Raw genomic sequence first — 56,008 nt, 5'->3', positions numbered from 1 at the left:
GCCGGCCGGTAATCGCGCGGCGCAGCGTCCAGATCGGCAGCTGGTGGCTGACGACGACCCCCTCGTAGCCCTCGACCTGCTCGCGCAGGTCCTCCAGTCCGGACCGCATCCGGGTCGCGATCTCGGTGTAGGGCTCCCCCCACGACGGGCGGAAGGGATTGACGTAGGCCGGCCAGTGCCGTGGTTCGGCGAGCATCCGGCGGTCCACCCGCTCCCCCTCGAAGATGTTGCCGCTCTCGAGGAAGCGCTCGTCGGAGGCGACGTCGAGGCCGTGGGCCGCCGCGATCGGCGCGGCCGTCTCCTGCGCCCGCTCCAGCGGCGAGGACACCACCCGGCGGATGTCGCGGTCGGCCAGGTGGTCGGCGGCCGTCCGCGCCATCTGCTGCCCGAGGTCGGAGAGGTGGTATCCGGGGAGCCGGCCGTAGAGGATGCGCTCGGGGTTGTGCACCTCACCGTGGCGCACGACGTGCACGAGGGTGACCGGGCTGCCGTCGTGCAGGGTCCGCGGCGTGCCGTCGCTGGGGGGCAGACCGTCGGCTCCAGACATGCGCGTGATTCTCCCACGGCAGGCTGAGCGCCTGCTGGGACGCCTGTTCAGGCGACCTCGGCAGCGCTGTCCTCGATGGCCCGCACCGCGTGCTCGACCGCCTCGTCGTCGTGCGCGGCCGAGACGAACCACGACTCGAAGCAGCTCGGCGGCAGGTGCACGCCGCGCCGCAGCATGGCGTGGAAGAACCGGCCGAAGAGCGCGGTGTCCTGGTCCTTGGCCTCGTCGTAGCCGTGCACCGCGCCCTCGCGGAAGAAGACGCTGAACATCGACCCCGCCCACTGGATCCGGTGGGGTATGCCGTGCCGCGTGAAGGCGTCGGTCACCGCACCGGCGAGCGCCTCGCTGACCTCGTCGAGGCGCTGGTAGACCTCGTCGGTGCACCGTTGGAGGGTGGCCAGGCCGGCCGCCGACGCGAGGGGGTTGCCGGACAACGTGCCGGCCTGGTAGACGGGGCCCTCGGGGGCGAGCTGGGCCATGACGTCGGCCCGGCCACCGAAGGCCGCGGCCGGGAAGCCGCCCCCCATGACCTTGCCGAAGGTGAACAGGTCGGGGGCGCCGCCCTCCGGCACGCCCTCCAGCCCGAGCCACCCCGAGCGCGAGCAGCGGAAGCCGGTCATCACCTCGTCGCTCACGAGGAGGGCGCCGTGCTGCCGGGTGAGGCGGCGCAGGGCGTCGGTGAACCCGGGCGCCGGGGGCACCACCCCCATGTTGCCGGCGGCGGCCTCGGTGATGACGGCGGCGATCTCGCTGCCGCGCTCGGCGAAGGCGGCCTCCAGCGCGGGGAGGTCGTTGTAGGGCAGGACGATCGTCTCCGAGGCGGCCGAGGCCGGGACCCCGGGGCTGTCCGGGAGGCCGAAGGTCGCGACACCCGAGCCGGCGGAGGCCAGGAGCGCGTCGACGTGGCCGTGGTAGCAACCGGCGAACTTCACGACCGTGGAGCGGCCGGTGAACCCGCGGGCCAGCCGGATGGCGCTCATCGTCGCCTCGGTGCCGGAGTTGACCAGGCGCACCTGCTCGACCGGCTCCACCCGGGCCACGATCTCCTCAGCGAGGGCGACCTCCCGGGCGGTGGGCATACCGAAGGAGAAACCGTCGGCCGCGGCCTCGGCGACCGCGGCGCGGACGTCGGGGTGCGCGTGCCCGAGGATCATCGGGCCCCAGGAGCACACGAGGTCGAGGTAGCGGCGCCCGTCGGCGTCCCAGAGCCACGGCCCCTGCGCCCGCTCCATGAATCGCGGGGTGCCGCCGACCGAACGGAAGGCCCGCACCGGGGAGTTCACCCCGCCGGGGATGACGGCCCGGGCCCGGTCGAGGAGGGCGCGGGAGGCGGGGGCGTCGTCAGGGTGGTTCACGGGCGGGACGGTCATGGTCCCAGCCTACGAGCGGGGGTCCTGGGAGCCGCCGGTGGTGCGGCTCAGACGGCGTCCAGCGCCTCGTCGTCCCGGTGCCGGGTGGCGCGCACGACGCGACGCATGACCTCCCCCTGCGCGACGAGCTCCTCGCGGGTCACGTGGTCGATGAGGGCCGCGCGCACGCTCTCCACGTGCACCGGGGCGAGCTTGACCAGCTGCTCCTGACCCGCCGCCGTCAGCACGAGGACGACACCGCGACGGTCCTGCGGGGCACGGACCCGCTCCACCCAGCCGCGCTTCTCCAACCGCGTCGCCGTGTGGCTCACGCGACTGCGCGACTGGACCACGAGGTGGGCCAGCTCGGCCATCCGCATCTGCCACCCGGGCGCCTCCGACACCATGCTCATGAGCTCGTACTCACCGAGGGAGACCCCGAACTCGTCCAGCGCCTCCTCCATGATCAGCGTCATGAGGTGCGACGCACGCAGGATGGCGCGCCAGGCCCGCTGCTCCTCATCGTCCAGCCACCGCACCATGCCCCATCACCCTCCTAGGAGTCGCGCCGCCTCCGTCGCGTAGTACGTGAGGACCACCTGAGCCCCTGCTCGGCGGATCGACGTCAACGATTCCATCACCATACGGTCCCGGTCCAGGAGTCCCTGGGAGGCGGCCGCCTCGATCATTGCGTACTCCCCGCTCACCTGGTAGGCCGCCACGGGCACGTCCGCGGTCGCGGCGACATCAGCAAGCACGTCGAGGTAGGGCAGCGCCGGCTTGACCATGACCATGTCGGCGCCCTGCTCGAGGTCGAGCCGAAGCTCGCGCAGGCTCTCGGTGCGGTTAGCGGGGTCCTGCTGGTAGGTCGTGCGGTCACCGGTGAGCGTCGAGGCCACGGCCTCGCGGAACGGGCCGTAGCAGGCGCTGGCGTACTTCGCGGTGTAGGCGAGGACGGCGACGTCCTGATGCCCTGCCCCGTCGAGCGCCTCGCGCACCACCTGCACCTGGCCGTCCATCATCCCGCTGGGTCCGACGACGTGGGCTCCGGCCCGGGCCTGGGCGATCGCCATCTCGGCGTAGATCTCCAGGGTGGCGTCGTTGTCGACCCGGCCCCGCTGATCCAGGACCCCGCAGTGCCCGTGGTCGGTGAACTCGTCCAGGCACAGGTCGCTCATGAGCACCGTCTCGTCCCCGAGCTCCTCGCGCAGGGTCCGCAGCGCGGCGTTGAGCACGCCGTCCGCCCGCAGGCCGACCTGTCCGGTCGCGTCCTTGTCCTCCGGCCGCGGCACCCCGAAGACCATGATCCCGCCCACCCCGGCGGCGCGCGCCTCCCGGGCGGCCTGCACCACGCTCGTCGGCGTGTGCTGCACGACCCCGGGCATGGAGCGGATCGGCTGCGGCTCCTCGATGCCGTCGCGGACGAAGACCGGGAGCACGAGCTCGGCCGGGTGCAGCCGGGTCTGCGCCACCAGCCGGCGCAGGGCGGGCGTCGAGCGCAGCCGCCGCGGTCGCTCCTGCGGTCGGGTGTATGCGGTCACCGGCGCGACCGTGCGCGCCGGGGGGCAGGCTTGCGCCGGCTCGGGCGGACGAACTCCTCGCCCTGCGCCTGGGCCTCGGCCATGAGCCCCCGGGTGTGCTCGGCCAGGGCGTCGACGAGGCTGGCCGCGCTCGGCTCGGGGGCCACGACATCCACCCGCAGACCGTGCTCCTCGGCCGCCTTGGCGGTCGCGGGCCCGATGCAGGCGACGATCGTGGTGGGGTGCGGCTTGCCGGCGATGCCCACGAGGTTGCGGACGGTGGAGGAGGAGGTGAAGCAGACGGCGTCGAAGGCGCCGCCCTTGATGGCCTCACGCACCGGCGCGGCGGGGGGCGCCGCGCGGACGGTGCGGTAGGCCGTCACGTCGTCGACCTCCCAGCCCATCGCCTCCAGGCCCGCCACGAGGGTGTCGGTGGCGATGTCGGCACGCGGCAGGAAGACCCGGTTGATCGGGTCGAGTACCTCATCGAAGGGCGGCCAGGACTCCAGCAGGCCACGGGCGGACTGCTCGCCGTCCGGCACGAGGTCGGGCTCCAGACCCCACTCGCGCAGCGCCTCCGCGGTGACCCCGCCGACCGCGGCCAGCTTGAGGCCCGCGAAGGCTCGGGCGTCGAGCCCGAGCGCCTCGAACTTCTCCCGCACGGCGCGCACGGCGTTGACCGAGGTGAAGCCGATCCACTCATACCGTCCGGTCACGAGACCCTTGACGGCGCGGTCCATCTGCTGGGGCGTGCGAGGAGGCTCCACGCTGATCGTGGGGACCACGGAGGCGCTCGCGCCGTAGCCCGCGATCCGGTCGGTCATCGGCCCCGACTGCTCCTTGGTCCGCGGCACGAGGATCGACCAGCCGAAGAGCGGCTTGGACTCCCACCAGGACAGCTCGGCGCGCAGCTCGACCGGTCGACCCACGACGGCGACGGCGTCCTCCTCGAGGTCGGAGCTGTTGTCGAGCAGCTCCTGCAGGGTCGTCACGAGGGTCTGCTGGGTGGTCGTGGTGCCGTGGGCGGTGAGGGCGAGCGGGCTCTCCCCCGGGCGACCGGCCTGCAGCAGCTGCTGGAGGGCGCGCTGGAGCCGGCCCGGGGTGCCGCGGACCACGACGGTGATGTCCTCGGCGACCGAGTGCGACCAGTCCACCCCGTTGTCGGCGGCGTCGACGACGTGGACCTGCCCGCGCTGGCCGTCGGGCAGCATCCCGGCGTAGGCGGGCACGGCCCAGGCGGCACTGACGCCCGGGACGATCTCGAAGGCGACCCCGGCGTCGTGGCAGGCCCGCGCCTCGTCGACGAGCGAGCCCGCGGAGACCTCGTCGACGAGCAGCCGGACCACGAGGTGGGTGGGGTCGTCGAAGGCGGACGCGGTCCGCACCAGGAGCTTGGAGCGGGCGGCGGGGGTGAGGGCCGGCCCCTCTTCGCCGCGGACGGTGCGCACGACCTGGGTGTCCTCGCTGATGAGGGGGCGGAGGTCCTCCTCCCGGTGGGCGGCGTCGACGACGACGACATCGGCGACCGCGAGGTAGTCGCGCGCCCGCACGGTGAGCAGGCCGGGGTCTCCGGGTCCCGCGCCGACGAAGGCGACGCGGGCGGCCGCGATGGGCGGCGCGGACACGGGGGTCAGGTGGACGGGGGCGGCGTCGGTGCTCACAGGTCGGACTCCGGTGTGTGTGACCCGGCGGCGACGAGGCCGGTCGGGTCGGGACGGTTCAGCAGGAGCTCGGCCATGGCACGGCCCAGCTCCTCCGGCGCATCGCTCGCGCCGGTCGCCACACGTCGCTGGGCCCCGGTGTCCAGGGCCGCGAACGCGTGAAGGGTGAGGGTGGCGGGCGCCCGCCCGCCGGGGTGGGCGGCGCCGGGGTCGGGTATGCCGTCGCCGCTGCGGCGCTCGTCGGCTCCCGAGAGCTCGGCGAGCGCACCGACGGGGCCGTGCAGCCGGCCTCGAGCGCGGCCAGCGCCGCACGCTCGGCGTCGACGGCGGTCCGGGTGGCCGGGTGCTCGAGGGCCTCGGCGAGGCGGGCCGCGAGGTCGGGGGCGTCCGCGCGGCACTCGACGGCGAGCGCTCCCTGCCCGGCGGCGGGCAGCATGGTGTCGAGGTCGAGGACCTCGGTGGCCTCGGCGAGGCGGTCCAGGCGAGCCAGCCCGGCCCGGGCCAGGACGACGGCGTCGAGCACCTGGTCATGCACCATCCGGATCCGCGAGTCCACGTTGCCGCGGATGTCGCGGATCTCCAGGTCCGGGCGCAGCAGCCGCAGCTGGGCGGCGCGGCGCGGTGACCCGGTGCCGACGACCGCTCCCGCGGGCAGGTCGGCCAGGGTGAGGTCGTCGCGGGCGACGAGCACGTCGCGCGGGTCCTCCCGCTCGGGCACGGCAGCGACCACGAGACCGTCGGCCGGCGCGGTCGGCAGGTCCTTGAGCGAGTGCACGGCGAGGTCGATGCGCCCGTCGAGCAACGCGTCGCGCAGGGCCGAGGCGAAGACGCCCGTGCCGCCGATCTCGGCGAGGCTGCGGCGCGAGGTGTCACCCTCGGTGGTGACGAGGACCAGCTCGACCTCCATCCCGGCGCCGCGCAGTCGCTCCGCGACCCAGCCCGACTGGCTGGTCGCGAGGGCGCTGCGGCGTGTGCCCAGCCGCAGCGGACGTCCGGCGGCCGGGGTGGGGCCGGCCGACGGCGTGGCGGCAGGGGCGGTGGTGGTCGCGGTGGCGGGCTCAGTCATCGGACGACCCCTCCGCCCTCGTGCCCGTCGCCTTCTCGACCACGCCCAGGGGCGGGGTGGAGACGCTGGCCACCTCACGGCTGTCGAGGTCGAACAGCTCGCGCAGCGCGTGGGCGTAGTCGGCCGGGACCTCGTCGTAGCCCGCCTGCAGCTGCTTGACCCGCGTCGTGGGGGTGTGCAGCAGCTTGTCGACGACCCGCTGCACGGTCTGGCGGACCTCGGCCCGCTCGTCGTGCGGCAGGTGCGGCAGCCGCTGGTCGAGACGGCTCATCTCGGCGTCGACGACCCGGGCGGCGCTGGTGCGCAGTGCGGCGAGGGTGGGGCCGAGTCGGGCCGCGTGCCGCTCGGCGAGGTAGCCGGCGACCTCGCTCGTCACGAGCCCGCGGACGGCGGCGACCGGTCCGGTCTCCGCCGGGTCGTCGGGGTCGGCCTCGGGCGAGGGGTCCTGCAGGTCGGCCAGGCCCCAGAGGTGCACCCCGCGCAGGCGCGACACCGCGGGGTCGATGTCGCGGGGCATGGCCAGGTCGAGCAGGACGGCCGGGGCCCCGGTGCGCCCGGCGTCGCTGCGGGCCCGCGCCACCGCGGGCTCGTCGAGCACGTGGCCGACGGCCCCGGTGCAGGTGATGACGAGGTCGGCGGACCCGACCGCCGAGGTCAGGTCGGACCACGGCAGGGTGCGGACCCCGTGCTGGCTCGCCAGCCGTTCGGCCCGCGCCGCGGTGCGGTTGACCACCGCGATGTCACCGACACCCTCGCGGACGAGGGTGGCGACGGCGAGGCCCGACATGGCGCCGGCCCCGATGACGACCGTCCGGGCCGCGCCGAGGTCGTCCAGGACGCCGCGGGCGCGGTCGAGGCCGAGCGTGACCAGCGAGCGTGACACGTCGTCGATGCCGGTCTCGGCGTGCGCCCGCTTCCCGACCCGCAGCGCCTGCTGGAGCAGGGGGTTGAGCGAGGAGCCGAGGTGACCGTTGCGCTGGGCCGCAGCGAGCGACTGCCGCAGCTGGCCGAGGACCTGGCTCTCCCCGACAGCCATCGAGTCGAGGCCGCAGGCCAGCTCGAAGAGGTGCGCGACGGCACGCTCGTCGTAGTGCACGAAGAGGTGGTCGGTGAGCTGCTCGCGGGTCAACCCGCTGAGCTCGCCCAGCGCCGCCCCGATCTCCTCCAGAGCGCCGTGGAAGGTGCCGGCCTCCACCACGACCTCGAGCCGGTTGCAGGTGGACAGGACGAGTGCCTCGTCGACGTGACCGCCGCCCCGCAGCCGGGAGGCGAGCCGGTGGCCGGCGTCGGCGTCGAGGGCGACCTGCTCGAGGAGGTCGATGGGAGCGGTCCGGTGGGACAGACCGACGACGAGGACGCTCATGAGACTCCCTCCACCTGCGACTCGGACACGGCGACCTCTCGCTGGTGCTGGTGGAAGGTCAGGATCTGCAGCTCGGTGGCCAGGTCGACCCGGCGCACGTCCACGTCCGGCGGCACCTGCAGCACCCCGGGGGCGAAGGTGAGGATGGAGTGGACACCGAGACCGACGAGCACGTCGGCGACCTCCTGCGCGGCCTCCGGCGGCGTGGTGATGACGCCCACCGAGACCGGGCCTCCCGTGCTCAGGTCGCTCAGCGGCTGCACCGGCATCCCCTCGACCCGGCTGCCGACGACCTGCGGGTCGTTGTCGGCGAGGGCCACGACGTGGAAGCCACGGGTGGCGAGACCCTCATAGCTGGCGAGCGCCCGACCCAGGTTGCCCATCCCGACGATGACCACGGGCCAGTCCTGACTGAGCCCCAGCTCGGCGGAGACCTGCTCGGCGAGCCGCGTCACGTCATACCCGACCCCACGCACGCCGTAGGAGCCGAGATGGGACAGGTCCTTGCGCACCTGGGCCGATCGCACCCCGGCCAGCCGGGCGAGCTCCTCGCTGGAGATCGAGGGCCGTCCCTGCTCGGCGACGGCGGTGAGGGCCTGGAGGTAACCCGGGAGCCTGCCGACGGTGGCGTCCGGCACGCCTCGCCGGTTCGACTCGGCCATCACGGCGGCACCGGCTCCTCTCTGGCTGGTTGCACCGACGAGGTGGGGGCTTATATCAGACCCTCGTGCACCGGTCGGCGCGGACCCCCCAACTCTAGGCTCGCACCCCTCGTTCCTCCAAAACGGCGCCCTCGCCGGGTCCCCTCGTGGGACACCGCCGGCGTCAGCGTCCGGACAGCGCCTGCCGCAGCCGCGCGGGATCGATGCGCCATCGCGCGACCTGCTCGCCGTCGACGAGCAGCACGGGGAGCTGGGTGGTCCAGCGGGCGTGCTCCTGCTCCCCCATGGCGCCGGAGCGCCGCTCGGCGTCGATGTCGCGCACGGTGACGTCATCGACCTGCTGGGCGAGCACCGCGAGCATCTCCTCGCACAGGTGACACCCCGGCCGCGACAGCATCTCCACCCGCGGGGCGCGGGACCGTCTCCACAGAGCCATCGATCCTCCTCCGGGAACGACGAGGGCGCCCCCTCCCTGCGGACGGGGCGCCTCGGTCACGGCGTCGGCGGGCTCGCCGAACGCCTTACTTCTTGTTGCGACGCTGGTGACGCGTCTTGCGCAGCAGCTTGCGGTGCTTCTTCTTCGCCATCCGCTTGCGGCGCTTCTTGATCACAGAGCCCATGGGGCCATCCTTCTCGTCGTCGGTCCTGATGGTGCAGCAGGCAGCCCGGTCGGTGAGGACCACGCGGGGCGCTGCACGGGCCCAACCAGCCTAACGCGGCGGGGGCCGGGCCCCCAAAAACGCCGGCTCGTCACGCGGACCGGCGCTGGTCCCTGGGGGCGTGGGTCACGGCCCGGTCACGCGGTGCCGTGGTAGGACTCCTCCAGGTAGGCGTGCACGGCCTTCTCGGGCACCCGGAGGGAGCGACCGACCCGCACCGCGGGAAGTTCACCGGAGTGCACGAGTCGGTACACGGTCATCTTCGACACACGCATGACGGCAGCCACCTCGGCCACGGTCATGAACGTCATCTCAGCGAGCTGGCGCTCATCTGCCATAGGACGCATCCCGTCTCTCAAATACAGGCAGGCAGCGTGCGCGGCTTCCCCTCCGGCAAGCGACCTGCGTTGGTTGTCCGGGCTTACACTAGGGGCAGGAGTGCAGGTTGCGAAAGTCGTGACGACAAATTTTGTCCAGCGAGACACGCCGAGTGTGACGAATGAGGCAGTCGGGGACGTGGGGGCTCAGTCGAGGTAGGGGTCGAGCCCCCACCCCGGGAAGGCTGCGCGCCGGGTCGCCATGATGGCCGCGTCGACCGCGTCGTCCGGGTCGTGACCCTCCTCCCACCGGCCGAATCTGATCTCGCGGCCCTCTCGATCGCCCATCCGTCGCGGGGCGTCCTGGCCGTAGACGTCCTCGACGTGGCGTCGCCAGGGGTCGGGCACCGCCGTCGTGGGGTCGACCGGGCGACCCGTCACCACCCCGATGAGGTGGGCCCACGCCCGCGGCACGACCTCCACCAGCTCATAGCCGCCGCCACCGAGCGACACCCACCGCCCGTCGGCCAGGTCCTCGGCGAGGTCCCGGACCCAGCCGTAGGCCACGGCGAGCGCCTCCATGGACACCGACAGGTGGGCGAGCGGGTCGGCGTAGTGGCAGTCGCACCCGTGCTGGCTGACCACGATCTCCGGCGCGAACGCGCGGGCGATGGTGGGCACGACGGCCTGGTAGGCCCGGAGCCACCCCTCGTCCCCCGTGCCCGGCGGGAGCGCGATGTTGACGGCGGTGTCCGGCGCCCGGGGCCCTCCGGTGTCGCCCGGGAAGCCGGTGCCCGGGAACAGCGCCCGGCCCGTCTCGTGCAGGGAGATCGTCATGACGCGGGGGTCGTTCCAGAAGCAGCGCTCGACACCGTCGCCGTGGTGCACGTCGAGGTCGAGGTAGAGCACCCGCTTCGCCCCGGAGTCCAGGAGGTGCTGGATGCCGACGGCGATGTCGTTGTAGACGCAGAAGCCGGAGGCCGCCTGGGGCATGGCGTGGTGCAGTCCCCCGGCGATGTTGCAGGCCCGGTCGACCTCCCCGGACCACACGGCGCGGCACGCCTCGAGCGTGGCCCCGACGGCGAGCGTGGACGCCTCGTGCATCCGCGCGAAGGCGGGGGTGTCCTCCGTGCCGACGCCGTGCCGCCCCGTGGCGGAGGCCGGGTCGGCCGAGGCCTGCCGCACGGCCTCGATGAGGTCGGGGGTATGCACCGTCAGCAGCTCGTCGTCGCTCGCGTGCCGCGCAGGGCGCACCACGACGTCGTCGTGGTCCAGCAGCCCGAGGTCCTGGGCCAGCCGGTGGGTGAGCTGCAGCCGGCTGGGGTGCATGGGGTGACCCAGGCCGAAGTCATACCCCGCGTAGCGCTCGTCCCACATCACCCATGACGACGTCATGGGCTCACGCTAGACCACGGCGGACCGGGCTCAGAGCGAGGTGGGCACCCCTGCGGCATCACCGAGCGGGTAGACCATCATCATCTCCTCGGACTCGGCGTCCTCCTCGTCGACCCCGCGGATCCGTATGGGCCGGCGGTCGTCGGTGGGTCGGAAGCCGAAGCTCGAGGCGAAGGCGACGGCACGGCCGTTGTCGGTGCCCACCCAGTAGACGAGCTGGCGCAGGCCGACGTCGCGACCGACCTTGGCCGCCTTCTCGAGCAGGCGGCGGGCGACCCCGCTGCCGCGACGAGCGGGAGCCACCCAGAGACCGAAGAGCTCACCGGCCCCGGGGATGTTGGTGCGGTGGCCGGTGCCGACGCTCACCACCCCGACGACCTCGTCGCCGTCGACGGCCAGGACACGACGCGAGCGCTCCATCCGCTCCTGCCAGCGGGAGTCGGGGAACTGCTCCTCCTCCTCGGCCGAGGCCACGAAGGCCTCCGGGGATTCACGCAGGGCACGGAGCCGGACGTCCTTGTAGGACGCCCACTCCTCCGGATCCAGCACGCGTACGTGAATCTCGCTCATGCTTGCCTACTCTTTCACACGCGGCGCCCGGGCCGCGCCCGGCCGGGTGAACACTCGGTGACGGGCACCGAGGGGCTCAGTCCTCGCGGGGCGACAGCTCGTGCGACCTTCTCGCGGCCGCCTCCATCGCGGTGAGGAAGGCGGCCCTGACCTTGTGATCCTCCAGGGCCCGCAGGGCGGCGACGCTGGTGCCACCCGGGCTGGAGACCTGCTCGCGCAGCACCGTGGGGTGGGTGCCGGTCTCCCGGATCATCGTGGCCGCACCATACAACGTCTGGACGACGAGCTCGGTGGACGTGTCCCGGGGCAGCCCCAGCAGCACCCCGGCCTCGATCATGGCCTCGACGACGTAGAAGATGTAGGACGGCCCGCTGCCGCTGATCGCCGTCACGGCGTCCTGATGGCTCTCGTCGAGCACGATGACCCGGCCGACGTGCTCCATGAGCGCCCGCGCCTGCTCCACGTGCTCGGGGGTGCAGTGCCGCCCTGGGCTCAGGGCCGACATCCCCTGGTCGACGAGCGCCGGGGTGTTGGGCATGACCCGGACCACCGAGGTGCCCTCGGGCAGTCGACGCTCGAGGAAGTCGGTCGTGATGCCCGCGGCGATGGACACCACGAGGGCGTCGCCGCGGACGTGGTCGCAGATCTGCGCGACGAGGGCCGACATGTCCTGCGGCTTGACGGCGAGCACGACGACGTCGGCCGCGGAGACCGCCGCCGCCGGGGTGTCGTGCCGCGTCCCGTGCTCGGTGGCGACCTGCTCGGCGCGGGCGGTGACCCGGTCGCTGAGGATGAGGTCGCCCGGGCTGTGCCCGGACCGGATGAGGGCCGCGGCGAGCGTGCCGCCCATGACCCCCGCCCCCAGCAGCGCGATCGTCATCGGCGCTCAGCCTCTCGTCGCGAGACCGCGCAGGAAGAAGGTGAGGTTGGCCGGGCGCTCGGCCATCCGGCGCACGAGGTAGCCGTACCAGTCCTCGCCGTAGGGGAGGTAGACGCGCATCCGGGAGCCGGCGCCGGCCAGCCGCAGCTGCTCGTCGGGCCGGATGCCCAGGAGCATCTGGAACTCGTAGCTGTCCGGCTCGCGCTGCGCCTTGGCGGCGAGCACCGTGGCGATCTCGACGAGGCGCGGGTCGTGGGTCGCGATCATGGGGTAGCCCTGGCCCTCGAGGAGGACCTTGAGGCAGCGGACGTAGGACTTGTCGACGTCGTCCTTGTCCTGGAAGGCGACCGACTCCGGCTGCTTGTAGGCGCCCTTGCACAACCGGATGCGGGAACCCTCGTGGGCGAGGTCGCGGCAGTCCTGCTCGGTGCGGTGGAGGTAGGCCTGCAGCGCGACGCCGACCCAGGGCCAGTCCTGGCGCAGCTCACCGAGCGCCGCGAGGGTCGGGTCGGTGGTCGTGTGGTCCTCCATGTCGAGGGTGACCGTGGTGCCGGCGTTGGCCGCGGCCTGACAGATGGCCCGCGCGTTGTCGATCGCGATCGCGTGGCCGTCACGGCCGAGGAACTGCCCGAGCGCCGACAACTTGAGGCTCACCTCGACCGCGCCGTCCTGGGTCAGCCCCGCCGCGGAGAGCGCGGCGATGAGCTCGAGGTAGGCGTCGCGGGTGGCCGCGGCCTGCGCCGGGTCGGTGGTGTCCTCGCCGAGGTAGTCGATGGTGACCTGGCGGCGGGTGTCCACGAGCTCGGCCGCCACCCGCACGGCGTCCGGGGTCGCGTCGCCCGCGACGAACCTCTTGACGACGTCACGGCTCACCGGGGCGTGCTCGATGGCCTGGCGCAGGGTGGTGTTGCGGCTCATCCCGAGCAGGGTCTGACGCATCAGGGCTGAGGGATTGAGGTCGGCGAGCTCCATGGGGCACAGGCTACGCCCGCGGTGACCGACCGCTCATGTCGGGCGAGCACCGGGGCGGTCGTGCTGCCCGAGGTGCTCGCGGGCGAAGGCCAGCGACTCGGCCAGCGCCTCCTCGCGGGCCGCCGTGCGCATCTTGCGGGTGCCGACCTCGAGGCTGACCACGCCGCCGAAGCGGGTGTCGACCAGGTGCTGGAGCACCTCGGCGCACCGCTGGGTGCCGCGCCCCGGCACGAGGTGCTCGTCCTTGAAGGAGCCCAAGGAGTCACCGAGGTGGACGTGCCGGATCCGGTCGCCGAGGTCACGGGCCATGTCGAGCGCGTCCTCGCCCGCCGTGGCGGCGTGGCTGATGTCGAAGGTCACGTCGGTGTAGGGGTAGTCGCGAGGATCCGGGCCGGGGAGGTAGGCCTGCATCGCCGAGGCTCCCGTGCGCCACGGGAACATGTTCTCCACCGCGATGGGGATGCCCCACCGCTCCTGCCGCGCCGCCACCCCCTCGACGAAACCCTCGGCATACCCCCGCTGCCACCGGAACGGCGGGTGGACGACGACGCACTGCGCACCGACGTCACGGGCCAGGTCGAGGGCCCGCTCGATCTTGCCCCAGGGCTCCCAGCCCCACAGCCGCTGGGCGAGCAGCAGCGTGGGGGCGTGGATGGCCCCGATCTGCAGACCGTGCAGGTCGGCGAGGGCGCTGAGGGCGCCCGCCTCCTGGGTGACCGGGTCGGTCCACACCATGATCTCCACGCCGTCGTAGCCGAGGCGCTCGGCGAGGTCGAAGGCGTAGGCGGCGTTCTCGGGGTAGACCGAGGAGGTCGAGAGGTGGACGGGTATGTCGTGGGTCACCGGCCGAGCCCGTCCAGGAAGCGCAGGATGAGGCCCTCGCGCAGCGCCCACGGGCTCACCGAGAGGCTCTCGACCCCGCTGAGCTCGAGGACGGCCTCGAGCACGAGCGCGCCCGCGGCCAGCTGACGCGCGCGGGAGGCCGAGACCCCGGGCAGCTGCGCCCGCTCGGCAGCGCTCATCCGCAGCAGTCGCGGGGTGAGCTCGGCCAGGTCGGCGAACCTCAGCACACGGGGGACGTAGAGGCCGTCGCCGCGCGGCGCGGCCCCACAGGCCCGGGCCAGCGAGCGGACCGTCTTGCTGCTGCCCGCCACGAGCTGCGGCTCCCCCACCTTGGTCAGGGCCGGCTGCGCGCTCGCGATCTCGGACCGGATCCGTTTGCGCAGGCCCTTGATCTCGGCGCCCTGTGGTGGGTCGTGGGTCAGCTCCCGGCTGAGCCGGCCGGCGCCCAGCGGGAGGGAGATCGCGGCGTCGGGATGCTCGTCCAGGCCCGCAGCGAGCTCGAGGGACCCGCCACCGATGTCGACGTTGAGCAGGCGGCCGGCCGACCACCCGAACCACCGGCGGACGGCGAGGAAGGTCGCGCGGGCCTCCTCCTCACCCGGGAGCACGTCGAGGTCGACCCCCGAGGTCTCCCGGACCAGGGCCAGCACCTCGTCGGTGTTGCCGGCCTCCCGGATGGCGCTCGTCGCGAAGGGCAGCAGCTCGGTCGCCCCCCTGCTCTCGGCCACCTCGACGCAGTCCGCGACGAAACCGGCGAGCATCTGGGCCCCCTCGGCGCTGATGTCACCCTCGGGCGTGAGGTGCTCGGCGAGACGCAGCTCCACCTTGTGGGAGAAGTCCGGCGTGGGGTGCCCACCGGGCTGGGCGTCGACGACGAGCAGGTGGACCGTGTTGGATCCGACGTCGATGACACCCAGGCGCATGCGGGCCATGATGCCCCACCCGGCTGGCCGCCGCTCCCACCGGCGGCGGCGCCGGCGGTGGGACCGGCGGTCAGGATCGGCGGGAGGGACGGCCGGGTGCCAGGTCACGGGGTGTGTCGGAGCGAGCACCTACGCTGGGCGCGTGGCCAAGGCGAACAGAACGGCATACCGCTGCACGGAGTGCGGCTGGCAGGGCGTGAAGTGGGTGGGACGCTGCCCCGAGTGCCAGGCGTGGGGCACGGTGTCCGAGACCGGCGGTCGGACCTCGGTCCGCACCAGCGCGGTGTCGCCCACGCGACCGGCCGTGCCCATCGCGACGGTGGACGCCGACGCCGCGCAGGCCCGCTCCACCGGCGTCGGGGAGTTCGACCGGGTGCTCGGTGGCGGCCTCGTGCCCGGGGCCGTCGTGCTCATGGCCGGCGAGCCCGGCATCGGCAAGTCGACCCTCGCGCTGGACGTCGCGGCCCGCGCGGCCCGCGAAGGTCGATCGGTGCTCTACGTCTCGGGGGAGGAGTCGGCGGCCCAGGTCAAGCTGCGTGCCGAGCGCATCGGAGCCGTCGCCGACACGCTCTACCTCGCCTCCGAGACCGACCTGGCGACCATCCTCGGCCAGGTCGAGCAGACCGACCCCGACCTGCTCGTCGTCGACTCGGTCCAGACCGTCGCCAGCGCCGACGTGGAGGGGGCGCCGGGCAATGTCGGACAGGTGCGCGAGGTCGCCTCGGCCCTCATCCAGGCGGCCAAGACCCGGGGCACGGCGGCCCTCCTCATCGGTCACGTCACCAAGGACGGCGGGATCGCCGGTCCGCGGGTGCTGGAGCACCTCGTCGACGTCGTCATCGCCTTCGAGGGCGAGCGGCACAGCCGGCTCCGACTCGTGCGGGCGGTGAAGAACCGGTACGGCCCGACCGACGAGGTCGGGTGCTTCGACCTGGGCGACTCCGGCATCTCCGGGCTCGCCGACCCCAGCGGGCTCTTCCTGTCCAGCAGGGACCGGCCGGTGCCGGGGACCTGCGTGACGGTGACGCTGGAGGGTCGGCGCCCGCTCGTGGCCGAGGTCCAGGCCCTGGTGAGCGAGGCCGTCGCGGGGTCGGCGCGCCGGACCACCAGCGGGCTGGACCCGTCCCGGCTGGCGATGGTGCTCGCGGTGCTCGGCCAGCGCGGCGGGGTGCCGCTGGCCAAGGACGACTGCTACGCCGCGACCGTCGGCGGGGTGCGCCTGTCCGAGCCGGCGGCCGACCTGGCCCTGGCCCTTGCGCTGACCAGCGCCAAGGCCGACCTGGCCCTGCCGGTGAGCACGATCGCCGTCGGCGAGGTCGGCCTGTCCGGCGACCTGCGGCCGGTGACCGGCGCGCCGCGCCGACTCGCCGAGGCCGCGCGCATCGGCTTCACCGAGGCGGTCATCCCGGTGGGTTCGCTCAGCGAGGGCCGTCCGCCGGCCGGGATGCGCGTGCACGAGGTGGCGACCCTCAGCGACGCGGTCGCCCTCGTCCTCGCCGCGGCGCAGGCCAGTGCCCGCCGCGAGGGCTCGCCTGGCACCCTGGTCAAGAATCCGTAAAGATCTGGCGCCCCCGACCGGGACCTGGCGCGCGCCGCCTAGGATCGCCACAGTGCCCCGACGGGCACCCGTGATCGGACGGCCGCAGGGACAGGTGGGAGGCGGGCATGCCTGAACGCAACGACGAGGAGCTGCTGCGCGCCACGCTGGGGGCCGTCGCACCGGGCACCGACCTGCGGGACGGCCTGGAACGCATCCTGCGCGGCCGCACCGGAGCCCTCATCGTGCTGGGCAGCGACCGGACGGTCGACTCGATCAGCACCGGCGGCTTCGAGCTCGACGTGGAGTTCTCCGCGACCCGCCTGCGCGAGCTGGCGAAGATGGACGGCGGCATCGTGCTCACCCGTGACGGCAACCGCATCGTGCGTGCCGCGACCCAGCTCGCCCCCGACCGCACCATCGAGACCCGCGAGAGCGGCACCCGGCACCGCACGGCCGAGCGGACCGCCAAGCAGACCGGCTTCCCCGTCATCTCGGTCAGCCAGTCGATGTCCCTCATCGCGCTCTACGTCGGCAACACCCGGCACGTGCTCGAGGACCGCAGCCAGCTGCAGGCGCAGGCCAACCAGGCGCTGCAGACCCTGGAGCGCTACCGCGCCCGGCTGGACGAGGTCGGCGGCAACCTCTCGGCGCTGGAGATCGAGGACCTCGTCACCGTGCGCGACCTCGCCTCGGTGCTGCAACGCCTGGAGATGGTGCGTCGGATCAGCGCCGAGATCGAGCAGTACGTCGTCGAGCTCGGCGTCGACGGCCGCCTCATCGGCCTGCAGCTCGAGGAGATGACCGGCGGGGTCGAACGCGAGCGCGAGCTCGTCGTGCGCGACTACATCGGTGCCGCCGAGGCCGGTCGGGACCCCGTCCAGGTCCAGGCCGCGCTCGCCGCCCTCGACAGCACCGAGCTGCTGGACCTCGCGGCGGTCGCCCGCTGCCTGGGCATCACCGTCGTCGGCGACGGGATGGACCACCAGCAGCTCAGCCCCTCCGGCTACCGCCTGCTGCACCGCATACCCCGACTGCCCGGGGCGATCGTCGACCGGCTGGTCACCCACTTCGGGACCTTCCAGCAGCTGCTCTCCGCCGGCCTGGAGGACCTCATGCAGGTCGACGGGGTCGGTGAGGCCCGCGCCCGCGCTGTGCGCGAGGGTCTGTCCCGGCTAGCCGAGAGCTCGATCCTCGAGCGCTACTCCTGACGTGCCGGGCACCGAGCCCGCGGTCCTACACGACCGCCTCCTGCGCTGGTATGCCGCCCACCGACGCGACCTGCCGTGGCGTGCGCCGGACCGCTCGCCGTGGGGGGTCCTGGTCTCGGAGGTGATGCTGCAGCAGACTCCGGTCGCCCGGGTGGAGCCCGTGTGGCGGCGCTGGATGCAGCTCTGGCCGACCGCCTCCGCGCTGGCGCAGGCTGCGCCCGGGGAGGCGGTGCGGGAGTGGGGGCGCCTGGGCTACCCCCGCCGCGCGCTGCGGCTGCACGCCGCCGCGACGGCGATCCACGACGAGCACGACGGGCAGGTGCCGGTGGACGAGGTGATGCTGCGCACCCTGCCCGGGGTGGGCGACTACACCGCCGCCGCCGTCACGGCCTTCGCCTTCGGGCGCCGCGCCACCGTCGTCGACACCAACGTGCGGCGGGTGCACGCCCGGGCGGTCTCCGGGATCGCCCTGCCCTCGCCCTCCCTCACCCGGGCCGAGCTGGACCTCGCCGGTCGGCTGCTGCCGGCCGACGACGCGGAGGCGGCCACCTGGAGCGTGGCGGTGATGGAGCTCGGCGCCCTGGTCTGCACCGCTCGCGCTCCGCGCTGCGCCGACTGTCCGGTCGCCGACCTGTGCGCCTGGAGACGCGCCGGCTCACCGGCCTACGACGGACCGGTCCGGCGCGGGCAGGCGTGGGCCGGCACCGACCGCCAGTGCCGTGGCACGTTGCTGCAGGTGCTGCGGGACGCCGACGCCCCGGTCCACGGAGCCCGCCTGCGGGCCAGCTGGCCCCTGGACCCGGCGGCCCCCGACCAGGAGGCGGCGCACCTCCAGCGGGACCGGTGCCTCGACGCGCTGGTGGCCGAGGGCCTGGTCGAGCCGCTGCCCGAGGACCTGTTCCGCTTGCCGGGCACCGGCTGAGCCGCGCCGGCGGGTCCGGTCGGGCGGGGCGCGGACCGGAGGGAGGGCTCTGCGTCGATACGATGCCGACATGAGTCTGCGCTGGGACACCTATGAGTCGGCCGAACAGTGGCGAGCGCGTCTGCTCGAAACCCCTGGACGCCCCTCGATGTTCCAGACACCCGAGTTCGCGCAGGTCAAGGCCATGGCCGGGTGGACCCCGAGGTATGCCGACATCGACGGCTTCCCCGTGACGATCCACGAACGCCGCGCCCCCGGCTTCGGGAAGGTCTGGTACCTCCCCAAGGGACCGGGGGTCGACTCCGTCCAGGGGCTGGCGGCGCTGCTGCCGGCGCTGCGCACCGCCGCTCACGACGCCGGGGTCTTCCTGATCAAGATCGAGCCCGAGCTCCTCGAGTCACCAGAGACGCTGCAGGGCCTGGAGCGGTTGGGCCTGCTCCCGGCCGGCCGGATCCAGACCAACCGGTCGACGGTCTTCGTCGACGTCACGGGCACGCCCGAGGACCTCATGGCCCGGCTGCCCTCCAAGACCCGCAACACCATCCGGCGCGGCCTCAAGCAGGGCGTCGTCACCGAGGCCGCCCCGCTGGAGGAGTCGACCTACGAGCGCATGTGGACGCTGTGGATGGAGGTCGTGCAGGACCAGGGCATCGCCCCGCGCTCGCACGACTACCAGGTCGCCATGTGGCGCACCTTCTGCGACGCCGGCCTGGGGCGGGTCTTCCTCGCCGAGCACGAGGGGCGCGACGTCGCCGGCGCCTTCGTCACCGTCGTCGGTGACGTCGCGTGCTACCGCGACGGCGCCAGCGTCCGGGAGCGCCCGGTGCGCGGCGGCAGCCACGCCCTGCAGTGGGAGGCCATGCAGTGGGCGCAGGCCCAGGGCGCCACCTCCTACGACATGGCCGGGACCCCGCACTCCACCAGGGTCGACGACAAGACCGACCCCTACTTCGGCATCGGCGAGTTCAAGCGGAGCTTCAGCAAGGAGGTCACCGACTTCGTCGGCGCCTACGACCTCGTGCTGCGCCCGCGACGGTATGCCGCGTGGCAGCGGGTCGGGCACCGCGTCACGGCCAAGGTCGTGTCCGGCGGTCGGGCCGGCGCGACGTTCTACTGAGCCTGGCCCACGGGGGCCGCTCGCCCTTGCTCAGAACCCGGTGGCCGACGGGCGGGGGTAGAACCTGGCGAGCTTCTTGGCGTGGTTGGCCCGGTTGGCCATGACGTAGGCCCGGCGCCGCCAGTTGCCGCGTTCGTAGAGCAGCGGGTGGACGATCCCCCGCCGGGCGGCCCGCAGGACGCGTCGGCGCAGCGCGGCGTCGCGGACGTAGTAGGGCAGCACGGCCGGGCTGACGATGCTGTAGAGCACCTCCGTGGTGCCGCGCACCGGCTCCCGCTCGATCCCCAGCACCAGGTCGTCCACCATCGCCCCGGCGAGGTCCGCCCCGGCGGCGGTGGCGTAGAAGCTGTTGCGCCCCATCCGCGGGTTGACCTCCATGTAGTAGATCGTCCCGGTCCGCGGGTCGCGCTTGGCGTCGATGTTGGCGAAGCCCCAGTAGTCGACCGCCCCGAGGATGCGCTCGGCGGCGTCCATGAGCTCGGGCATCGGGGTGGTGATCATGGCGATCGGGTTGCCGATCGTCGTGGGGTCGTGCTCGCCGAGCAGGACCTGCGCGGTCGCGACCGCGGTCAGCCGGCCGGTGCGGTCGACATACCCGACGATCGAGAGCTGGTGGGTGTCGTCGCCGGGGATGTGCTCCTGGACGAGGAAGTCCTGACGCACGCCGCCGGACACCAGGACCTTGACCAGCTCCTGCCACTCCTGCGGGCTCTGCAGGAACCACACCTTCTGGGCCCCGGGGAACTTGAGGTTCTCGAAGTGGGCACTGTTGGCGGGCTTGGCGACGACGGGGTAGGTGATGTCGATCGGTTCGGGGGTCCACCCCGGCTCGTCGGCGTTGCCGAAGCGCACCACCGTCGTGCGGGGGGTCGGCAGCCCCAGCCGCTCGCAGATCTGACCGAACTGCTGCTTGTCCGCGACCTGCTCCAGCGTCTCCGGCGACATCCGCGGGAAGGCGAAGGACGCGGAGAGCTCCTCGGCGTGCTGCGCGATGAGGTCGGTGTGCGAGTCGGAGTTGCAGCCCAGCACGAGCGTGACGTCGGGGTCGCGCTCCTTGGCGGCCCTGCCCTCCGCGAGCAGCGTCGCGAGCAGCTCGGCTCGCCCGGTGTCCTGACCCGCCTCGACCGGACGCAGGATGCGCGAGTGGGCGATCGCGCCGGTCTGCCCGCGCGAGACGAGTGTGGTCTCGACGCCGTAGCGCTCGTGCAGCGCGCGGGCCAGGCCGTAGGTGCCCGGGTCGGTGCCGAGGAAGACCGGCCGGAAGGCGACGTCTGGGGCAGGCGAGGGCACAGGGGTGTCCGAGGGCATACCGCGAATGCTACGTCACGGACCCCCGGTCGCCCGGGCGCCGCAAGGCCTCAGCCCACCCCGTCGACGCGCCCGTAGCCGGAGACCCCGCTGAAGATCACGCGGTACTGCGTGGGCACCCCCGGACGGCCGGTGTCGTACATCATGCCGTCGCCGGCGTAGATGCCCACGTGATAGGCCGGGGACCCGTGGAAGACCAGGTCACCGGGCTGCGGGTTGCTCACCGGGGTGGTGGCCGCCTGCTGCATCGCCGCGGTGCGCGGGAGGGTCAGGCCGAGCTCGGCGAAGACGTATTTCGTGTAGCCGGAGCAGTCGAAGCCCTCCTCCGGGGTGTTGCCACCCCACTTGTACGGCGTCCCGATGTACTTCGCCGCGGTCTCGAGGATGAGCTGCCGGGTGGGGCTGGGCGCCGGCGAAGGGGCTGGGGCGGGCGCCGGTCCCGGAGCGCTGCCGGAGCCAGGGTCGGTGGCGGTGAGGACCGAGGAGGCCATGTACTGCGAGCCGGCCATCTTGAGCCAGCCGTTGCTCGTGAGCGTTCCGGTGACCTTCGTCCCCTGGGCCTTGCTCCCGACGACGGAGTATGACGTGGACGGTCCGGAGCGCACGTTGGCGAGCGGGGGGGTGACCCACCGGGTCACCTCGCTCGGCGCGGGGTCGGGCTGCTCGCCTCCACCACCGCCACCGCCGGGATTGGTCCCGGTGAGGATGGTGCCGGAGATGTACCTACCACCGCTGATCTTGAGCCAGCCGTTGGTGGTCCAGGTGCCCTGCACCTTGGTGCCCTTACGCATCGTCGTGACGACCGGGTGGCCCAGGCCGGGGCCGGAGCGGACGTTGCCCAGGGATGCCTCCATCCACTGGGTGACCTCCTGGGCGCCACCGCCCCCACCGCCGCCACCGCTGCCGGGGTCGGTGCTGGTGAGGATGGTGCCGGAGACGAACTTGCCGCTGCTGATCTTGAGCCAGCCGTTGCTGGTCCAGGTGCCCTGCACCTTGGTGCCCTTGCGCATCGTCGTGACGACCGGGTAGCCCAGGCCGGGGCCGGAGCGGATGTTGCCGATCGAGGCGTCCATCCAGCGGGTGACCTCCTCGGTGCCGCCGCCACCACCGCCACCGCCCTCGCCGCCGACCCGGGTGAGGTTCGAGGCCGCGACGAAGCGGTTCTCCCCGATCTTGAGCCAGTTGTTGGACGTCAGGGTGCCGGTGAGCTGCGCGCCCTGCGCGTAGCCGCCCACGACGCCGTAGGACGTGGACGGGCCGCTGCGGACGTTGACGCCGGCTGCGGCGCTCACTTTCATGGTGACCGTGCTCGTCGGCGCCGGGGTCGGCAGGAACCGGGGCTGGGCGACCGGGGTGGTGGGCGCGTTCGGCAGCAGGGGCTGCTGCGGCAGCTGCGGGGTGCCGGAGGGTGCGGCCTGAACGGCAGGAGCGAGGGTGACGATGGGGGCGGCCGTCGCGGTGACGGCGATCATGGTGCGAGACAGGCGGCGGGTGCTCAGGGTCATCGATGATCCGTACGTGTGAGGGGACAGGCCGGTGGTGTCCGGGTCGCCGGACGGGGTGCTTCAGGGACGACCCGCGGGCGGGCCAGGAGCAATGAAACCCACCCGCCGGGGTGTGCGCAACCCCCACCCCGGAGGACCGAGTGCATTTCTCGGGGGCACCACAAGCGTGTAATTCGTGATGTTCATCACACTCTCTCAGGGTTTTCGCAGGTCAGCCCCGATATCACACCTGTGTAGTTCGCTGACCTGCAGTTTTCTCGCTTTTCACACGTCTCACGGCCGTCTCGGCGGCCACGTGACGCCTGTGACTGAGGAGTTGCTGAGTGGCGCCTGTGGGACGCACACACGACGAAGGGCGGCGAACGGCATACCTGCCGTTCCCCGCCCTCTCGCTCGCGTGAGGAGCGTCGTCAGCCGGCCTGCTCCTCCACCGGCACGGTGTCGGGCACCTCTGCCGGCTTCTGCTGGCCGCGGAAGGTGAACACCTTGTCGCGGTTCTTGTCGTTGCCCACCGGGTCCTCGACATCGACGATGACGATCTGACCGGTGCCCAGCTCGCCGAAGAGGATCTTCTCCGAGAGCTGGTCCTCGATCTCGCGCTGGATGGCCCGGCGCAGCGGCCGTGCACCCAGGACGGGGTCGTAGCCGCGCTTGGCGAGCAGCTCCTTGGCGGACGACGTCAGCTCGATCGCCATGTCCTTATCCTTGAGCCGCTCGTCGAGACGGGCGATCATCAGGTCGACGATCTGCACGATCTCGCTCTGCGACAGCTGCGGGAAGACGATGGTGTCGTCCACCCGGTTGAGGAACTCGGGACGGAAGTGCTGCTTGAGCTCGTCCGTGACCTTGTTCTTCATCCGCTCGTAGGAGCTCTGGGTGTCCGGCCCGGCGGAGAAGCCGAGCGAGACGCCCTTGGCGATGTCGCGGGTGCCCAGGTTGGTGGTCATGATGATGACGGTGTTCTTGAAGTCGACCACCCGGCCCTGGGAGTCGGTCAGGCGACCGTCCTCCAGGATCTGCAGCAGGCTGTTGAAGATGTCCGGGTGCGCCTTCTCGATCTCGTCGAAGAGCACGACCGAGAACGGCTTGCGCCGCACCTTCTCGGTCAGCTGGCCGCCCTCTTCATACCCGACGTAGCCGGGGGGCGAGCCGAACATCCGCGAGACGGTGTGCTTCTCGGAGTACTCCGACATGTCCAGGGTGATGAGGCTGTCCTCGTCACCGAAGAGGAACTCGGCGAGCGCCTTGGCCAGCTCGGTCTTGCCGACACCCGTGGGCCCGGCGAAGATGAACGAGCCACCGGGGCGGCGGGGGTCCTTCAGGCCCGCCCGGGTGCGGCGGATCGCCTGGGACAGACCCTTGATGGCGTCGTCCATGCCGATGATCCGCTTGTGCAGCTCCTGCTCCATGTTGAGCAGGCGCGAGGACTCCTCCTCGCTGAGCTTGAACACCGGGATGCCGGTGGCGGCGGCGAGGACCTCGGCGATCAGCTCCTCGTCGACCTCGGCGACGACGTCCATGTCACCGTTCTTCCACTCCTTCTCCCGCTCGGCGCGCGCCTGCGTGAGCTTGTGCTCCTCGTCGCGCAGCCGGGCCGCCTTCTCGAAGTCCTGCGCATCGATCGCCGACTCCTTCTCACGCTTGGCGTGCGCGATCTTCTCGTCGAACTCGCGCAGGTCCGGCGGCGCGGTCATCCGACGGATGCGCAACCGGGCTCCGGCCTCGTCGATCAGGTCGATCGCCTTGTCCGGCAGGAAGCGGTCGTTGATGTAGCGGTCGGCCATGGTGGCGGCCGCGATGAGGGCGCCGTCGGTGATCGTCACCCGGTGGTGGGCCTCGTAGCGGTCACGCAGGCCCTTGAGGATCTCGATGGCGTGCTTGAGCGTCGGCTCGGCCACCTGGATCGGCTGGAAGCGGCGCTCGAGCGCGGCGTCCTTCTCGATGTGCTTGCGGTACTCATCCAGGGTCGTCGCGCCGATCGTCTGCAGCTCGCCGCGGGCCAGCATCGGCTTGAGGATGCTCGCGGCATCGATCGCGCCCTCGGCGGCACCGGCACCCACCAGGGTGTGGATCTCGTCGATGAACAGGATGATGTCGCCGCGGGTGCGGATCTCCTTGAGGACCTTCTTGAGACGCTCCTCGAAGTCACCGCGGTAGCGGGAACCGGCCACCAGGGCGCCGAGGTCGAGGGTGTAGAGCTGCTTCTCCTTGAGCGTCTCCGGCACGTCGCCCCGGACGATGTCCTGGGCGAGCCCCTCGACGACGGCGGTCTTGCCGACGCCGGGCTCACCGATGAGGACCGGGTTGTTCTTGGTCCGGCGGGACAGCACCTGCATGACCCGCTCGATCTCGGGCTCGCGGCCGATGACCGGGTCGAGCTTGCCCTCGCGGGCGGCCTGGGTCAGGTTGCGACCGAACTGGTCGAGCACCAGCGAGCCGGCCTGCTGGCCCTCCTGCTGGCTCCCGGCCCCGACGCCGGCGGTCGCGGCCTCCTTGCCCTGGTATCCGGACAGCAGGGTGATGACCTGCTGGCGGACCCGGTTGAGGTCGGCGCCGAGCTTGACCAGCACCTGGGCCGCCACGCCCTCGCCCTCACGGATGAGGCCGAGGAGCAGGTGCTCGGTGCCGATGTAGTTGTGCCCGAGCTGCAGGCCCTCGCGCAGCGAGAGCTCGAGGACCTTCTTGGCGCGGGGCGTGAACGGGATGTGGCCGGTCGGGCTCTGCTGGCCCTGACCGATGATCTCCTGGACCTGCTGACGGACGGCGTCCAGCGAGATGTCCAGCGACTCCAGCGCCTTGGCTGCCACGCCCTCACCCTCGTGGATCAGGCCCAGCAGCAGGTGCTCGGTGCCGATGTAGTTGTGGTTGAGCATGCGCGCCTCTTCCTGCGCGAGCACCACCACACGTCGAGCCCGGTCGGTGAACCGTTCGAACATGCTCTTCTCCTCCACTGTGGGCTATCACCCACTCTACGTGCGTCTGATCCGAGTCAACGTCGTCATCCGCCGCCGATGTTCCGTGTTCGCCCCCGGCGCAATGCCTCGCGCAGCCTCGCGCATGTGCGGGAGGACGCATACCGTGCCCCCCACCCGACCGGGCGTCGTAGATGGTCGCTCCCAGACCGACCGGGCGTCGTAGATGGTCGCTCCCAGACCGACCGAGCGTCGCAGATGGTCGCTCCGTCCGACCCATGTGCGACGCTCGGTGGGGTCGGAGTATGGGGGCGCCTGCGCCGATCCTGCGCGTCCTACGATGCGGGGATGCGCGTCCGCCCGTCGATCCCGTTGGCTCTGCTCCTCGCGCTCGGCGCCACCGGGTGCACCTCTGAGCCCGAGCCCGAGGGACCGACGAGCGGCGGGACGACCTCCGAGACCGCACCGGGAGACGGCAGAGGCGGCAACGGCTGGCTCTGCGAGGACATGAGCCCCGCCAACCTGCGGGCCGTCGCCGGTGGGGAGCTGGCCGAACCCCGCGAGCTCGTGGTCGCCGACGACGACACCTCGTGGGTCTGCGAGGCCTACGACGGCCAGGCCCCACTGCTGCGCCTCAGCGTGGTGGTCGGCGAGGAAGGCCGTGAGGAGGCCCGCGCCCTGGCCGCGGAGACCGAGGGTGGCGCGGCGGGCCCCGACTACCTCGGTGAGTCCGTCATCGGACCGCGCCAGGGGGTGGCCATCACGTTGTGCACCGACCCCGGGTCCGAGGCCGACGCCCGCACCCCCTACTCGATCACGGCCGTGGCGCTCGGTGACTCGCCGGAGGACGTGAGCGAGGCGTTGCGCTCGACCCTGACCCTCACGGCGGGCAAGCTCGACCAGGGTGTCGGCTGCAGCCCCAAGGCTGCGCTCGAGGAGGCTGCGCAGACCACCGAGGCGCCCTGAGGCCCTGCTCTCAGCCCGCCTTCTTGGTCGTGCTCTTCGAGGACGACCGCTTGGTCGAGGACGCCCTCTTGGTCGTCGAGGACTCGCTGCTCGAGGAGCCGGTGGCCGACGACGTCGACCCCGTGGACTTGGACCCCGCGGACTTCGACCTCGCGGACTTCGATCCCGAGCCGCCCGAGCCCTTCGCGGATCCCGAGCCCTTCGCCCCGGTTCCCCGGCCGCCCGAGGACGAGCTGTCCTCGGTCGACCCCTCGCCGCGACCTTTCTTGGCCCGGTCCACGGAGCGCTGGAGGGCCGCGAGCAGGTCGACCACCTCGCCGCTGTCGTCCTCGTCCGGCTCGTCGGGGCTCTCGGTGACCTCCCCGCCGCTGACCTTCTTCTCCACCAGCGCGTCGACGGCCTCCTTGAAGTCGTCGACGTGACCCTCGGGCTCGAAGTCGCCCGACATCGAGTCGACGAGCATGCGAGCCATCGCGACCTCGTCCTTCTTGGGCTCGCTCACCTCGTCGAGATGGTCGAGCTGGTCGGAGGCTCGGATCTCGTCCGGCCAGAGGAGCGTCTGGAGGATGATCGCGTCGTCGTCCTCGCGGACCCGCAGGACCGCCATCGTCATCCGGCTGCGCACCGACACCGTCACGACGGCCACCCGGTCGGACTCCCGCAGCGCCTCCCGCAGGAGTCCGTAGGCCTTGGCGCCCATGGCGTCGGGCTCCAGGAAGTAGGCCTTGTCGAAGAGGATCGGGTCGATCTGCTCGCGGGGCACGAAGCGCTCGACCGAGATCTCCTTGGAGCTGCGGTTGGGCAGGCTCGCGAGGTCCTCGTCGGTGAGGATGACCGTCTTGCCGTCATCGGTCTCATACGCTTTGGCGATGTCCTTGTAGGCGACCTCCTCACCGTCGGCCTGCGCCACCCGCTTGTAGCGGATGCGGCTGCCATCGGTGCGGCGCACCTGGTGGAAACTCAGGTCGTGGTTCTCGGTCGCGGAGTACAGCCGCACGGGCACGTTGACCAGCCCGAACGAGACGGCACCCTTCCAGATCGCTCTCACGCACCCCAGGATGGACCCATGCGCCCCATGCTCGCCACCCCGGGTGAGATCCCGCCCCGGCCACCGACCGGGCCGGCGTGGGTGCACGAGATCAAGTGGGACGGCATCCGGCTGCTCGCGGAGGTGCAGGACGGCCGGCTGCGGCTGCTCACCCGGGGCGAGCGCGACATCGCCCACGCCTTCCCCGAGCTCGCGGGCCTGACCGAGGTCGCCGACGACCTGCTCCTCGACGGCGAGGCGGTCTGCCTGGTCGAGGGCCGACCCTCGTTCGCGCACGTCGTCGAACGCGTGCACGTCGGTCGTGGCGCCGCGGCGCAGCGGCTGGCCCTCGCCCGGCCCGCGACCTACATCGCCTTCGACCTGCTGCGCCTCGACGGCCTCGACCTCACCGCCCTGCCCTGGACCGCGCGCCGGCAGGCGCTGGAGCAGCTGCTCGAGGACGTCCCCGGCGTCCAGCTCTCCCCCGTCTACGACGACGGCGCGATGCTCCTGACCGCGACCCGGGATCAGCACCTGGAGGGCGTGGTCAGCAAGCGGCGGGACGCGGCATACCAGCCCGGGCGGCGCAGCAGCGCGTGGCTGAAGTTCCCGCACCGGGGCCGGGTGTCCGTCGTCGTCGGGGGGTGGCGCCCGGAGACGGGGCGCCCGGGACGGTTGGGCGCGGTCCACGTCGGGCTGCCGCTCCGCGGCCCGGGAGGTATGCCGTTGCGCGCCGCGGACGGGTCGCTGCTTCTGCGCTACCGGGGCAGGGTCGGCAGCGGGCTGGCCGGACGCGCCGGTGAGCACCTGCAGCAGCTGCTCGCCGACGTGCCCGTCGGCGACTACCCCTTCGACGCGCCGATCCCCCACGCGGAGTCCCGCGGGTCGACGTGGGTGGAGCCCCGCCTCGTCGTCGACGTCGCGGCCCTCGACGCGGAGCGGACGACCGACCGGCTGCGCCAGCCGTCCTTCCAGGGCGTGCGCCCCGACCTCGGACCCGACGACGTCGCAGGCCTCGACATCGACAGCGAGGCACCGTGAGCAGCCAGCAGGTGAGCGTGGCCGGACGCACGCTCCGGGTGAGCAACCTCGACAAGGTGATCTATCCCTCGACGGGCACGACGAAGGGCGAGGTGCTCACCTACTACGTCTCGCACGCCGACCAGATCCTGCCGGAGCTGGCGGGGCGACCGGTGACCCGCATCCGATGGCCCGAGGGCGTGGCCCAGGCCCACTTCTTCGAGAAGAACCTCCCCTCGGGCGCGCCGGACTGGCTGCCCCGGGTGACCGTGCCGACGCCGGGGTCCTCCCGCGGCCACACCCATCTGACCTTCCCCCTCGTCACGGATGTCGCCGTGCTGGTCTACCTCGTCAACCTCGGCAGCCTGGAGCTGCACGTGCCGCAGTGGCGGATCGACGACGAGGGGGTCCCGCTGCCCCCGGACCGCCTGGTCATCGATCTGGACCCGGGCCCCGGCGCCGGCCTCGCCGAGTGCTCGCGGGTGGCGCTGCTGGTGCGCGAGCGGCTGGACGCCGTCGGCCTGGGATCGCGCCCGGTGACCAGCGGGTCCAAAGGGATGCAGCTGTATGCCGACCTCGAGGGCACGCGCAGCGCCGATGAGGTGAGCGCCGTGACCAAGGCGCTGGCCGAGAGCCTGGCGGAGGCCCACCCCGACCTCGTCACGGCGCGGATGAGCAAAGCCGTGCGCCCGGGAAAGGTCTTTCTCGACTGGAGCCAGAACAATGGCGCCAAGACGACCATCTGTCCGTGGTCGCTGCGCGGCCGAGAACGCCCCCAGGTCGCGCTCCCGCGGGAGTGGTCGGAGGTGGAGGGTGCAGCCTCCGGAGACGTCGATCTCAGGCAGATCACGATGGATGAGGTCTGAGGCGCTCGGCCACGCCGCAGGAAACACGAAGCGGGGCCGACATCCCGTCCGGAATGTCGGCCCCGCCAGGTGGTGCGTCCTCGACTCAGTGGGCCGCCGCGTAGGCGTCCTGGAGCTCCTGGGAGACACGGCCCCGGGAACTCACCTTGTAGCCGTTGTCACGGCCCCACTCGCGGACCTTCGCCAGCTCGTCGCTGCGGCCGCCGGCCGGAGCGGCGCCACGTCGACGGGTCTGCCGACGACCGCCGGACCGACGCGCCTGACCGATCCACGTCGCGAAGTCCTCACGTAGCTTCGCGGCGTTGTCGTCACTCAGGTCGATCTCGTAATGAACCCCGTCCAAGGCGAACTCAACAGTCTCGTTCGCCTCCCCACCGCTGAGGTCATCCACGAGGATGACCTGCACTCGCTGTGCCATTTCTTCTCCTTTTCGCGAAGCATGCGCCACTACAGGATGTGGCGCAGGTGAATGATAGCGCTTTTGGCCGCACACGCGGGCCCGCTTTTCACTCGACGGAGCACGTTACGGGAAGATCACAAGAAATGCACACCGCCCACGCGGGCGGTGATTAGTCAGCGCTGTCGGTGGGCTGCTCGGCGGCGGCCTGCTCTCGGTCGGCGGCCCGCTGAGCAGCGCGTTCACGACGGTCGCCCTCGACGATGTGCTTCATGACGACGTAGAAGAGATAGAGCAGACCGGCCGAGGGCAGCAGTGCGGCGAGGATCATCCAGCCTTCGTGCAGAACACCCATCACGCCTCCGGCTTGAGGAACGGAAAGAGGATGGTCTCCCGCACGCCGGTCCCGGTGAGCAGCATGAGGACCCGATCGAGCCCCATCCCGAGCCCACCCATCGGCGGCGCGGCATACTCCAGCGCCCGCAGGAAGTCCTCGTCGAGCTGCATGGCCTCCGCGTCGCCTCCGGCCGCGAGCAACGACTGCTCGGTCAAGCGCGCCCGCTGGATCTCGGGGTCGACGAGCTCGGAGAAGGCGGTGCCGCGCTCGATGCCACCGATGATGAGGTCCCAGGCCTCGACGAGACCGGGGGTGTCCCGGTGCGGTCGGGCCAGGGGCTGGGCGATCGCGGGGTAGTCGCAGACGAAGGTGGGCTGCACCAGCGTCGGCTCCACGATGTCGCCGAAGATCTCCAGGGCGATCTTGTCGGCGCCCCACCCGGCCTGGAGCGGCACGTCGTGGGCCGAGGCGAGCCGCCTCAGGTCCTCGACCGGGGTGTCGACGTCGACCCGCTCGCCGACCGCGGAGGAGAGCCCGTCGTAGAACGGGAGCCAGACCCACTCCCCGTCGAGGTCGATGAGGCCATGGGGGCTCTCGATCTGCCTGCTGCCGATCTCATCAGCCGCCGCGAGGATCATCCGTCGCATGAGGTCGGCCATCGTGAACTGGTCGCCGTAGGACTGGTAGCACTCCAGCATGGTGAACTCCGGGGAGTGCGTGGAGTCGATGCCCTCGTTGCGGAAGATCCGGCCGATCTCATAGACCCGCTCCACGCCACCCACGACCGCGCGCTTGAGGTAGAGCTCCAGCGCGATCCGCATCGTCATCGGCAGGTCGAAGGCGTTGAGGTGGGTCCGGAAGGGGCGGGCGTTGGCCCCGCCGTGGACCGCCTGCAGCACCGGCGTCTCCACCTCGATGTAGTCGTCGGCCTCGAGGACGCGGCGCACCGCGCGGGTCATCGCCGCCCGGTCGAGCACCATCTGACGGGCCTGGTCACGCACGATGAGGTCGACGTAGCGCTGCCGGACCCGCTGCTCCTCCGAGAGGTCCTTGTGCAGCACCGGCAGCGGCCGCAGCGCCTTGGACGCCATCCGCCACGAAGTCGCCATGACCGAGAGCTCACCGCGACGGGAGCTGATGACCCGGCCCTCGACGAAGACGTGGTCGCCCAGGTCGACCCAGGCCTTCCACGCATCGAGCGACTCCTGGCCCACCTCGGCCAGCGAGAGCATGGCCTGCAGGCGGGTGCCGTCACCGGCCTGCAGCGAGGCGAAACACAGCTTGCCGGTGTTGCGGACGAACATCACCCGGCCGGCGACACCGACGACGTCCTGGGTCTCCTCGCCGGTCTCCAGGTGCGCCCACCCCTCGCGCACCTCGGCCAGCGTGTGCGTGAGCGGCACCTCGACGGGATAGGGGTCGACCCCCGCGTCGAGCATCGCCTGCCGCTTGCCCTGGCGGACCGCGATCTGCTCGGGCAGGTCGGTCTCGGGCACGCTGGGCTGGGTCTGCTCGCTCACCCTCTCAAGGGTAGTCGGATACGCGCCCGGCCCCGGCACCGCGTCGGCGCCGAGGCGTCAGGCGAAGAGGGCCGGCGTGGCGGCCGAGCGCTCGAGCTCGAGCAGGGTCTGCTTGCGCTCGACGCCACCGCCGTAGCCGATGATCGAGCCGTCCGAGCCCACCACCCGGTGGCAGGGCACGACGATCGACAGCGGGTTGCGACCGTTGGCGAGACCGACGGCGCGCGAGGCGCCCGGCTGACCCAGGGCCCTGGCCAGCTCTCCGTAGGACCACGTCTCGCCATAGGGGATGGTGCGCAGCTGCGCCCAGACCCGCTGCTGGAAGTCGGTGCCGGCCGCGGCGAGGGGCAGGTCGAAGCCGGTCCGGGACCCCTCGAAGTACTCCCCCAGCTGCTGCGCCGCCGCGCGCAGGACCTCGGGTGCCTGCTCGGCGGGGACCGGGTCGCCGAGGTCGTCGGGCGCGTGCCGGTGCTCGGCGAAGAAGACCCCGGTCAGGTGGTCGCCGTCGCTGCGCAGCCGCAGCGGGCCCACCGGTGAGTCGATGGTGAGGTGCATGGTCATGGTGTCTCCTTGGTGTCCGTCGAGGGTATGCCGTCACTCCCGCGGGCGGTCGGGGTCGCCCCCGTGGTCGCCGGCGCCGGTGCGGGGGACGTGGCGGTCGTGGAGGGCAGGCGGGCGGCGGGGTGGTCCGAGGCCGCCCAGAGCAGGGCGGTGGCGTAGCCCCGCCAGGGTCGCCACCGGGTCGCGCGGTCGAGGAGGCCCGCGCCGGGAGGCAAACCTGCGGCCGCGGCGGTGACCTTCACCCCGAGGTCGGTCGCCGGGAAGGCATCGGGGTCGCCCAGCCCGCGCAGCGCCACCATCTCCACCGTCCACGGCCCGACGCCGGGCAGGCGCAGGAGCCGCTCGCGCGCCTCGGCCCAGTCGGCGCCCGGGCCGAGCTCCAGGCCGCCCTCCGCGAGCGCCTCGGCGACGGTGCGCAGGGTGCGCTGGCGCGAGGCCGGCATCCCCGGCAGGTCCTCCTCGGCCGCCCCGGCGACCGCCTCCGGTGTCGGGAAGAGATGGGTGACCGCGCCGGCGAGGGGCTCCGGCAGCGGCTCCCCGAGCGCGCGCACCAACCGTGCTGCGTGGGTGCCCGCCGCGGCGGTGGAGACCTGCTGGCTGAGGACGACCCGCAGCGCGAGCTCGTCGGGGTCGACGCTGCCCGGGAGCCGCACGCCGGGGTGGGCGCGCACGAGCGGCGCCAGGGCGGGGTCGGCACCGAGGTGCTCATCGACCGCCACCGGGTCGGCATCGAGGTCGAGCAGGCGTCGGCAGCGCTGGATCGCGGCGGCGAGGTCGGCGACATCGCTCAGCAGCAGGGTGACGTGCACGTGCCGCTCCCCCTCTGCCCCCGGTCGCAGCTCGAGCACCGCCGGGCCGCCCGGCAGCCGCAGCGCGCGGGTCAGCGCTCCGTCCGACCAGGCCTCGATCCCCGCCACCGAGGTCGCGACGAGGTGCCCGAAGAGACTCGGCACGTGCAGCGGCGCACGGAAGGGCAGGCGCAGAGCGATCGTGGTGCTCGCCCGGCCCGTCCCCCCGCGACCCCCCGTCACCTGCTTCGAGGCGGAGGCGCGCAGCGCGGAGGGGGTGGCGGCATACACCTCCTGCACCGTGGCATTGAAGGAGCGGATGCTGGAGAACCCGGCCGCGTGGGTGATGTCGGCCATCGACAGATCGGTGCCCTCGATGAGCAGCCGCGCGGCCTGGGCCCGCTGGGCCCGGGCCAGAGCCAGCGGCCCGGCACCGAGCTCGGTGCGCACGAGCCGCTCGAGCTGGCGGGTGGAGTAGCCCAGGCGGGTGGCCAGACCCCCGACCCCCTCCCGGTCGACGACCCCGTCGGCGATGAGCCGCACCGCCCGCGCGACGACATCGCCCCGCACGTGCCACTGCGGAGACCCCGGGGTGGCATCGGGAAGGCACCGCTTGCAGGCCCGGAACCCGGCCCCCTGGGCCGCCGCAGCACTGGGGTAGAACAGCATGTTGCGGACCTTCGGGGTGATCGCCGGACAGCTGGGTCGGCAGTAGATGCCCGTGCTCAGCACCCCGGTGACGAACCACCCGTCGAACCGGGGGTCCTTGCTGCGCACGAGCGCCGCGCAGTGGTCGTGGTCGAGGTGCATATCGGTGGCGCTCACCCCTCCATGGTGCGACACCCCACGGTCCAGATCTAGCAGAAAAACGACATCACGGCACGGGGTGGCCCGCCGCCACCTCGTCGCGCACCCGGCGCCGCTCGGCCATGACCCCGACCTCGAAGGTCGTCGTGACGACCAGGGTGAGCGCGACAAGGGGCAGGACGAAGAGGACCATGACGAACTCGAACCCCTGCAGCGCCTCGTGCCGCGTGGCATTGAGGACGACAAAGGCGGTGTAGGCGGCATACAGGAGCACGAACAGGCCACCCTCCCACCGGGCGACGGTGAAGCCGGTGAAGATCACCGGCGCCAGCGCCACGGCGGCGGCGATCATGAGGGGGATGTCGAAGGCGATCGCCGGGTGCGGCACCGGCAGGCCGCCCGAGGACAGGATCGCCGGCAGCCCGAGCACAAGACCGATGTTGGCGATGCAGCTGCCGACGACATTGCCGACCGCGAGGTCGCGCTCACCGCGGACAGCGGCGATGACCGAGGCCGCGAGCTCGGGCAGCGAGGTGCCCACCGCGACGACGGTGAGCCCGACGACCAGACCGCTGATGCCCAGGCCCTCGGCGATGTTCACCGCACCGGCGACGAGCAGCTGGGCTCCCCCCACGAGCAGCGCCACACCACCGACGACGAGGCCCAGGGCGAGCGGCACCCGCATCGGCTCACCCTCGCGGGCCGCCGGGGCACGCCGCTTGCGCACCTCCTTGCGCTGCGCCCGCTTGCTCACGACCACCGTGACGACGGTGTGCAGGACCATCGCGAGGAGCAGCACCGCCCCCTCGAGGCTGGTGATGACCCCGTCGTGGGCGACGAGGAGCAGGGCGAAGGAGAGGCCGATCATCACCGGAACATCGATCTTGACCAGCTGCTCGCGCACCGCCAGGGGCAGGACGAGGGCGGCGATGCCGAGGATGAGCAGGGTGTTGGCGGTGTTGGAGCCCACGACATTGCCGACCGCGAGGTCGGGCTGGTCGTCGAGGACGGCACCGACGGTCACCGCCAGCTCCGGCGCCGAGGTCGCGACGGAGACCACGGTGAGGCCGACGACGAGCGGGCTGATGCCCACCCGCGTCGCGAGGTTGGAGGCGCCCCGCACGAGCAGCTCACCGCCTCCGACGAGCAGGACGAGGCCACCCACGATGCGCGCGATGTCGAGAAGGTCCACGATGCGGCACCCTAGTGCGATGAGGCCCTCGGCACCGACTCAGGCGGCCCGCCCGTGGGCGCAGGCCTGGCAGGCGGCGCTGTACGCCGAGGACGGCTTCTACCGGCGGGCCGCGCCGGCCGCCCACTTCGCGACCTCGGCCCAGGGCATCCCCGGTGGCGGCGAGCTGCTCGCCCGTGCTGTCGTGATGCTCGCCGAGCGCCACGGCTGCTCGCGCATCGTGGACCTGGGCTGCGGCCGCGGCGAGCTGCTCGCGCGGCTGCGTGTCCTCGATCCCGGCCTGCACCTCACCGGGGTCGATGTCGTGGAACGCCCGGAGGGACTCGAGGTCGACACCTGGATCGTCTCGCCCGGCGGCCCCACGCTGCCGGCCGCGCTGCGCGATCTCCAGGACACGCTGGTCCTCGCGCACGAGTGGCTCGATGTCGTGCCCTGTCCCGTGGTGGCACGCGACGAGCACGGGGTATGGCGTGCACCCTCCGTCCACCCCGACGGCACCGAGACCCCGGGCCCGGTGCTGGACGGCGACGACCTCGCGTGGGCCGAGCGCTGGCTCGATCGCGCCGTCCGCGGCGAGGTCGGGCTGACTCGGGAGGCGGCGCTCGCCGACCTCCTGAGCCGGGTGCAGACGGGTCTGGTGGTCGTCGTCGACTACGGGCACGAGACCGCCGATCGGCCCGCGCACGGCACCCTCACCGGTTTCCGGGCCGGGCGCGAGGTGCCGCCCGTGCCCGACGGCAGCTGCGACCTCACGGCCCACCTCGCCGTGGACGCCCTGCTGGCCTCCCTCGCCCGCGACGTCGAGGCGCACCGCCAGCGAGACCTGCTCACCGACCTCCTCGGCGACCCCGCCCCACCGGTGCCGCACAACCTGGCCAGCACCGACCCTGCGGCATACCTCACCGCCCTCGCCCGATGCAGCGCCCTGGCCACCCTCACCGGCGGCGCGCTCGGCGACTTCTGGTGGCTGCTCGTGCCGGTCCCCCGCCCGGCACCACCCCCGGGCTTAGGGTGAGCGGGTGAGCACCCGAGACCTGGACGTGACCCTCGGCGCCGCCGGGGTGGGCGGGCTGTCGACGACCGAGATGGTGCTCAACATCGGCCCGCAGCACCCCGCCACCCATGGTGTGCTGCGGCTGCGGATCACCGCCGACGGCGAGCGCATCACCGCGGCCGAGCCGGTCATCGGCTACATGCACCGGGGCGCGGAGAAGCTCTTCGAGGTGCGCGACTACCGCCAGATCATGGTGCTCGCCAACCGCCACGACTGGCTGTCGGCCTTCAACAACGAGGTGGGCGTGGCGCTCACCGTCGAGCACCTCCTGGGCATGGAGGTGCCGGAGCGGGCGACGTGGACGCGCACCCTGCTCAGCGAGCTGGGTCGGGTGCTGAACCACCTCATGTTCCTCGGGTCCTACCCGCACGAGCTCGGCGCGATCACCCCGATGTTCTACTCCTTCCGCGAGCGCGAGGAGATCCAGGCCGTCATGGAGGAGTTCTCCGGCGGGCGCATGCACTTCATGGCCACCCGGGTCGGCGGCCTGCTGCACGACCTCCCGCCGGGGTGGCTGGACCGCGTCGATGCGGCCGTCGCCACGGTCCGCGGGCGGATGCCGGACCTCACCGGGCTCGTGCTCGGCAACGAGATCCTCCAGGGCCGCACCCGCGGGGTCGGGGTGCTCGACCTCGAGACGGTGCTGGGGTATGGCGTGTCCGGCCCCATCGCGCGCGCCTCGGGGCTGGACGTCGACCTGCGGCGCGACGAGCCCTACCTCGCCTACGCCGAGCTGTTCGCCGAGGGCGGGCCGGGCCGCGTGGTCACCCGGGAGGCGGGCGACTGCTACGCCCGCCTCGAGGTGCTGGCCGAGCAGATCGAGGTCAGCCTCGACCTCGTCCTCGCCTGCACCGCCCGCCTGCGCGAGCTCGGCGAGGGCCCGGTCAGCACCCGGCTGCCCAAGAAGCTCAAGGTGCCGGCCGGGGAGCACTACTTCGCGGCGGAGAACCCGCTGGGCTTCAACGGCTACTACCTCGTCAGCCGCGGCGAGACCGTGCCGCACCGCCTCAAGCTGCGCTCGGCGTCCTTCAACAACGTGCAGGTGCTGAGCCAGATGCTGCCGGGCACCGTCGTCGCGGACATGGTGGCGATCCTGGGCTCGATGTTCTTCGTCGTGGGCGACATCGACAAGTAGGGGCCGACCTCTCGCCCCGGGCGCCCGGCTCAGCCGTAGGCGAGATCCCCGTCGGGCACGCCGTCGTCGTCGTCATCGTGCTCGCTCGGCGGGATGCGGCACCACGCCTGACCGAGGTATCCGGTCACGGACAGGCCGAGCGCGGCAGCCGCGTGCAGGATCCCCCACACGAGCTGGACGCGCTCGCTCGCGACATCGGCGTTGGGCAGGTGGACCAGGGCGTTCGCGGCATACCAGCCGAGCAGCGCCGCCCCGCCGAGCGCCGCCGCCTGCGCCCCGACGAGGGTGCCGCGGCCCATCTGCGGCGAGGGGCGGTGCGTGCCCTTGCCCTGGAGGTAGCGGCGGATCTGCCAGCACATCACCAGCACGAGCAGAGCGACCGCCACGAGGGGGACCAGGCCGATCCAGGAGATCACCGGGTAGCTGCCACCCAGGGAGCGCACGACCTGCAGCAGCAGCCAGCTCGCCATGCCGGCGAGCACGGCCACGACGACACCCGCCCCCACCCGCACGCCCTGCAGGGGGGTCACCGCTCCTCCTCGACCGGCTCGACGGCCTGCTCCGCGAGCGGGGGTATGAGCTCGCTCACCGGCACCACCCGGTCACCGACGCGCAGGGTCGCCGAGGGGTCGGTCTCGACCCAGGGGACGAGCACGAAGGCACGCTCGTGGGCCCGGGGGTGGGGCAGCGTCAGCTCCGGGTCGTCGCTGCGGATGTCGGTGCCCGCGTCGGGCTCGCCGTACTGCACGAGGTCGAGGTCGAGGGTCCGCGCACCCCAGCGCACCTCGCGGGTGCGACCGAAGTCGGCCTCGATGCGGTGCAGGGCCGCGAGCAGGGCCGCCGGGGGCAGGCTGGTGCGGGCCAGCGCCACGGCGTTGGCGTAGTCCGGCTGGCCGGCGACGGCCCCGCCACCCACCGGGGCGGTGCGGAACGACCGCGACACCCGCACGGCGTGCAGGCCGCGCACCCGGCGCAGCCGACCGCTCGCCCGACGGAGGGTCGCGCCGGGCTCCGCGCCGTCGGCGGCGGCGAGATTGGCCCCGAGGGCCACCACGACCGGCACGTCCCGGCGGCGCCGGACGGTCACGCTGACGTCGCCGAAGGGCACGCCCACGGGTGCCTGCGGCTTGTGCACGGTGACCTCCACGGCCTCCACGAGCACCCGCCGCAGCACCCGGTCGGCGATCTGCTCGGCGACGGTCTCGATGAGGTCGTGCGGTGGTCCCTCGATCACGGCGACGACGTCAGCGGCGACCTCGCCGTAGTTCACCGTGCGGGTCAGGTCGTCGGTCGTGCCGGCCGGCGCGAGGTCGACCTCCATCGTCACGTCCACGACGAAGTCCTGCCCGTCGCGCCGCTCGTGCTCGAAGACCCCGTGGTGGCCCCGGGCGCGCACGCCGGTCAGCCGGATCTGGTCACCGCGCACGTGCTGCCCCCTGCGTGAGCTCCCACACGGCCAGAGCATCCCGGGTCGGGGCCACCTCGTGCACCCGCACGGCCCAGGCCCCTGCCTGCGCGGCGAGCAGGCTGGTGGCCGCGGTCGCGGCGTCCCGACGGTCCGCCGGGCTCGGCTCGTCGGGCAGCTGCGCCCCCGGCCGCACCGGCAGCCGGCCGAGGAACCTCTTGCGGGAGGTGCCGACGAGCACCGGCAGCCCGAGCGCCACCACCCGGTCGAGCCCCGCGAGCAGGGCCCAGTTGTGGCTCGCGTCCTTGGAGAAACCGAAGCCGGGATCGAGCACGAGCTGCTCCTCGCGCACCCCCTGCCCGACCAGCGCCTCGACCCGCTCGCCGAGCTCGGCGCACACGTCCTCGACGACGTCGTCGTAGTGGTGGGTGGCCGCCGGGTCGCTGAGCAGCCCGCGCCAGTGCATGACGACGTAGCGGGCGCCGGTCTGCGCGACCATCTCCCCCATCTCGGGGTCCCCGAGACCGCCGGAGACATCGTTGACCAGGACCGCGCCGGCCTCGAGCGCCGCCTGGGCGACGGTGGCGCGCATCGTGTCGACCGAGACGGCATACCCCTGCTGCGCGAGGGCGGAGACGACCGGCAGGACCCGGTCGCGCTCCTCCGCCTCCGGTGGTCGGGTGCTGCCCGGCCTTGTCGACTCGCCGCCGACGTCGATGAGGTCGGCCCCCGCGGCCGCCAGCTCGCGGCCGCGCGCGACGGCGACGTCCGGGTCGAGCCAGCGTCCACCGTCGCTGAAGGAGTCGGGCGTGACATTGATGACGCCCATGATGGAGGTATGCCGGGGGCTCACCACGCCGGTCCTACCGCCCGGTGATGAGGCTCATGGCCTCGGCGCGGGTGGCCTGGTTGCGCAGCTGCCCGCGCACGGTGGAGGTGAGGGTGCGCGCGCCGGGCCGCCGGACACCGCGCATGGACATGCACAGGTGCTCGGCCTCGACGACGACGAGGACGCCCCGCGGCGCCAGGTGGTCCTCCAGCGCGTCGGCGATCTGCGTGGTCAGCCGCTCCTGCACCTGCGGGCGACGGGCATACACGTCGACGAGCCGGGCCAGCTTGGACAACCCGACGACACGTCCGTCCGCGCCGGGGATGTAGGCGACGTGGGCCGATCCGTGGAAGGGCACCAGGTGGTGCTCGCAGACGCTGTAGAGCGAGATGTCCTTGACGAGGATCATCTCGTCGTGGTCGACGTCGAAGGTGGTGCCGAGCACGGCCAGCGGGTCCTGCCGCAGCCCACCGAAGATCTCGGCGTAGGACCGGGCGACCCGGGCAGGGGTGTCCTGCAGCCCGTCGCGGTCGGGGTCCTCACCGACGGCCAGGAGGATCTCCCGGACGGCCGCCTCGATCCGCGCGTGGTCCACGCCCTGCAGGACGGGCTGCCCGCCCGCCGTCACCTCAGGCGTGGCCGGGGTCGACATGGCCGCCCTCGGGCACCTGGATCACCTCGACCGGAGGGTTCTCCTCCCCCTGCTCGGTCAGCGGGTGGTGGCCGTTGGACATCGCCCGCTTCTCGGCGTCGGTGAGCACCGGGCCGGCCTCATGGATGGTGCGGGCGTCCGAGGACAGCCACACCGGACGCACGGGACGCCTGCGGACGTCGACGAAGATCGCGGCGATCGCCTCGGCGTTGAGCGTCTCCTTCTCCAGCAGCTCCAGCACCAGGGCGTCGAGGATGTCGCGGTTGTCGTTGAGGGCATGCCAGGCCTCGTCGTGGGCGGCCTCGATGAGGCGCCGCACCTCCTGGTCGACGACGCCGGCGAGGTTCTCGGAGTAGTCGCGCTCGTGGCCCATGTCGCGGCCGAGGAAGACCTCACCGCCGGCCGAGCCGAGCTTGACCGCACCGATGCGCTCGGACATCCCGAACTGCGTGACCATCTTGCGGGCCAGGCCGGTGGCCTTCTCGATGTCGTTGGCCGCACCGGTCGTCGGGTCGTGGAAGACGAGCTCCTCGGCGACGCGTCCACCGAGGGCGTAGGCCAGCTGGTCGAGCAGCTCGTTGCGGGTCGTGGAGTACTTGTCGTCGGCCGGCAGCACCATGGTGTAGCCCAGCGCCCGACCGCGCGGCAGGATCGTCACCTTGCTCACCGGGTCGGTGTGGTTCATCGCCGCGGCGACGAGCGCGTGACCGCCCTCGTGGTAGGCGGTGATCTTCTTCTCCTTGGCGCTCATCACCCGGGTCCGCTTCTGCGGGCCCGCCATGACGCGGTCGATGGCCTCGTCCAGGTCGGCGTCCGTGATGACCTGCGCGTTCTTGCGCGCCGTGAGCAGGGCCGCCTCGTTGAGGACGTTGGCCAGGTCGGCACCGGAGAAGCCCGGGGTGCGCCGGGCGATCGCCATGAGGTCGACGTCGGCCAGCGGCTTGCCCTTGCCGTGCACCTGCAGGATGTGCAGGCGGCCGAGCATGTCCGGCGCCTCGACCGCGATCTGCCGGTCGAAGCGGCCCGGGCGCAGCAGCGCCGGGTCGAGGATGTCCGGGCGGTTGGTCGCCGCGATGAGGATGACGTTGGTCTTGACGTCGAAGCCGTCCATCTCGACGAGCAGCTGGTTGAGGGTCTGCTCGCGCTCGTCGTGGCCACCGCCCATGCCGGCGCCACGGTGGCGGCCCACCGCGTCGATCTCGTCGACGAAGATGATCGCCGGGGCGTTCTCCTTGGCCTGCTCGAAGAGGTCGCGGACGCGGGAGGCACCGACACCGACGAACATCTCGACGAAGTCCGAGCCGGAGATGGAGTAGAACGGCACCCCGGCCTCGCCGGCCACGGCGCGGGCCAGCAGCGTCTTGCCGGTGCCGGGCGGGCCGTAGAGCAGCACGCCCTTGGGGATCTTGGCGCCCACCTCGAGGAACTTGCGCGGCTCGGAGAGGAACTCCTTGATCTCCTCGAGCTCCTCGACGGCCTCATCCGACCCCGCGACGTCGGCGAAGGTCACCTTGGGCATGTCCTTGGTGGCCAGCTTGGCCTTGGACTTGCCGAACTGCATGACGCCCCGGCCACCGCCCTGCATCCGGGTCATGAGCCACAGGAAGAGCGCGAGGATGAGCAGCAGCGGGAGGAAGTTGACCAGGATCGAGACGAAGACGTTCTGGCGGGCCGGGTCGTCGGTCAGGCGCTCGGAGGGAGGGTTCGCGTCCAGCGTCTCGATGATCTGCGGTCCACGGGCGTCGACGTAGAACGCCTGCACCTGGTTGGTCTCGCGGACCTCGTCGCTGGAGAAGGTCTCGCCCTCCTTGAGGGTGAGGTCGACCCGGTCCGGGGTCACGACCGCCTCGGCCACCTGGCCGTCCTCGATGAGCGCGAGCGCATCGGCGGTGTCGATCCTGCTGTAGGGGCTCTGCGCCAGCAGCGAGTACCACAGGATGCCCAGGCCGAGGAAGAGGAAGACCCACATCCAGGGACTGGGCTTCGGCCGCTTGCTGGGCTTGTTGGTCGGGGCAGTGCTCATATCAGTGACGTTCGGGGGCCACGGGGCTCCCCCGGTCCTCCTGGTCGGTGATCCGGCAGTGATTCTTCTGCCGGTCAACGTGCGGCAGGAGAACAGTGTTCCACCTCCCCCAGGGGCTCCGCCCCCGGGCACCCCCACCGGTGCTCCGCCCCAGCGGCATCGCGCCCGCCGCCGCAGCGCTGGCGTGGACGTCACGGCTGTCCGTCGGCATCGCCCTCATGCCGGTGCCGCTGCGCAACGTCGCGCTCACCGCGATGGAGATCGCGACACTCGCCCGGCTCTTCCCTGGGCGCTTCCTGCCTGCCGTCGGGCACGGCGTGCTCGACTGGATGGGCCAGACCGGCGCCCGGGTCGAGTCCCCGATGACGCTGCTGCGCGAGTACGTCCAGGCCCTGCAGTCCCTCCTGGCCGGCGACCGGGTGACGTGCTCGGGTCGCTACGTCACTCTCGACGACGTCGCCCTCGACTGGCCGCCGGCGCAGGTGCCGCCGCTGCTCGTGGGGGCCAACCGGCCCAAGACCCTGGCCCTGGCGGGCGAGCTCGGGGACGGCGTCGTCGTCGATGTCACCGAGCATCTGCCGCGGGCCCGCGCCGCGGTCCAGGAGGCGTGGGCCACGGCCGGCAAGGACGGCGAGGCGCACGTCCTCGTCTTCCAGACCGTCGCCCTCGGCACCCCGGCGGAGGAGGTGCTCGCGGCGGTGCGGGCCCGCGTGGCCGAGGGCGCGCACCGGGTGGCGATCACCGTGGTGGGCTCCCTGGGAGGGCCGCCCGAGGCCGGTCCGGCGCTGCTGGAGATGATCCCCACGCTCGGGCGGGTCCGGGAGCTGCTCGCCCAGAGCGATCCGGCCTGAGCCGACCGCCCTGAGGTCTCAGCTGTAGACGTGCGGCGCCAAGGTGCCGATGACCCGGAGGTTGCGGTACTTCTCGGCGTAGTCGAGGCCGTAGCCGACGACGAAGGCGTCGGGGATGTCGAAGCCGACATATCTCGTGTCGATCTCCACCTTGGCGGCGTCCGGCTTGCGGAGCAGGGTGCAGATCTCCAGGCTCGCCGGGCCGCGGGAGCGCAGGTTGGCGCTGATCCACGACAGGGTCAGGCCGGAGTCGATGATGTCCTCGACGATGAGCACGTGGCGCCCGGTGATGTCGGTGTCGAGATCCTTGAGGATGCGCACGACGCCGCTGCTCTTGGTGCCCGAGCCATAGCTCGAGACGGCCATCCAGTCCATCTCGGCGGAGCCGGGCAGGGCCCGCATGAAGTCGGCCATGACCATGATCGCGCCCTTGAGCACGCCGACGAGGAGCACGTCCTTGTCGTGGTAGTCGGCCCACACCTCCTCGGCCAGCTCGGCGAGGCGGCCCTGGATCTGCTCCTCGGTGTACATCACCTCGGCCAGGTCCTCACCCATGTGCTGTGCGTCCACGCAGCCTGCTCCTTCGTCGTCCGGCGCTGGTGACCCGGGCCGTCACGGGCCCGCGTCGAGGAACGGTCCCACTATGCCTCACGCCGCACCCGCACGCCCTCCCCCGTCCGGGTCGCCCGCACCCCGCCCGGCAGGTGCAGCGGCCCCTGGCCGCGCCAGTCGGTGACGAGTGCGTCCACGGCCCGCAGGTGCTCCCCGGTGAGGTCGGTGCCGGGGCTGCCCTGCTCCAGCGCCAGCCGCCGCCACAGCCGGGTGCGGACGGCCCGCGGCAGGTCCAGCAGGGACGGGACGTCCCACGGCTGCCCGCCCAGGTCGAGGTATGCCGTGTCCGCCAGGGCGTCGAGCGCGTCGGCGTCGTCGCGCAGGAGGTCGGCGGTGCGGGCGAGACTGCCGGCCACGCCGGGACCGAGGTCGCCCTCGAGGAGCGCGAGCGCCTCCCGGGCACGGACCCGGGCGAACCGGCGGTCCGCGTTGTGCGGGTCGCGGAAGGGCACCAGCCCCAGCTCGGCGCAGGCGGCGACCGTCTGGTCCCGGGTGAGGTCCAGCAGCGGGCGGCCGAGGAGCACCCCGTCGCGCAGCGGGCGCCGCAGGGGCATGCCGGCCAACGAGCGGGCCCCGGACCCACGCGCCAGACCGAGCAGCACCTGCTCGGCCTGGTCGTCCCGGGTGTGCCCGAGCAGGACCGCACGGGCGTCGAGCCGCTGCGCCGTTTCCGCGATGGCGGCATAGCGCGCCTCCCGTGCCCGCGCCTCGGGCCCGCCCCCGGTGGCCTGCACCGCGACCCGCACGACCTCCACCGGTGACCCCTCGGGCAGCAGCGCGCGGCAGCGACCGGCCGCCTCCTGCGCGACCTCCGCCGACCCCGGCTGCAGCGCGTGGTCGACGATCACCGCGCCGACGGCATACCCCTCCCGCGGCGCGACGAAGCCGGCAGCAGCGGTGAGGGCGAGGGAGTCGGGGCCGCCGGAGCAGGCGAGCAGCACCCTCGAGCCCGGCTCGAGGCCGGACTCCTGCAGCCACCGCCGCACCGCGACGCGCGCGGCGGCCACGGCCGGCGGCGGACCGGGCACCGGCTCAGCCGTGGACGCGGGCGACCCAGGCCTGCGGGTCGGCGATCTCCGTCGGGCGCGGCAGCGTCTCCGGCGAGGTCCACACCCGGTTGAAGCCCTCCACCCCGACCTGGTCCTGGACGGACCGGACGAAGACCGCCCCGTCCTTGTACTGCCGCATCTTGGCCTCCATGCCGAGCAGCCGGCGCAGCAGCTTGTCGACATTGCCGGCCCCCTTGCGGCGCTGGGTGAACCGGCGGCGGATCTCCGCGACCGTCGGGATGACGCTGGGCCCGACCTCGTCCATGACCACGTCGGCGTGCCCCTCGAGCAGCGACATGACCGCGGTGACCTCCGCGAGCTTCTCCCGCTGCTCGGGGGTGGCGACGACCTGGGTGATGTCCTCCTCGCCGCGCAGGACCCCCGGCAGGGCGGTGGCGATCTCCAGGAGGCGCTGACCGAGATCCTCCGGCTCGGGCATGATCCGGGTGCCCATGCTGCGGGCGCGCTCGATGAGGTGCTCGCGCAGCCAGGGCACCGCGGTGAACTGCACCCGGTGGGTCTCCTCGTGCATGGCGACCCAGAGGCGGAAGTCGCCCGGGTCGACCTCGAGCTCGCGCTCAGCGGCCAGGATGTTGGGCGCGACGAACATCAGGGCCGGGGTGCCCTGCGGGGCGAGGTCGTACTGCCCCAGCACCTTGGTCGAGATCCAGGACAGCAGGCCGGCGACCTCGGTGCCGGTCACCTTGGCCGAGATCGCCTGCGAGGTGGCGCCGAGCTCGGGCAGCTCACGGCCGGAGCGCTGCGCCCGGGCCCGGTCGGCGGCGCGCTTCTTGGCGACGACCTCGTCGAGCACGGGCGCGAGCATGGCGTCCATCGAGGCGCAGTTGGCGCGGATCCACCCCGCCCGGTCCACGACCAGGGCCTCCGGGGTGCCTGGGGGCGTCGACAGCTGAGCCGTCGTCGCGACCGGCTCCACGGCCCGCGCCGCGGCCGAGCGCAGGTCGGCGACCAGCTCGGTGATCTCGCGGCGGCTCGCCTTCGGGCCGGGCGGGGCGAGCCTCGCGGCGGCCGAGGCGGCGAAGTCCCAGTCCACGAGGGCGCTGCCGCGGACGTCGTCGACGGTGAGAGGGCTGGTGTCGTCGTCACCGGCGGTGGCGGGGTGCAGGCTCATGATCCCGACGGTATGCGTTCCCGCACCGCTGCGGCGACCCGGACCCGTCCGCCCCCGCGCGCGGCGGGTCAGCCCGAGCAGCCGCAGCGGGCGAGCTCGGCGACGATCTCGTCGAGCACCGAGGCCGCCTCGATGGCCGCCGAGCCCTCGTCGATGTCGTCGGCGGTGACGGCATACACGAGCAGGCGGCCATCCTGCGTGACGACCGTCCCGGCGAGGGAGCTGACGCCGGGCAGGGTGCCGGTCTTGGCGCGGGCGTTGCCGACGGCCGGGTCGTGGCGCTCGAGGTGGAAGCGGGTGGCGAGCGTGCCGGTGTAGCCCGCGATCGGCAGCCCACCCGCGGCGAGCACCTCCTGCAGCTGCGGGTGGGAGCCGTCGGCCCCGGCGACGAGGACGTCCGCCACGACGCCGACGGGGATGAGGGTGCCGTCGGAGAGACCGCTCGCGTCCGTGATGCGGACCCCGGTCATGTCCAGCCCGTAGTCGTCGACCATCGTCTGCCGGATCCAGGCCGTCACCGACTCCTGGTCGGCGGACTCACCGTCGGCGACCGCCGCCTGCCGGGCGAGCTGCTCGACCATGGCGTTGTCGCTCGTCGCCAGCGCCAGCGCCAGCACGTCGCGGGCCGCGGCGGACTCCACGCTGGCGAGCTCGCGCGCGTCCTGCGCTGCCTCGACCTCCTGCGCGCGGGTGTCGCCGTCGCCCGCCACGTCGATCCCTTCCGCCGCGAGCGCCTCGCGGAAGACCCGGGCCACCTGCTGCTCGGGCGAGCTCGGCGAGGGGTTGAAGGGCCGCGCGCGGTCGCCGGAGCGCCCGAGCTGGACGATACGACCGGTGTACCCCTCGTCGAGCCACCGGTCGATCCAGGTCGGCATGGCGTGGGCTCCGGCGACGTGGCTCAGGTCGAGGCTGACGCGCACCGGACCCTCCGGAGCGGCGGTGGCCCCCGCAGCGTCGCCCTCGCCCTGCAGGGAGGCCGCGGTCTGCGCCGCGAGGTCGGCGATTCCGGCGTGCCCGGCCACCGCCTCGGGGTCGCCCGCCCCGTCGGCCAGGAGCATGTCGCCCCCGGCGACGATGACGACCTCGTCCGGCTCGGCGCCGGAGACCACCCGGGTGGTGAAGCGGTGGTCGCCCTCGAGGCCGGTGACGATCGCGGCGGCGGCGAGCAGCTTGGTGGTGGAGGCCGGGGTGACGAGGCGCGAGGAGTAGCGGTCGCCCAGCGACTCCCCGGTCAGGGCGTCACGGATGGCGACGGCCCGACGCGTCGTGCCGCCCAGCCAGGTGCTGTCCAGCTCGTCGCTGATCTGGCCCGACACGGTCCCCCGGTCCGGCACCGGCGCGGCGGAGACCGCCCCCAGCGGGCTGGTCGGCGCGGCGATGCGCGGACGCACCTCCCCCGGTGTCGCCGACGGCTCGGCCGTCGCGGGAGCCTCCTCGGTGACGGTGGCCTGCTCGGTGGTCGTCGCCTGCTCCCCCGCCATGGCCCGGGGGGCCTCCGCCCCCGGTGCGAGCGCACCGAGGACCACCGCCAGCGCGGTGACCGGGGCGAGGGCATACCGTGGGCTGCGGTGGGGAGTGCTGCGCAGACGTTTCACCGACGTGCTCGACCTCCGTCATCGACGACCCCCAGGATGAGGGACACTGGAGGCCGAGCCTATGCCGTCCCCGAGCCAGGAGAGAGCAGCAGATGCAGTTCGACGTGACGATCGAGATTCCGCAGGGCAGCCGCAACAAGTACGAGGTCGACCACGCGACCGGCCGGATCCGGCTGGACCGCATGCTCTTCACCGCGACGCGCTACCCCGCCGACTACGGCTACATCGAGGAGACGCTGGGCGAGGACGGCGACCCGCTGGACGCGCTGGTGCTCCTCGACGAGCCGACCTGGCCGGGGTGCCTGGTGCTGGCCCGACCGATCGGCATGTTCCACATGCGCGACGAGGCCGGCGGCGACGACAAGATCATCTGCGTCCCGGCCGAGGACCCGCGCAAGCTGGGCATCCAGACGCTGGACGACATCGGCACCCACACCCGGCTGGAGATCCAGCACTTCTTCGAGGTCTACAAGGACCTCGAGCCGGGCAAGTCGGTCGAGGGTGCCCACTGGGCCGGCCGCGAGGAGGCCGAGCAGTGCTACCTCGAGTCCGTGCAGCGCGCCAAGGACGAGGGCATGTCCACCGCGCGCTGGCCGATGCCGCAGCACTGAGGCTCGGCTCCGCCGCCTCTCCCACCTGGCCGGGAACCATCGAGGGACCCCCCACGTCGTAGCGGTGCACAGGGACACCTGTGCGACCCGGGATACCATGGCCCCGCACCGGCCACCGACCGGGTACGACGACGTCCGCGACCGCGGCACACGACAGGGGAGAGACGCATGACGAGCGTGACCGAGACCACCGGCGAGGACGTCAGCGAGGGTGGCCGCAAGACACCGTGGCTGCTCATCGGAGGGGGCGTGGCCGCGGCAGCCCTCATCGGCGGCGGCACGGCCGCCGCCCTCATCATGGGCGGCGGGGGTGATCGTCCGGACAGCGTGCTGCCCGGCGACATCGCGGCGTATGCCCAGATCGACCTGGACCCCTCCGCGGGCCAGAAGGTCGCGGCCGTCCGCTTCTTCCAGGGGCTGGACAGCGAGATGGACGAGCGGCTGTCCAACGGTGAGTGGCGCGAGTGGGTCTGGGAGCAGATCGAGAAGGAGGGCGACGTCCCGAGCGACGTGTCCTTCGAGGAGGACATCGAGCCGTGGCTCGGCGACCGGGCCGGCGTGGCCGTCATGGGCGCCGGGGAGGGCGAGGAGCCCGTCGTCGCCGTGGCGCTGCAGGTCAAGGACGGCGACGCCGCCCTGGCCTTCCTCGACGAGCACCTCGCCGACAGCTCCGAGGAGGTCGGCTACTACCTCGAGAGCGACTACGTCGTCTTCAGCCAGGCCGACACCCTCGAGGCCGTCCGCTCGGCCGCGGAGGCCGGGACGCTCTCGGACAACGAGAACTTCACCTCCGACATGGAGGACCTCGGCGAGGCCGGCATCGTCGCCATGTGGGCCGACCTCGCCCAGGCCGACGAGTTCGACCCGGCCGCCCTGGACCCCAGCCTGGGGATGGCCCAGGAGGAGCTGGGCATGGGCGCCGAGCAGCCGGAGGTCACCGGGCGGATGGCCGCCACGGTGCGCCTCACCGCGGACGCCATCGAGATGCACGGCATCAACCGCGACCTGTCCTACATGGCCGGTATGCCCGCCGGTGGCAACGCCGACAGCCTGGTGACCCAGCTGCCGGCGGACACCGCGGTGGCGATGTCGCTGGAGAACGGCGACCAGATGGTGCAGTCCCTGTGGGACACCTACTCCGAGGACTACGCCGAGCAGCTGCAGCAGGCCACCGACGCGGCCGCCGAGCAGGGCTTCGTCCTGCCCGACGACCTCAAGGTCGTGCTCGGTCAGTCGATGACGCTGGCCGTCGGGCCGGGCATCGTCGACGCCGCGATGGGCATGTCGCAGACCGACCCCTCGGTGCCGGAGCTGCCGGTGATCTACCGCGCCACGACCGACACCGCGCGGGCGCAGGAGCTGCTCAACGACAACGGCGTGGGCGCCGGGGTGCTCGTCGTCCGGGAGGACGACGGGACGCTCTCGCTCGGCACCGACCAGGCCTACGTCGACGCGGCCGTCGAGGGCGGGGGCGACACGCTGGGTGACAGCGACCTCTTCACCCGGGCCGTCGCCGAGGCCGACGAGGCCCAGTCGACCTTCTTCGTCGACGCGGCTCCCTTCGAGGAGTACTACCTGCCCGAGGTCACCGACGAGAAGGCCCGCACCGCCCTGGAGAAGCTCGCCGCGGTCGGGATGTCGACCGTCGCCGAGGAGAACGGCGACAGCCACTTCACCCTGCGGATGGTCGCCGACGAGGAGTGACCCTCACCGCGTGATCCGACCCCCGGCGCGGGCTCTGCAGGAGCCCCGCGCCGGGGGTCGCTGGTTTGGGCGGCCCGGAGGGGTTCGGGTATCCTCGTCGAGTTGCCCGGCGGGCGACGCGCCGCCTTAGCTCAGTCGGCCAGAGCGATTCACTCGTAATGAATAGGTCACCGGTTCGATTCCGGTAGGCGGCTCCCCCACAGGCTCTGGACCCCTCGGTCCGGAGCCTGTCCTCGTCTCAGCAGGTGGTGCCGTCGGCGGGGACGGTCCCCTCGAGCAGGTAGGCGTCGACCGCGTCGTCGATGCAGTCGTTGGACCGGCCGTAGGCGGTGTGGCCGTCGCCGTCGTAGGACAGCAGCACCCCGGAGTCCAGCGTCTGCGCCAAACCCTCGGCCCACTCGTAGGGGGTGGCCGGGTCGCGGGTGGTGCCGATGACCAGGATCGGGGCTGCACCGGCGGCCGAGTAGTCCTCGATCGTCTCGGTGGCCTCGGCGGGCCAGTACTCGCAGGCCCCCTCCCCGGCGAGGTAGCGGCCCCAGGTCGGCGACGCCTCCTCGAACTCCTGCTCCACCGCCGCGGAGTCGAGGTCCTCGCCGTCCGAGCCGGCCGGCCGGTCGAGGCAGTTGACCGCATAGATGGCCTGCATGCCGTTGCCGTCGTAGCTGCCGTCGCTGCCGCGGGAGGCGTAGAGGTTGGCGAGGTACATCAGGAGCGTGCCGTCGCCCTGGAACGCACGGTCGAAGGCCTGCGACAGGATCGGCCAGGCGTTCTGGTCGTACATCGCGACGATGATGCCGTACATCCCCCACCCCTCGGTGAGCTCGCCCGCGGCGTCGTCACCCACCGACAGCGGTGCGGAGTCCAGCTCGTCGAGGAAGGCGGGGATGCGTGACATGGCCGACTCGACGTCCGAGCCCAGCGGGCACTCGCCCCCGGCGACGCAGTCCTCGACGTAGGCCCTGGTGGCCCGCTCGAAGCCCTCGGCCTGGCCCAGCCCCATCTCCAGACCGGTGAGCTCGGGGTCGACGGCGCCGTCGAGCACCAGCCGGCCCACCCGCTCGGGGAAGAGAGAGGCGTAGGTCGTGCCGAGGAAGGTGCCGTAGGAGGCACCGAAGTAGGTCAGCTGCTCATCGCCGAGAGCGGCGCGCAGGATGTCGATGTCCCGGGCCGCCTCGACCGTCGAGATGTGCCCGATGAGGTCGGGGGCATTCTGCTCGCAGGCCTGCGCGAAGTCCTCCATGAGCTCCTGGGAGGCGGCCTCCTCACCGGCGTCGTCCGGGGAGGGGTCGGCTGAGAGGAAGTCATCCATCTGCGCGTCGTCGAAGCAGGTGATCGGGGCGGAGCGGGCCACGCCCCGCGGGTCGAAACCGACGACGTCGTAGGCCTCGCGCACCGGGCCGGAGATCGCCATACCGGCCATCATGGCGTAGTCGACGCCGGAGGCGCCCGGCCCGCCCGGGTTGACGACGAGCGAGCCCTGGGAGTCCCCGCCGGCGGTCGTCCGCAGCAGCGCCAGGTCGATCGTCTGCCCCTCCGGCTCGGCGTAGTCCAGCGGCACGGTGAGGGAGGCGCACTCGAAGTCACCCTCGCAGGAGCTCCAGACGAGCTCCTGGGAGTAGAACTCCTCCAGGCCCTCCGGCGCGTCCTCGGCGAGCGGCGTCGAGGTGGCCCTGGCCTCGCCCTCCGCACCACCGGTCGTCGTCGAACCGCCGTCGTCGGGCGAGCCCGCCCCCGGGGCGTCGGGGGTGCACGCCGCCAGCAGCGCGAGCGCGCTGAGACCGGCGACTATCCTGGTCGTCATCGTAGTTCGCACGTGCGTCCCGTCCTCTTCCGCGTGTGTTCTCACCTCCGGGGCAAGAGCAACCCAACCATCATGGCTTCCAGGACCAGCAGGGGCGCGCCGTTGGCGATGAGCCGCTGCCGCGCCTCGCCGATCGTCTCCAGCGCCCCGAGCAGGCCCTCTGGTGTGAACGAACGCGCGAGCCGCTCGATCTGCTCCGGCTCGCTGGCGTTGATCCGCTCCACCGGCGCACCGGTGGCCACGAGCAGCGCGTCGCGGTAGACCGAGGCTAGGTCGGTCAGCGCCGCGTCGATGCTGTCGTGCTGCTGGCGCTTGGCCTCGGCCTTGAGCCGGTCGTCGAGGCGGCGCAGGTGCGCCCGCACCGACGGCGGCTGGGTGCGCGCCGAGGCGTCCGCCCCCAGCTGCTCCAGCAGCTCGCGCCGCTGGTCCTCGGCGTGGTCGGCCGACGTCGCCTTGGCCCCCTCTCCCGCCTCGTCGACGAGGTCCTGCGCCGCGCGCAGGGCGTCACCCAACGACCCGAGGGTGAGGGGTATGCCGGTGATCTCCCGGCGGCGGGCCCGCGCGTGCTCGTCGGTGGCGAGGCGCTTGGCGATGCCGATGTGACTCTGGGCCGCCCGGGCGGCGTAGTGCGCCATCGCCGGGTCGATGCCGTCGCGCTCGATGAGCAGGTCGGCGACGGCACCGGCCGAGGGGGTGCCGAGGCGCACGTGCCGGCAGCGGGAGCGGATCGTCACCAGCACGTCCTCGAGCGAGGGCGCGCACAGCATCCACACGGTCCGGGCCGTCGGCTCCTCCAAGGACTTGAGCAAGGTGTTGGCGGAGTGGTCGTTGAGCCGGTCGGCGTCCTCGACGATCACCACCCGCCAGCGCCCGAGGCTGGGGCGGGCCTGGGCCTCCAGGACCAGCGCACGGGCCTCGTCCACCTTGATGAAGGTCTGCTCGGTGTCGACGATGCGCACGTCCGGGTGGCTGCCGGCCATGACCATGCGGCACGGCTGGCACTGCCCGCAGCCCACGGCGTCCGGGCCGCCTCCGGAGCGCTCGCACTGCAGGGCGGCGGCGAAGCTGCGGGCCGCCACCGAGCGGCCGGAGCCGGGCGGGCCGGTGAACAGCCAGGCGTGCGTCATGACGTCCGGGTCGCTCGAGGCCTGGCGCAGGGTCTGCACGACCCGGGCCTGCCCGACGAGCTGGTCGAAGACGCTCACGACGCCTCCCCCAGCAGCAGGCTCACGCGCTCGCGCACCTGCTCGGCCAGGCGATCGGCGTCGCCGTGCCCGTCGAGCACGAGGTAACGCTCCGGCTCGCGAGCCGCGAGGTCGAGGAAGCCCTGTCGGACGCGGTCGTGGAAGTCGTCTGCCTCGCGCTCCAGCCGGTCGTGGACCTGCCCCCGACGCACCCGCCCCTGCTGCGCGCTGACGTCGAGGAGCACGGTGAGGTCGGGGACGAGCCGCTCGGTCGCCCACATCGACAGCTCCCGCACCTCGTCGTGCCCCAGCGCCCGCGCCGCTCCCTGGTAGGCCACCGAGGAGTCGAGGTAGCGGTCGGTGATGACCACCTCGCCACGCTCCAGCGCCGGGCGGACCACCGTCGCGACGTGGTGGGCCCGGTCGGCCGCGAAGATCAGCGCCTCCGCCCGCTCGGACACCGAGCCGTCCTCGCCGTGGAGCACCAGCTCGCGCAAGGTGCGCCCGAGCTCGGTGCCACCGGGCTCGCGGGTGTGGAGCACGGCATACCCCTGCCCCTCCAACCAGTCCCCCAACCGGCGAGCCTGGGTCGACTTGCCCGCCCCGTCACCACCCTCGACGGCGATGAACAGACCCCGCCCAGGGCCGCGGCGGGCCGCGGTGGGCGGGGTCTGATCGATCACGTGGGCAGCCTACGGGACGGGTATGACGCCTCGCCCCGTCCGTCCACAGGAGCCGGTCACTCCCGCGCGGCGTTGGCGACGACGGCGTCGCGCACGTAGGTCGCCAGGCCGGGCGCGATGTCCTCGTAGGTCTTGGTGAACTCGGGTCGTCGACATACATCTGCGCGATGCCGGCGTGCATCTGCCGTGGGCAGTCGTAGAACCAGCGGCAGATCTGCTGCCGCGCGTCCTCCGCCACCTCCATCGCCGCGCCGCCGTCGGCCGGCTCCCCGGCCTCCAGGAGCGCCACGAACCGGGCGTTGAGCTCGTCCTGCTCCTCCTTGACCTGCTGCCACTGCTCCGCGGTGTAGCCCTTGGTACGGCGCCGGCTCTCCTTCCAGGCGTCGGTGTCGCCCCACCGCTGCTCCGCCTCGGCGGCGTAGTCGTCGTCGAAGGCGTCGCCGAAGATCTCGCGCTGCTCCTCGCGGCTGATCCGGTAGTCGTTCATCTCATCCTCCAGTGCTGCGTCGATCAACCGGGTCAGCTCCTCGAGCTGCCCGATCCGGTCCGTGACGCTCGCCCGTTGCCGCCGCAGGTGCTCGACGACGGTCGTGCTGTCGACGTCCTCCTGCATCAGCTGGGCGATCTCCTCCAGCCCGAAGCCGAGCCGGCGGTAGACGACGACGTGCTGCAGCCGGGTGAGGTCGGCCTCGGTGTAGAGCCGGTAGCCGGCGAAGCTCCGCTCACCCGGCACCACCAGACCGATCTCGTCGTAGTGGTGCAGCGTGCGGATGCTGACACCCACCTCGGCGGCCACCTGACCGACCGTCCACGTCTCCTGCGTCGTCATCTGCGTCACTCCTGCAGCGTGCGGCCTCACGGCGCGTGAGGGTCAAGCCTCGTCCGGGGGACCCTCGTCGGCCGCCGTCAGCGTGCCCCGGCCGCGCAGCGACTCGAAGATGAGGCTGGTCTCGGCGTGCAGCACCCCCGGGCGGTTGGTGAGGTGGTCGAGGACGAAGTCGCGCAGCGCGTCGGCGCTGGGCACGGCGACGTGGACGTAGTAGTCGATCGAGCCGGACACGTGGAACGCCCCGAGCACACCGGGCAGCTCAGGCACCTCACGGGTGAACTCCTCGAAGTTGGCGCGGCGATGCCCTCCGAAGCGCACCGCGATCATCGCCTCGACCGGCCGCCCGACCGCGACCGGGTCGATGTCGGCGTGGATCCCGCGGACGACCCCGCGCTCGCGCAGGGAGCGGACGCGCACCAGGCAGGTCGACTCGGCGATCCCGACCTCGCGGGCGAGCATGGCGTTGGACATCCGCCCGTCGACCTCGAGCAGGCGCACGAGGGCCTGGTCGGTCTCGTCGAGGGGCTTGTCGTCACGAGGATTCTTCGGCACGACGCCAGGGTATGCCGTCTGTCGCGCAGATGCAGCAGCCCGACCGGGCAGGGGCTCGGTCGGGCTGCCGGTCCGGTGGTCCCTACTCCAGGGTCCGCAGCTCCTCCAGGACATCGTCGGAGACGGCTGCGTCGCCGCCGAGGACGCTGATGAGTGCCGGTTGGAGGCGCTCGAGCGTCGTCCAGGTCGACGGAGGCACCGAGCCCTGGCGCACCAGGAGCATCGGCGCGTCCACGGTGCCCGCGGTGGCTGCCCCGGCCAACGCGTCCGGCCAGTTCTGGCCGGAGGCGACGAAGGCCCGGGCGAGCGTGTCGTCCGCCTCGGCGAGCAGGGCGGCCGTGGCATACCGGTTGCTCCCCGCCACCCGGGTGACCTCGCCCCACTCCGTCAGGGCGCTCTCGACGTCCTCGTCGACGACACCTTCACCGCCGAGGAGCACGATCTGCTCCACACCGAGCTCGGTGAGCGCCGACGCCGTGGCGTCCGGCACCGTGTCCGGCCGCACGAGGAGCACCGGCGCGTCGGAGCGACCGGCTCGGGCCGCGCCGGCCAGCGCGTCTGGGTAGTCCCGGCCGGTGGCGACGTAGACCGTGTCCGACGAGCCGAACTCGGCCGCGATGAGCGCCGCCGTGCCGTAGCGGTCCTTCCCGGCGAGGCGGCGGGCCTCCACCCGGGCGGACTCCTCGATCGCCTCGACGACCTCGTCCTCGATCGCGCCGTCACCGCCGAGGACGACGACCTCCTGCGGGTCGAGCCGCTCCAGCTCGCCGGCGGTCGCCGCCGGGAGCCGGTCGGACTTGGTGAGGAGCACCGGCGCACCGATGCTGCCGGCCCGCGCGGCCGCGGCGAGGGCATCGGGGTAGTCGATGCCGGTGGCGACGAAGACCGCGTCCACCCCCGGCTCGAAGGTCCGCGAGAGCAGGACCGCGGTGCCGTAGCGGTCCTCACCTGCGATCCGCTCGACCTCGGGGTTCACCGGACCGGGCGGCGTGCCGCAGTCCTCGTGCAGGAGGGAGAAGTCCTGCTCCACGACCTCCCCGCGCACCGGGGTGACCGTCGCGCTGTCGGAGAGGTATGCCGTCGCCGAGGCGAGCAGCTCCAGGTCACCGACCCGGGTGTCGATCCACCGGGCGTAGAGCCCCTCCGGGTCCGTCACCATCCGCCAGCGTGGCTGGTCGGTCCGTTCCGGGGTCGCGTCGACGACGGCACCACCGAGCGGCTCGGCCGCGCCCTCGCAGTCCTCGCCCTCGACGAGGCCGGTCAGCTTGCCCCAGGTGGGCGGCGGCTGGACGGTCATCGTCACGTCGGTGACGGGGTCGCTCCCGGCGACGCCGCCGGTGGCGCGGACGCCGGCGGTGTAGACGCCCGGCTGGGCCACGTCACCGTCGGTCGTCACCTGGACGGTCACCGACTCCCCGGGCTCGAGGGTGAACTCGGTCTGGGAGATCGAGAGCCACGGCACATCCACCCCGTCGTCCGAGCACTCCTCGAAGCCGGGCAGGAGCTCGACCACGTCGAGGCCGCCTCCGCCGTCGGATCCACCGACCTTGACGAAGCCGCACGCGCCGGCCCCGCGGTAGGCAGGCA

Annotated in this window: 54 protein-coding genes and 1 tRNA gene (2 of these 55 cut by a window edge); 13 read left to right on the top strand and 42 right to left on the bottom strand. The window is 72.7% G+C overall.

All coding sequences use genetic code 11. From position 1 onward, the window contains the following. From FA582_RS02640 to FA582_RS02560, 17 genes are all read right to left on the bottom strand, one after another. Nucleotides 1-547, bottom strand: the 5' portion of a protein-coding gene (locus FA582_RS02640) for a histidine phosphatase family protein (protein ID WP_010148172.1). 164 nt of this gene lie to the left of the window's left edge; the window shows 547 of its 711 coding nt (coding positions 1-547); the start codon lies at nt 545-547; its stop codon lies off the left edge, out of view. A gap of 47 nt (nt 548-594) precedes the next feature. Then, nucleotides 595-1,917 (bottom strand): glutamate-1-semialdehyde 2,1-aminomutase, encoded by a 1,323-nt coding sequence (gene hemL, locus FA582_RS02635; RefSeq protein WP_010148173.1) that lies wholly within the window; start codon nt 1,915-1,917, stop codon nt 595-597. Between the two features lie 47 nt (nt 1,918-1,964). After that, nucleotides 1,965-2,438, bottom strand: a complete 474-nt coding sequence (locus tag FA582_RS02630) for a MarR family winged helix-turn-helix transcriptional regulator (RefSeq protein WP_010148174.1) — start codon at nt 2,436-2,438, stop codon at nt 1,965-1,967. Between the two features lie 6 nt (nt 2,439-2,444). Further along, nucleotides 2,445-3,437, bottom strand: coding sequence for a porphobilinogen synthase (hemB, locus tag FA582_RS02625; RefSeq protein ID WP_010148175.1), 993 nt, complete (start codon nt 3,435-3,437; stop codon nt 2,445-2,447). Beyond that, nucleotides 3,434-5,077 (bottom strand): uroporphyrinogen-III synthase, encoded by a 1,644-nt coding sequence (locus FA582_RS02620; RefSeq protein ID WP_010148176.1) that lies wholly within the window; start codon nt 5,075-5,077, stop codon nt 3,434-3,436. Before FA582_RS02620 ends, hemB begins: the two co-directional genes overlap by 4 nt. A gap of 58 nt (nt 5,078-5,135) precedes the next feature. Continuing rightward, a complete protein-coding gene (hemC, locus tag FA582_RS02615) occupies nt 5,136-6,143 on the bottom strand; it encodes a hydroxymethylbilane synthase (RefSeq protein WP_170264309.1) in 1,008 nt (335 codons plus the stop codon). Further along, nucleotides 6,136-7,506: a glutamyl-tRNA reductase gene (locus tag FA582_RS02610; RefSeq protein WP_147899727.1), complete on the bottom strand. Its 1,371-nt coding sequence runs from the start codon at nt 7,504-7,506 to the stop codon at nt 6,136-6,138. Before FA582_RS02610 ends, hemC begins: the two co-directional genes overlap by 8 nt. Beyond that, nucleotides 7,503-8,168 carry a redox-sensing transcriptional repressor Rex gene (locus FA582_RS02605; RefSeq protein WP_010148179.1) on the bottom strand — a complete coding sequence of 222 codons (666 nt, stop codon included), beginning with the start codon at nt 8,166-8,168 and terminating at the stop codon, nt 7,503-7,505. Before FA582_RS02605 ends, FA582_RS02610 begins: the two co-directional genes overlap by 4 nt. 163 nt (nt 8,169-8,331) lie before the next feature. After that, nucleotides 8,332-8,604 (bottom strand): glutaredoxin family protein, encoded by a 273-nt coding sequence (locus FA582_RS02600; protein ID WP_010148180.1) that lies wholly within the window; start codon nt 8,602-8,604, stop codon nt 8,332-8,334. A gap of 85 nt (nt 8,605-8,689) precedes the next feature. Continuing rightward, nucleotides 8,690-8,788 carry a 30S ribosomal protein bS22 gene (locus FA582_RS02595; protein WP_003792170.1) on the bottom strand — a complete coding sequence of 33 codons (99 nt, stop codon included), beginning with the start codon at nt 8,786-8,788 and terminating at the stop codon, nt 8,690-8,692. Nucleotides 8,789-8,964: 176 nt separating this feature from the next. Further along, nucleotides 8,965-9,165, bottom strand: coding sequence for a helix-turn-helix domain-containing protein (locus FA582_RS02590; RefSeq protein ID WP_010148182.1), 201 nt, complete (start codon nt 9,163-9,165; stop codon nt 8,965-8,967). A gap of 186 nt (nt 9,166-9,351) precedes the next feature. Next, nucleotides 9,352-10,539: an acetoin utilization protein AcuC gene (locus tag FA582_RS02585; protein ID WP_010148183.1), complete on the bottom strand. Its 1,188-nt coding sequence runs from the start codon at nt 10,537-10,539 to the stop codon at nt 9,352-9,354. A 30-nt stretch (nt 10,540-10,569) separates the two neighbouring features. Then, a complete protein-coding gene (locus tag FA582_RS02580) occupies nt 10,570-11,109 on the bottom strand; it encodes a GNAT family N-acetyltransferase (RefSeq protein ID WP_033229094.1) in 540 nt (179 codons plus the stop codon). 76 nt (nt 11,110-11,185) lie between these two features. Beyond that, nucleotides 11,186-11,989 (bottom strand): pyrroline-5-carboxylate reductase, encoded by an 804-nt coding sequence (gene proC / locus FA582_RS02575; RefSeq protein ID WP_010148185.1) that lies wholly within the window; start codon nt 11,987-11,989, stop codon nt 11,186-11,188. A 6-nt stretch (nt 11,990-11,995) separates the two neighbouring features. After that, nucleotides 11,996-12,961 (bottom strand): proline dehydrogenase family protein, encoded by a 966-nt coding sequence (locus FA582_RS02570; RefSeq protein WP_010148186.1) that lies wholly within the window; start codon nt 12,959-12,961, stop codon nt 11,996-11,998. 33 nt (nt 12,962-12,994) lie between these two features. Further along, nucleotides 12,995-13,804: a sugar phosphate isomerase/epimerase family protein gene (locus tag FA582_RS02565; protein WP_010148187.1), complete on the bottom strand. Its 810-nt coding sequence runs from the start codon at nt 13,802-13,804 to the stop codon at nt 12,995-12,997. After that, the gene (locus tag FA582_RS02560) at nt 13,801-14,727 is read right to left on the bottom strand and encodes a Ppx/GppA family phosphatase (protein WP_010148188.1); all 927 of its coding nucleotides are present in this window, start codon (nt 14,725-14,727) and stop codon (nt 13,801-13,803) included. The genes FA582_RS02565 and FA582_RS02560 overlap by 4 nt, the downstream gene beginning before the upstream one ends. Nucleotides 14,728-14,869: 142 nt before the next feature. On the opposite strand from FA582_RS02560, the gene radA reads away from it, so the two are divergent. The 4 genes from radA to FA582_RS02540 all read left to right on the top strand — a co-directional run bounded on the left by radA (nt 14,870) and on the right by FA582_RS02540 (nt 19,514). Then, entirely contained in the window at nt 14,870-16,285 is a 1,416-nt protein-coding gene (radA, locus tag FA582_RS02555; RefSeq protein ID WP_051125187.1) for a DNA repair protein RadA, read from the top strand. A gap of 107 nt (nt 16,286-16,392) precedes the next feature. Beyond that, the gene (disA, locus tag FA582_RS02550) at nt 16,393-17,475 is read left to right on the top strand and encodes a DNA integrity scanning diadenylate cyclase DisA (RefSeq protein ID WP_010148190.1); all 1,083 of its coding nucleotides are present in this window, start codon (nt 16,393-16,395) and stop codon (nt 17,473-17,475) included. Between the two features lies 1 nt (nt 17,476). Beyond that, the gene (locus FA582_RS02545; protein ID WP_147899726.1) at nt 17,477-18,397 is read left to right on the top strand and encodes an HhH-GPD family protein; all 921 of its coding nucleotides are present in this window, start codon (nt 17,477-17,479) and stop codon (nt 18,395-18,397) included. Between the two features lie 70 nt (nt 18,398-18,467). Further along, nucleotides 18,468-19,514 carry a lipid II:glycine glycyltransferase FemX gene (locus FA582_RS02540; protein WP_010148192.1) on the top strand — a complete coding sequence of 349 codons (1,047 nt, stop codon included), beginning with the start codon at nt 18,468-18,470 and terminating at the stop codon, nt 19,512-19,514. A 30-nt stretch (nt 19,515-19,544) separates the two neighbouring features. On the opposite strand, the gene FA582_RS02535 is transcribed toward FA582_RS02540, so the two are convergent. The 3 genes from FA582_RS02535 to FA582_RS02525 form a co-directional block, all read right to left on the bottom strand. Next, nucleotides 19,545-20,822, bottom strand: coding sequence for a carboxylate--amine ligase (locus FA582_RS02535; RefSeq protein ID WP_010148193.1), 1,278 nt, complete (start codon nt 20,820-20,822; stop codon nt 19,545-19,547). 50 nt (nt 20,823-20,872) lie between these two features. Beyond that, on the bottom strand, nt 20,873-22,327 hold the full coding sequence (locus FA582_RS17370) for a C40 family peptidase (RefSeq protein WP_010148195.1): 1,455 nt from the start codon (nt 22,325-22,327) through the stop codon (nt 20,873-20,875). A 410-nt stretch (nt 22,328-22,737) separates the two neighbouring features. Further along, nucleotides 22,738-25,263 (bottom strand): ATP-dependent Clp protease ATP-binding subunit, encoded by a 2,526-nt coding sequence (locus tag FA582_RS02525; RefSeq protein WP_010148196.1) that lies wholly within the window; start codon nt 25,261-25,263, stop codon nt 22,738-22,740. Between the two features lie 324 nt (nt 25,264-25,587). Between FA582_RS02525 and FA582_RS02520 the strand changes: the two genes are divergently transcribed. Beyond that, nucleotides 25,588-26,205 (top strand): hypothetical protein, encoded by a 618-nt coding sequence (locus tag FA582_RS02520; RefSeq protein ID WP_010148197.1) that lies wholly within the window; start codon nt 25,588-25,590, stop codon nt 26,203-26,205. 10 nt (nt 26,206-26,215) lie between these two features. Here the strand turns inward: FA582_RS02520 and ku are convergent, their stop codons facing one another. Beyond that, nucleotides 26,216-27,253, bottom strand: a complete 1,038-nt coding sequence (gene ku / locus FA582_RS02515) for a non-homologous end joining protein Ku (protein ID WP_010148198.1) — start codon at nt 27,251-27,253, stop codon at nt 26,216-26,218. 18 nt (nt 27,254-27,271) lie between these two features. Here ku and ligD (FA582_RS02510) point away from each other — a divergent pair, with 18 nt between their 5' ends. Next, on the top strand, nt 27,272-28,273 hold the full coding sequence (gene ligD, locus FA582_RS02510; protein WP_010148200.1) for a non-homologous end-joining DNA ligase: 1,002 nt from the start codon (nt 27,272-27,274) through the stop codon (nt 28,271-28,273). Then, a complete protein-coding gene (gene ligD, locus FA582_RS02505; RefSeq protein ID WP_010148201.1) occupies nt 28,270-29,118 on the top strand; it encodes a non-homologous end-joining DNA ligase in 849 nt (282 codons plus the stop codon). The genes ligD (FA582_RS02510) and ligD (FA582_RS02505) overlap by 4 nt, the downstream gene beginning before the upstream one ends. A gap of 85 nt (nt 29,119-29,203) precedes the next feature. Here ligD (FA582_RS02505) and FA582_RS02500 read toward each other — a convergent pair whose 3' ends face one another. The 6 genes from FA582_RS02500 to FA582_RS02475 form a co-directional block, all read right to left on the bottom strand. Beyond that, nucleotides 29,204-29,536: a histone-like nucleoid-structuring protein Lsr2 gene (locus FA582_RS02500; RefSeq protein WP_029541238.1), complete on the bottom strand. Its 333-nt coding sequence runs from the start codon at nt 29,534-29,536 to the stop codon at nt 29,204-29,206. A gap of 151 nt (nt 29,537-29,687) precedes the next feature. After that, nucleotides 29,688-29,870, bottom strand: coding sequence for a hypothetical protein (locus FA582_RS02495; RefSeq protein WP_141567665.1), 183 nt, complete (start codon nt 29,868-29,870; stop codon nt 29,688-29,690). Continuing rightward, complete coding sequence (gene lysS / locus FA582_RS02490; protein ID WP_010148204.1) at nt 29,870-31,372, bottom strand: lysine--tRNA ligase; 1,503 nt, start codon at nt 31,370-31,372, stop codon at nt 29,870-29,872. Before lysS ends, FA582_RS02495 begins: the two co-directional genes overlap by 1 nt. A gap of 57 nt (nt 31,373-31,429) precedes the next feature. Further along, the gene (locus tag FA582_RS02485; RefSeq protein WP_010148205.1) at nt 31,430-31,933 is read right to left on the bottom strand and encodes a methylated-DNA--[protein]-cysteine S-methyltransferase; all 504 of its coding nucleotides are present in this window, start codon (nt 31,931-31,933) and stop codon (nt 31,430-31,432) included. Next, on the bottom strand, nt 31,930-33,546 hold the full coding sequence (locus FA582_RS02480; RefSeq protein ID WP_237707527.1) for a DNA-3-methyladenine glycosylase 2 family protein: 1,617 nt from the start codon (nt 33,544-33,546) through the stop codon (nt 31,930-31,932). The genes FA582_RS02485 and FA582_RS02480 overlap by 4 nt, the downstream gene beginning before the upstream one ends. A 49-nt stretch (nt 33,547-33,595) precedes the next feature. Then, complete coding sequence (locus FA582_RS02475; protein ID WP_010148207.1) at nt 33,596-34,720, bottom strand: calcium/sodium antiporter; 1,125 nt, start codon at nt 34,718-34,720, stop codon at nt 33,596-33,598. A gap of 19 nt (nt 34,721-34,739) precedes the next feature. On the opposite strand from FA582_RS02475, the gene FA582_RS02470 reads away from it, so the two are divergent. Then, on the top strand, nt 34,740-35,735 hold the full coding sequence (locus FA582_RS02470; RefSeq protein WP_010148208.1) for an SAM-dependent methyltransferase: 996 nt from the start codon (nt 34,740-34,742) through the stop codon (nt 35,733-35,735). Between the two features lie 4 nt (nt 35,736-35,739). Next, complete coding sequence (locus tag FA582_RS02465; RefSeq protein ID WP_010148209.1) at nt 35,740-36,909, top strand: NADH-quinone oxidoreductase subunit D; 1,170 nt, start codon at nt 35,740-35,742, stop codon at nt 36,907-36,909. Between the two features lie 29 nt (nt 36,910-36,938). On the opposite strand, the gene FA582_RS02460 is transcribed toward FA582_RS02465, so the two are convergent. The 5 genes from FA582_RS02460 to ftsH are packed head-to-tail and all read right to left on the bottom strand — an operon-like array spanning nt 36,939 to nt 41,764. Then, on the bottom strand, nt 36,939-37,439 hold the full coding sequence (locus tag FA582_RS02460; protein ID WP_010148210.1) for a DUF3180 domain-containing protein: 501 nt from the start codon (nt 37,437-37,439) through the stop codon (nt 36,939-36,941). After that, nucleotides 37,436-38,335, bottom strand: coding sequence for a dihydroneopterin aldolase (folB, locus tag FA582_RS02455; protein ID WP_010148211.1), 900 nt, complete (start codon nt 38,333-38,335; stop codon nt 37,436-37,438). The genes FA582_RS02460 and folB overlap by 4 nt, the downstream gene beginning before the upstream one ends. Next, a complete protein-coding gene (gene folP, locus FA582_RS02450; RefSeq protein ID WP_010148212.1) occupies nt 38,325-39,167 on the bottom strand; it encodes a dihydropteroate synthase in 843 nt (280 codons plus the stop codon). The genes folB and folP overlap by 11 nt, the downstream gene beginning before the upstream one ends. A gap of 10 nt (nt 39,168-39,177) precedes the next feature. Then, the gene (folE, locus tag FA582_RS02445) at nt 39,178-39,795 is read right to left on the bottom strand and encodes a GTP cyclohydrolase I FolE (protein ID WP_010148213.1); all 618 of its coding nucleotides are present in this window, start codon (nt 39,793-39,795) and stop codon (nt 39,178-39,180) included. Further along, nucleotides 39,773-41,764 carry an ATP-dependent zinc metalloprotease FtsH gene (ftsH, locus tag FA582_RS02440; protein WP_010148215.1) on the bottom strand — a complete coding sequence of 664 codons (1,992 nt, stop codon included), beginning with the start codon at nt 41,762-41,764 and terminating at the stop codon, nt 39,773-39,775. The genes folE and ftsH overlap by 23 nt, the downstream gene beginning before the upstream one ends. Before the next feature lie 194 nt (nt 41,765-41,958). On the opposite strand from ftsH, the gene FA582_RS02435 reads away from it, so the two are divergent. Further along, entirely contained in the window at nt 41,959-42,669 is a 711-nt protein-coding gene (locus FA582_RS02435; RefSeq protein WP_237707529.1) for an LLM class flavin-dependent oxidoreductase, read from the top strand. An 18-nt stretch (nt 42,670-42,687) separates the two neighbouring features. Here FA582_RS02435 and hpt read toward each other — a convergent pair whose 3' ends face one another. The 4 genes from hpt to FA582_RS02415 all read right to left on the bottom strand — a co-directional run bounded on the left by hpt (nt 42,688) and on the right by FA582_RS02415 (nt 47,057). Next, nucleotides 42,688-43,239, bottom strand: coding sequence for a hypoxanthine phosphoribosyltransferase (hpt, locus tag FA582_RS02430; protein WP_010148217.1), 552 nt, complete (start codon nt 43,237-43,239; stop codon nt 42,688-42,690). A 71-nt stretch (nt 43,240-43,310) separates the two neighbouring features. Next, entirely contained in the window at nt 43,311-44,309 is a 999-nt protein-coding gene (tilS, locus tag FA582_RS02425) for a tRNA lysidine(34) synthetase TilS (RefSeq protein ID WP_010148218.1), read from the bottom strand. Nucleotides 44,310-44,313: 4 nt separating this feature from the next. After that, nucleotides 44,314-45,462, bottom strand: a complete 1,149-nt coding sequence (locus FA582_RS02420; protein WP_010148219.1) for a zinc-dependent metalloprotease — start codon at nt 45,460-45,462, stop codon at nt 44,314-44,316. A 68-nt stretch (nt 45,463-45,530) separates the two neighbouring features. After that, nucleotides 45,531-47,057: a D-alanyl-D-alanine carboxypeptidase/D-alanyl-D-alanine-endopeptidase gene (locus FA582_RS02415; protein ID WP_010148220.1), complete on the bottom strand. Its 1,527-nt coding sequence runs from the start codon at nt 47,055-47,057 to the stop codon at nt 45,531-45,533. A gap of 92 nt (nt 47,058-47,149) precedes the next feature. Here FA582_RS02415 and FA582_RS02410 point away from each other — a divergent pair, with 92 nt between their 5' ends. The 3 genes from FA582_RS02410 to FA582_RS02400 all read left to right on the top strand — a co-directional run bounded on the left by FA582_RS02410 (nt 47,150) and on the right by FA582_RS02400 (nt 49,566). Beyond that, complete coding sequence (locus FA582_RS02410) at nt 47,150-47,668, top strand: inorganic diphosphatase (protein ID WP_010148221.1); 519 nt, start codon at nt 47,150-47,152, stop codon at nt 47,666-47,668. 168 nt (nt 47,669-47,836) lie between these two features. After that, nucleotides 47,837-49,372, top strand: coding sequence for a DUF3352 domain-containing protein (locus FA582_RS02405; protein ID WP_010148222.1), 1,536 nt, complete (start codon nt 47,837-47,839; stop codon nt 49,370-49,372). A gap of 120 nt (nt 49,373-49,492) precedes the next feature. Further along, nucleotides 49,493-49,566 (top strand) — tRNA-Thr (locus FA582_RS02400). A 44-nt stretch (nt 49,567-49,610) separates the two neighbouring features. Here FA582_RS02400 and FA582_RS02395 read toward each other — a convergent pair. From FA582_RS02395 to FA582_RS02370, 6 genes are all read right to left on the bottom strand, one after another. Then, the gene (locus tag FA582_RS02395) at nt 49,611-51,173 is read right to left on the bottom strand and encodes an alpha/beta hydrolase (RefSeq protein WP_010148223.1); all 1,563 of its coding nucleotides are present in this window, start codon (nt 51,171-51,173) and stop codon (nt 49,611-49,613) included. 41 nt (nt 51,174-51,214) lie between these two features. Beyond that, nucleotides 51,215-52,378 carry a DNA polymerase III subunit delta' gene (locus FA582_RS02390; protein ID WP_010148224.1) on the bottom strand — a complete coding sequence of 388 codons (1,164 nt, stop codon included), beginning with the start codon at nt 52,376-52,378 and terminating at the stop codon, nt 51,215-51,217. Further along, nucleotides 52,375-53,040 (bottom strand): dTMP kinase, encoded by a 666-nt coding sequence (tmk, locus tag FA582_RS02385; RefSeq protein ID WP_010148225.1) that lies wholly within the window; start codon nt 53,038-53,040, stop codon nt 52,375-52,377. Before tmk ends, FA582_RS02390 begins: the two co-directional genes overlap by 4 nt. Then, nucleotides 52,964-53,869, bottom strand: coding sequence for a MerR family transcriptional regulator (locus tag FA582_RS02380; protein ID WP_338093015.1), 906 nt, complete (start codon nt 53,867-53,869; stop codon nt 52,964-52,966). The genes tmk and FA582_RS02380 overlap by 77 nt, the downstream gene beginning before the upstream one ends. A gap of 42 nt (nt 53,870-53,911) precedes the next feature. Then, a complete protein-coding gene (locus FA582_RS02375) occupies nt 53,912-54,421 on the bottom strand; it encodes an Lrp/AsnC family transcriptional regulator (RefSeq protein WP_010148227.1) in 510 nt (169 codons plus the stop codon). 82 nt (nt 54,422-54,503) lie between these two features. Then, nucleotides 54,504-56,008 carry the end of a cell wall-binding repeat-containing protein gene (locus tag FA582_RS02370; protein ID WP_010148228.1) on the bottom strand. 3,778 nt of this gene lie beyond the right edge of the window, so 1,505 of the gene's 5,283 nt are visible here — the last part of the coding sequence; its start codon lies off the right edge, out of view — the gene reads right to left on this strand; its stop codon occupies nt 54,504-54,506.

The sequence above is a fragment of the Serinicoccus profundi genome (assembly GCF_008001015.1).
GTDB classification, from domain to species: domain Bacteria; phylum Actinomycetota; class Actinomycetes; order Actinomycetales; family Dermatophilaceae; genus Ornithinicoccus; species Ornithinicoccus profundi.
Note: the sequence above shows the minus strand (reverse complement) of the source record. Positions and strands in the feature narration are given on the sequence as shown.

Bases quoted from the DNA above. Each gene is read 5' to 3' on its own strand.
- hemL (WP_010148173.1), bottom strand. From the start codon at position 1,917: ATGACCGTCCCGCCCGTGAACCACCCTGACGACGCCCCCGCCTCCCGC.
- FA582_RS02630 (WP_010148174.1), bottom strand. From the start codon at position 2,438: ATGGTGCGGTGGCTGGACGATGAGGAGCAGCGGGCCTGGCGCGCCATC.
- hemC (WP_170264309.1), bottom strand. From the start codon at position 6,143: ATGACTGAGCCCGCCACCGCGACCACCACCGCCCCTGCCGCCACGCCG.
- FA582_RS02610 (WP_147899727.1), bottom strand. From the start codon at position 7,506: ATGAGCGTCCTCGTCGTCGGTCTGTCCCACCGGACCGCTCCCATCGAC.
- FA582_RS02605 (WP_010148179.1), bottom strand. From the start codon at position 8,168: ATGGCCGAGTCGAACCGGCGAGGCGTGCCGGACGCCACCGTCGGCAGG.
- FA582_RS02600 (WP_010148180.1), bottom strand. From the start codon at position 8,604: ATGGCTCTGTGGAGACGGTCCCGCGCCCCGCGGGTGGAGATGCTGTCG.
- FA582_RS02595 (WP_003792170.1), bottom strand. From the start codon at position 8,788: ATGGGCTCTGTGATCAAGAAGCGCCGCAAGCGGATGGCGAAGAAGAAG.
- FA582_RS02590 (WP_010148182.1), bottom strand. From the start codon at position 9,165: ATGGCAGATGAGCGCCAGCTCGCTGAGATGACGTTCATGACCGTGGCC.
- FA582_RS02585 (WP_010148183.1), bottom strand. From the start codon at position 10,539: ATGACGTCGTCATGGGTGATGTGGGACGAGCGCTACGCGGGGTATGAC.
- FA582_RS02580 (WP_033229094.1), bottom strand. From the start codon at position 11,109: ATGAGCGAGATTCACGTACGCGTGCTGGATCCGGAGGAGTGGGCGTCC.
- proC (WP_010148185.1), bottom strand. From the start codon at position 11,989: ATGACGATCGCGCTGCTGGGGGCGGGGGTCATGGGCGGCACGCTCGCC.
- FA582_RS02570 (WP_010148186.1), bottom strand. From the start codon at position 12,961: ATGGAGCTCGCCGACCTCAATCCCTCAGCCCTGATGCGTCAGACCCTG.
- FA582_RS02560 (WP_010148188.1), bottom strand. From the start codon at position 14,727: ATGCGCCTGGGTGTCATCGACGTCGGATCCAACACGGTCCACCTGCTC.
- disA (WP_010148190.1), top strand. From the start codon at position 16,393: ATGCCTGAACGCAACGACGAGGAGCTGCTGCGCGCCACGCTGGGGGCC.
- FA582_RS02540 (WP_010148192.1), top strand. From the start codon at position 18,468: ATGAGTCTGCGCTGGGACACCTATGAGTCGGCCGAACAGTGGCGAGCG.
- FA582_RS02535 (WP_010148193.1), bottom strand. From the start codon at position 20,822: ATGCCCTCGGACACCCCTGTGCCCTCGCCTGCCCCAGACGTCGCCTTC.
- FA582_RS17370 (WP_010148195.1), bottom strand. From the start codon at position 22,327: ATGACCCTGAGCACCCGCCGCCTGTCTCGCACCATGATCGCCGTCACC.
- FA582_RS02525 (WP_010148196.1), bottom strand. From the start codon at position 25,263: ATGTTCGAACGGTTCACCGACCGGGCTCGACGTGTGGTGGTGCTCGCG.
- FA582_RS02520 (WP_010148197.1), top strand. From the start codon at position 25,588: ATGCGCGTCCGCCCGTCGATCCCGTTGGCTCTGCTCCTCGCGCTCGGC.
- ligD (WP_010148200.1), top strand. From the start codon at position 27,272: ATGCGCCCCATGCTCGCCACCCCGGGTGAGATCCCGCCCCGGCCACCG.
- FA582_RS02500 (WP_029541238.1), bottom strand. From the start codon at position 29,536: ATGGCACAGCGAGTGCAGGTCATCCTCGTGGATGACCTCAGCGGTGGG.
- FA582_RS02495 (WP_141567665.1), bottom strand. From the start codon at position 29,870: ATGGGTGTTCTGCACGAAGGCTGGATGATCCTCGCCGCACTGCTGCCC.
- FA582_RS02485 (WP_010148205.1), bottom strand. From the start codon at position 31,933: ATGACCATGCACCTCACCATCGACTCACCGGTGGGCCCGCTGCGGCTG.
- FA582_RS02470 (WP_010148208.1), top strand. From the start codon at position 34,740: ATGAGGCCCTCGGCACCGACTCAGGCGGCCCGCCCGTGGGCGCAGGCC.
- folE (WP_010148213.1), bottom strand. From the start codon at position 39,795: ATGTCGACCCCGGCCACGCCTGAGGTGACGGCGGGCGGGCAGCCCGTC.
- ftsH (WP_010148215.1), bottom strand. From the start codon at position 41,764: ATGTGGGTCTTCCTCTTCCTCGGCCTGGGCATCCTGTGGTACTCGCTG.
- FA582_RS02420 (WP_010148219.1), bottom strand. From the start codon at position 45,462: ATGAGCCTGCACCCCGCCACCGCCGGTGACGACGACACCAGCCCTCTC.
- FA582_RS02410 (WP_010148221.1), top strand. From the start codon at position 47,150: ATGCAGTTCGACGTGACGATCGAGATTCCGCAGGGCAGCCGCAACAAG.
- FA582_RS02405 (WP_010148222.1), top strand. From the start codon at position 47,837: ATGACGAGCGTGACCGAGACCACCGGCGAGGACGTCAGCGAGGGTGGC.
- FA582_RS02395 (WP_010148223.1), bottom strand. From the start codon at position 51,173: ATGACGACCAGGATAGTCGCCGGTCTCAGCGCGCTCGCGCTGCTGGCG.
- FA582_RS02380 (WP_338093015.1), bottom strand. From the start codon at position 53,869: ATGACGACGCAGGAGACGTGGACGGTCGGTCAGGTGGCCGCCGAGGTG.